This window comes from Staphylococcus sp. SM3655 (assembly GCF_016917315.1).
GTDB lineage: Bacteria > Bacillota > Bacilli > Staphylococcales > Staphylococcaceae > Staphylococcus > Staphylococcus aureus.
In genome coordinates this window covers 346,029-403,699 of the sequence record NZ_CP070305.1, presented here as the reverse complement: position 1 = coordinate 403,699, position 57,671 = coordinate 346,029, and the positions used below count along the sequence as shown (strand labels likewise).

The 57,671-nt window shown below is 32.9% G+C and carries 61 protein-coding genes and 2 pseudogenes (2 of these 63 cut by a window edge); 50 read left to right on the top strand and 13 right to left on the bottom strand.

Features of this window, described 5'->3' with window-relative positions; translation table 11 throughout:
• The 31 genes and pseudogenes from esaA to JQN76_RS01965 form a co-directional block, all read left to right on the top strand.
• On the top strand, nucleotides 1-1,720 hold the 3' portion of the coding sequence (gene esaA, locus JQN76_RS02115; RefSeq protein ID WP_000728946.1) for a type VII secretion protein EsaA. It extends 1,310 nt beyond the left edge of the window; the window shows 1,720 of its 3,030 coding nt (coding positions 1,311-3,030); its start codon lies off the left edge, out of view; it ends in the stop codon at nucleotides 1,718-1,720.
• Entirely contained in the window at nucleotides 1,720-2,178 is a 459-nt protein-coding gene (gene essA / locus JQN76_RS02110; RefSeq protein WP_000928935.1) for a type VII secretion protein EssA, read from the top strand. Before esaA ends, essA begins: the two co-directional genes overlap by 1 nt.
• Entirely contained in the window at nucleotides 2,150-2,392 is a 243-nt protein-coding gene (gene esaB, locus JQN76_RS02105) for a type VII secretion protein EsaB (RefSeq protein WP_001071606.1), read from the top strand. Before essA ends, esaB begins: the two co-directional genes overlap by 29 nt.
• A gap of 12 nt (nucleotides 2,393-2,404) precedes the next feature.
• Entirely contained in the window at nucleotides 2,405-3,739 is a 1,335-nt protein-coding gene (gene essB / locus JQN76_RS02100; protein ID WP_000240327.1) for a type VII secretion protein EssB, read from the top strand.
• 21 nt (nucleotides 3,740-3,760) lie between these two features.
• Nucleotides 3,761-8,200, top strand: a complete 4,440-nt coding sequence (gene essC / locus JQN76_RS02095) for a type VII secretion protein EssC (RefSeq protein WP_000549282.1) — start codon at nucleotides 3,761-3,763, stop codon at nucleotides 8,198-8,200.
• A 29-nt stretch (nucleotides 8,201-8,229) separates the two neighbouring features.
• Nucleotides 8,230-8,622, top strand: coding sequence for a type VII secretion substrate EsaC (gene esaC, locus JQN76_RS02090; RefSeq protein WP_001010291.1), 393 nt, complete (start codon nucleotides 8,230-8,232; stop codon nucleotides 8,620-8,622).
• A 15-nt stretch (nucleotides 8,623-8,637) separates the two neighbouring features.
• The gene (gene esxB, locus JQN76_RS02085) at nucleotides 8,638-8,952 is read left to right on the top strand and encodes a WXG100 family type VII secretion effector EsxB (protein ID WP_000509667.1); all 315 of its coding nucleotides are present in this window, start codon (nucleotides 8,638-8,640) and stop codon (nucleotides 8,950-8,952) included.
• The gene (locus JQN76_RS02080) at nucleotides 8,952-9,626 is read left to right on the top strand and encodes a DUF5081 family protein (RefSeq protein ID WP_000655872.1); all 675 of its coding nucleotides are present in this window, start codon (nucleotides 8,952-8,954) and stop codon (nucleotides 9,624-9,626) included. The genes esxB and JQN76_RS02080 overlap by 1 nt, the downstream gene beginning before the upstream one ends.
• Nucleotides 9,626-9,943 (top strand): type VII secretion system extracellular protein EsxD, encoded by a 318-nt coding sequence (gene esxD, locus JQN76_RS02075; RefSeq protein ID WP_000175723.1) that lies wholly within the window; start codon nucleotides 9,626-9,628, stop codon nucleotides 9,941-9,943. The genes JQN76_RS02080 and esxD overlap by 1 nt, the downstream gene beginning before the upstream one ends.
• Before the next feature lie 9 nt (nucleotides 9,944-9,952).
• Nucleotides 9,953-11,797 carry a DNA/RNA non-specific endonuclease gene (locus JQN76_RS02070; protein ID WP_001815515.1) on the top strand — a complete coding sequence of 615 codons (1,845 nt, stop codon included), beginning with the start codon at nucleotides 9,953-9,955 and terminating at the stop codon, nucleotides 11,795-11,797.
• 10 nt (nucleotides 11,798-11,807) lie between these two features.
• On the top strand, nucleotides 11,808-12,299 hold the full coding sequence (locus JQN76_RS02065) for a TIGR01741 family protein (protein ID WP_000142053.1): 492 nt from the start codon (nucleotides 11,808-11,810) through the stop codon (nucleotides 12,297-12,299).
• A 207-nt stretch (nucleotides 12,300-12,506) separates the two neighbouring features.
• Nucleotides 12,507-13,190, top strand: a pseudogene (locus JQN76_RS02060) (DUF5079 family protein).
• A 144-nt stretch (nucleotides 13,191-13,334) separates the two neighbouring features.
• Nucleotides 13,335-13,946, top strand: a complete 612-nt coding sequence (locus tag JQN76_RS02055; protein ID WP_000394913.1) for a DUF5080 family protein — start codon at nucleotides 13,335-13,337, stop codon at nucleotides 13,944-13,946.
• A gap of 134 nt (nucleotides 13,947-14,080) precedes the next feature.
• Nucleotides 14,081-14,299 carry a hypothetical protein gene (locus JQN76_RS02050; RefSeq protein ID WP_000431355.1) on the top strand — a complete coding sequence of 73 codons (219 nt, stop codon included), beginning with the start codon at nucleotides 14,081-14,083 and terminating at the stop codon, nucleotides 14,297-14,299.
• Nucleotides 14,300-14,388: 89 nt separating this feature from the next.
• On the top strand, nucleotides 14,389-14,889 hold the full coding sequence (locus JQN76_RS02045) for a TIGR01741 family protein (protein WP_000142056.1): 501 nt from the start codon (nucleotides 14,389-14,391) through the stop codon (nucleotides 14,887-14,889).
• A 10-nt stretch (nucleotides 14,890-14,899) separates the two neighbouring features.
• Nucleotides 14,900-15,400, top strand: coding sequence for a TIGR01741 family protein (locus JQN76_RS02040; RefSeq protein ID WP_001008483.1), 501 nt, complete (start codon nucleotides 14,900-14,902; stop codon nucleotides 15,398-15,400).
• A 10-nt stretch (nucleotides 15,401-15,410) separates the two neighbouring features.
• Nucleotides 15,411-15,902 carry a TIGR01741 family protein gene (locus tag JQN76_RS02035; protein WP_000142039.1) on the top strand — a complete coding sequence of 164 codons (492 nt, stop codon included), beginning with the start codon at nucleotides 15,411-15,413 and terminating at the stop codon, nucleotides 15,900-15,902.
• 214 nt (nucleotides 15,903-16,116) lie between these two features.
• Nucleotides 16,117-16,800 carry a DUF5079 family protein gene (locus JQN76_RS02030; protein ID WP_000208404.1) on the top strand — a complete coding sequence of 228 codons (684 nt, stop codon included), beginning with the start codon at nucleotides 16,117-16,119 and terminating at the stop codon, nucleotides 16,798-16,800.
• A 104-nt stretch (nucleotides 16,801-16,904) separates the two neighbouring features.
• A pseudogene (locus JQN76_RS02025) lies at nucleotides 16,905-17,018 on the top strand (DUF5080 family protein); the annotation flags it as partial.
• 358 nt (nucleotides 17,019-17,376) lie between these two features.
• Entirely contained in the window at nucleotides 17,377-17,877 is a 501-nt protein-coding gene (locus JQN76_RS02020; RefSeq protein WP_001836752.1) for a TIGR01741 family protein, read from the top strand.
• Between the two features lie 10 nt (nucleotides 17,878-17,887).
• The gene (locus JQN76_RS02015; protein ID WP_047210378.1) at nucleotides 17,888-18,385 is read left to right on the top strand and encodes a TIGR01741 family protein; all 498 of its coding nucleotides are present in this window, start codon (nucleotides 17,888-17,890) and stop codon (nucleotides 18,383-18,385) included.
• 10 nt (nucleotides 18,386-18,395) lie between these two features.
• Nucleotides 18,396-18,887, top strand: a complete 492-nt coding sequence (locus tag JQN76_RS02010; RefSeq protein ID WP_001836702.1) for an antitoxin YezG family protein — start codon at nucleotides 18,396-18,398, stop codon at nucleotides 18,885-18,887.
• A gap of 299 nt (nucleotides 18,888-19,186) precedes the next feature.
• Nucleotides 19,187-19,660 (top strand): DUF5083 family protein, encoded by a 474-nt coding sequence (locus JQN76_RS02005; protein ID WP_001836700.1) that lies wholly within the window; start codon nucleotides 19,187-19,189, stop codon nucleotides 19,658-19,660.
• A 14-nt stretch (nucleotides 19,661-19,674) separates the two neighbouring features.
• Entirely contained in the window at nucleotides 19,675-20,049 is a 375-nt protein-coding gene (locus JQN76_RS02000) for a DUF4467 domain-containing protein (protein WP_001836701.1), read from the top strand.
• A 17-nt stretch (nucleotides 20,050-20,066) separates the two neighbouring features.
• On the top strand, nucleotides 20,067-20,456 hold the full coding sequence (locus tag JQN76_RS01995; protein ID WP_000413102.1) for a DUF4064 domain-containing protein: 390 nt from the start codon (nucleotides 20,067-20,069) through the stop codon (nucleotides 20,454-20,456).
• Between the two features lies 1 nt (nucleotide 20,457).
• On the top strand, nucleotides 20,458-20,850 hold the full coding sequence (locus JQN76_RS01990; protein ID WP_001836699.1) for a DUF5084 family protein: 393 nt from the start codon (nucleotides 20,458-20,460) through the stop codon (nucleotides 20,848-20,850).
• Nucleotides 20,851-21,366: 516 nt separating this feature from the next.
• A complete protein-coding gene (locus JQN76_RS01985) occupies nucleotides 21,367-21,867 on the top strand; it encodes a TIGR01741 family protein (protein WP_001836703.1) in 501 nt (166 codons plus the stop codon).
• A 10-nt stretch (nucleotides 21,868-21,877) separates the two neighbouring features.
• Nucleotides 21,878-22,375, top strand: a complete 498-nt coding sequence (locus tag JQN76_RS01980) for a TIGR01741 family protein (RefSeq protein WP_000575680.1) — start codon at nucleotides 21,878-21,880, stop codon at nucleotides 22,373-22,375.
• Between the two features lie 10 nt (nucleotides 22,376-22,385).
• Nucleotides 22,386-22,874, top strand: coding sequence for a TIGR01741 family protein (locus JQN76_RS01975; protein WP_000141986.1), 489 nt, complete (start codon nucleotides 22,386-22,388; stop codon nucleotides 22,872-22,874).
• 613 nt (nucleotides 22,875-23,487) lie between these two features.
• Nucleotides 23,488-23,862, top strand: a complete 375-nt coding sequence (locus JQN76_RS01970; protein ID WP_000822160.1) for a DUF4467 domain-containing protein — start codon at nucleotides 23,488-23,490, stop codon at nucleotides 23,860-23,862.
• Nucleotides 23,863-24,017: 155 nt separating this feature from the next.
• Nucleotides 24,018-24,416 (top strand): DUF4064 domain-containing protein, encoded by a 399-nt coding sequence (locus JQN76_RS01965; RefSeq protein WP_000415675.1) that lies wholly within the window; start codon nucleotides 24,018-24,020, stop codon nucleotides 24,414-24,416.
• Between the two features lie 214 nt (nucleotides 24,417-24,630).
• Here JQN76_RS01965 and JQN76_RS01960 read toward each other — a convergent pair whose 3' ends face one another.
• Complete coding sequence (locus JQN76_RS01960) at nucleotides 24,631-25,455, bottom strand: formate/nitrite transporter family protein (RefSeq protein WP_000659770.1); 825 nt, start codon at nucleotides 25,453-25,455, stop codon at nucleotides 24,631-24,633.
• Between the two features lie 237 nt (nucleotides 25,456-25,692).
• A complete protein-coding gene (gene brnQ2, locus JQN76_RS01955) occupies nucleotides 25,693-27,000 on the bottom strand; it encodes a branched-chain amino acid transport system II carrier protein BrnQ2 (RefSeq protein WP_001836652.1) in 1,308 nt (435 codons plus the stop codon).
• 583 nt (nucleotides 27,001-27,583) lie between these two features.
• Here brnQ2 and JQN76_RS01950 point away from each other — a divergent pair.
• From JQN76_RS01950 to JQN76_RS01940, 3 genes are all read left to right on the top strand, one after another.
• Nucleotides 27,584-28,474 (top strand): 5'-nucleotidase, lipoprotein e(P4) family, encoded by an 891-nt coding sequence (locus JQN76_RS01950; protein WP_001033882.1) that lies wholly within the window; start codon nucleotides 27,584-27,586, stop codon nucleotides 28,472-28,474.
• A gap of 248 nt (nucleotides 28,475-28,722) precedes the next feature.
• The gene (locus tag JQN76_RS01945; RefSeq protein ID WP_000477926.1) at nucleotides 28,723-29,772 is read left to right on the top strand and encodes an ABC transporter permease; all 1,050 of its coding nucleotides are present in this window, start codon (nucleotides 28,723-28,725) and stop codon (nucleotides 29,770-29,772) included.
• Between the two features lie 12 nt (nucleotides 29,773-29,784).
• The gene (locus JQN76_RS01940) at nucleotides 29,785-30,462 is read left to right on the top strand and encodes an ABC transporter ATP-binding protein (protein ID WP_000911017.1); all 678 of its coding nucleotides are present in this window, start codon (nucleotides 29,785-29,787) and stop codon (nucleotides 30,460-30,462) included.
• Nucleotides 30,463-30,620: 158 nt separating this feature from the next.
• Here JQN76_RS01940 and JQN76_RS14125 read toward each other — a convergent pair whose 3' ends face one another.
• Nucleotides 30,621-30,761 (bottom strand): hypothetical protein, encoded by a 141-nt coding sequence (locus JQN76_RS14125; protein ID WP_011446983.1) that lies wholly within the window; start codon nucleotides 30,759-30,761, stop codon nucleotides 30,621-30,623.
• On the opposite strand from JQN76_RS14125, the gene JQN76_RS01935 reads away from it, so the two are divergent.
• The 4 genes from JQN76_RS01935 to JQN76_RS01920 all read left to right on the top strand — a co-directional run bounded on the left by JQN76_RS01935 (nucleotide 30,712) and on the right by JQN76_RS01920 (nucleotide 35,292).
• The gene (locus JQN76_RS01935) at nucleotides 30,712-31,701 is read left to right on the top strand and encodes a PTS sugar transporter subunit IIC (RefSeq protein ID WP_001822575.1); all 990 of its coding nucleotides are present in this window, start codon (nucleotides 30,712-30,714) and stop codon (nucleotides 31,699-31,701) included. The genes JQN76_RS14125 and JQN76_RS01935 overlap by 50 nt on opposite strands.
• A 343-nt stretch (nucleotides 31,702-32,044) precedes the next feature.
• Entirely contained in the window at nucleotides 32,045-33,163 is a 1,119-nt protein-coding gene (locus tag JQN76_RS01930) for a carbohydrate kinase (RefSeq protein ID WP_001283968.1), read from the top strand.
• Nucleotides 33,138-34,061 carry a pseudouridine-5'-phosphate glycosidase gene (locus JQN76_RS01925; RefSeq protein ID WP_000002057.1) on the top strand — a complete coding sequence of 308 codons (924 nt, stop codon included), beginning with the start codon at nucleotides 33,138-33,140 and terminating at the stop codon, nucleotides 34,059-34,061. The genes JQN76_RS01930 and JQN76_RS01925 overlap by 26 nt, the downstream gene beginning before the upstream one ends.
• A gap of 10 nt (nucleotides 34,062-34,071) precedes the next feature.
• Complete coding sequence (locus tag JQN76_RS01920; RefSeq protein WP_001022969.1) at nucleotides 34,072-35,292, top strand: NupC/NupG family nucleoside CNT transporter; 1,221 nt, start codon at nucleotides 34,072-34,074, stop codon at nucleotides 35,290-35,292.
• Between the two features lie 104 nt (nucleotides 35,293-35,396).
• Here JQN76_RS01920 and JQN76_RS01915 read toward each other — a convergent pair whose 3' ends face one another.
• Together JQN76_RS01915 and JQN76_RS01910 are read right to left on the bottom strand one after the other, a co-directional pair.
• Entirely contained in the window at nucleotides 35,397-36,929 is a 1,533-nt protein-coding gene (locus JQN76_RS01915) for a sodium:solute symporter family protein (RefSeq protein WP_000665722.1), read from the bottom strand.
• A 39-nt stretch (nucleotides 36,930-36,968) separates the two neighbouring features.
• Nucleotides 36,969-37,850 (bottom strand): N-acetylneuraminate lyase, encoded by an 882-nt coding sequence (locus JQN76_RS01910; protein WP_001030738.1) that lies wholly within the window; start codon nucleotides 37,848-37,850, stop codon nucleotides 36,969-36,971.
• A gap of 157 nt (nucleotides 37,851-38,007) precedes the next feature.
• Between JQN76_RS01910 and JQN76_RS01905 the strand changes: the two genes are divergently transcribed.
• Nucleotides 38,008-38,868, top strand: a complete 861-nt coding sequence (locus tag JQN76_RS01905) for an ROK family protein (RefSeq protein WP_000291439.1) — start codon at nucleotides 38,008-38,010, stop codon at nucleotides 38,866-38,868.
• A gap of 277 nt (nucleotides 38,869-39,145) precedes the next feature.
• On the opposite strand, the gene rpiRa is transcribed toward JQN76_RS01905, so the two are convergent.
• Nucleotides 39,146-39,946: a pentose phosphate pathway transcriptional regulator RpiRA gene (gene rpiRa / locus JQN76_RS01900; RefSeq protein ID WP_000667382.1), complete on the bottom strand. Its 801-nt coding sequence runs from the start codon at nucleotides 39,944-39,946 to the stop codon at nucleotides 39,146-39,148.
• Nucleotides 39,947-40,085: 139 nt separating this feature from the next.
• Here rpiRa and JQN76_RS01895 point away from each other — a divergent pair, with 139 nt between their 5' ends.
• On the top strand, nucleotides 40,086-40,754 hold the full coding sequence (locus JQN76_RS01895) for an N-acetylmannosamine-6-phosphate 2-epimerase (protein ID WP_000936720.1): 669 nt from the start codon (nucleotides 40,086-40,088) through the stop codon (nucleotides 40,752-40,754).
• 126 nt (nucleotides 40,755-40,880) lie between these two features.
• Here the strand turns inward: JQN76_RS01895 and JQN76_RS01890 are convergent, their stop codons facing one another.
• A complete protein-coding gene (locus JQN76_RS01890; protein WP_001077722.1) occupies nucleotides 40,881-42,194 on the bottom strand; it encodes a YjiH family protein in 1,314 nt (437 codons plus the stop codon).
• A gap of 417 nt (nucleotides 42,195-42,611) precedes the next feature.
• Between JQN76_RS01890 and lip2 the strand changes: the two genes are divergently transcribed.
• Nucleotides 42,612-44,687, top strand: coding sequence for a YSIRK domain-containing triacylglycerol lipase Lip2/Geh (gene lip2, locus JQN76_RS01885; RefSeq protein WP_000943823.1), 2,076 nt, complete (start codon nucleotides 42,612-42,614; stop codon nucleotides 44,685-44,687).
• 241 nt (nucleotides 44,688-44,928) lie between these two features.
• On the opposite strand, the gene JQN76_RS01880 is transcribed toward lip2, so the two are convergent.
• Both JQN76_RS01880 and JQN76_RS01875 read right to left on the bottom strand, forming a co-directional pair.
• Nucleotides 44,929-45,756, bottom strand: coding sequence for an alpha/beta hydrolase (locus JQN76_RS01880; protein WP_000136018.1), 828 nt, complete (start codon nucleotides 45,754-45,756; stop codon nucleotides 44,929-44,931).
• Between the two features lie 72 nt (nucleotides 45,757-45,828).
• Nucleotides 45,829-47,028: an NADH-dependent flavin oxidoreductase gene (locus JQN76_RS01875; RefSeq protein ID WP_000286476.1), complete on the bottom strand. Its 1,200-nt coding sequence runs from the start codon at nucleotides 47,026-47,028 to the stop codon at nucleotides 45,829-45,831.
• 95 nt (nucleotides 47,029-47,123) lie between these two features.
• Here JQN76_RS01875 and JQN76_RS01870 point away from each other — a divergent pair, with 95 nt between their 5' ends.
• From JQN76_RS01870 to JQN76_RS01840, 7 genes are all read left to right on the top strand, one after another.
• Nucleotides 47,124-47,216, top strand: coding sequence for a hypothetical protein (locus JQN76_RS01870; RefSeq protein ID WP_001802007.1), 93 nt, complete (start codon nucleotides 47,124-47,126; stop codon nucleotides 47,214-47,216).
• Nucleotides 47,217-47,329: 113 nt separating this feature from the next.
• Nucleotides 47,330-48,331 carry an LLM class flavin-dependent oxidoreductase gene (locus JQN76_RS01865; RefSeq protein ID WP_000240060.1) on the top strand — a complete coding sequence of 334 codons (1,002 nt, stop codon included), beginning with the start codon at nucleotides 47,330-47,332 and terminating at the stop codon, nucleotides 48,329-48,331.
• Nucleotides 48,332-48,364: 33 nt separating this feature from the next.
• A complete protein-coding gene (locus JQN76_RS01860; protein WP_000731878.1) occupies nucleotides 48,365-48,697 on the top strand; it encodes a glycine cleavage system H family protein in 333 nt (110 codons plus the stop codon).
• Nucleotides 48,698-49,498: a protein-ADP-ribose hydrolase gene (locus JQN76_RS01855; RefSeq protein WP_000449077.1), complete on the top strand. Its 801-nt coding sequence runs from the start codon at nucleotides 48,698-48,700 to the stop codon at nucleotides 49,496-49,498.
• Complete coding sequence (locus JQN76_RS01850) at nucleotides 49,488-50,432, top strand: SIR2 family NAD-dependent protein deacylase (RefSeq protein WP_001191953.1); 945 nt, start codon at nucleotides 49,488-49,490, stop codon at nucleotides 50,430-50,432. The genes JQN76_RS01855 and JQN76_RS01850 overlap by 11 nt, the downstream gene beginning before the upstream one ends.
• Complete coding sequence (gene lplA, locus JQN76_RS01845; RefSeq protein ID WP_000280804.1) at nucleotides 50,410-51,432, top strand: lipoate--protein ligase; 1,023 nt, start codon at nucleotides 50,410-50,412, stop codon at nucleotides 51,430-51,432. Before JQN76_RS01850 ends, lplA begins: the two co-directional genes overlap by 23 nt.
• Nucleotides 51,433-51,747: 315 nt before the next feature.
• A complete protein-coding gene (locus tag JQN76_RS01840; RefSeq protein WP_001060928.1) occupies nucleotides 51,748-52,773 on the top strand; it encodes an SDR family oxidoreductase in 1,026 nt (341 codons plus the stop codon).
• A 92-nt stretch (nucleotides 52,774-52,865) separates the two neighbouring features.
• Here the strand turns inward: JQN76_RS01840 and JQN76_RS01835 are convergent, their stop codons facing one another.
• The 4 genes from JQN76_RS01835 to JQN76_RS01820 are packed head-to-tail and all read right to left on the bottom strand — an operon-like array spanning nucleotide 52,866 to nucleotide 56,916.
• A complete protein-coding gene (locus JQN76_RS01835) occupies nucleotides 52,866-54,212 on the bottom strand; it encodes a PTS ascorbate transporter subunit IIC (RefSeq protein ID WP_001147967.1) in 1,347 nt (448 codons plus the stop codon).
• Between the two features lie 14 nt (nucleotides 54,213-54,226).
• A complete protein-coding gene (locus JQN76_RS01830) occupies nucleotides 54,227-54,511 on the bottom strand; it encodes a PTS sugar transporter subunit IIB (RefSeq protein ID WP_000699538.1) in 285 nt (94 codons plus the stop codon).
• 1 nt (nucleotide 54,512) lies between these two features.
• Nucleotides 54,513-54,956 (bottom strand): PTS sugar transporter subunit IIA, encoded by a 444-nt coding sequence (locus tag JQN76_RS01825; protein ID WP_000050762.1) that lies wholly within the window; start codon nucleotides 54,954-54,956, stop codon nucleotides 54,513-54,515.
• Nucleotides 54,957-54,960: 4 nt separating this feature from the next.
• Nucleotides 54,961-56,916, bottom strand: coding sequence for a BglG family transcription antiterminator (locus JQN76_RS01820; RefSeq protein ID WP_000954255.1), 1,956 nt, complete (start codon nucleotides 56,914-56,916; stop codon nucleotides 54,961-54,963).
• 211 nt (nucleotides 56,917-57,127) lie between these two features.
• On the opposite strand from JQN76_RS01820, the gene mepR reads away from it, so the two are divergent.
• Both mepR and mepA read left to right on the top strand, forming a co-directional pair.
• Entirely contained in the window at nucleotides 57,128-57,547 is a 420-nt protein-coding gene (gene mepR / locus JQN76_RS01815; RefSeq protein ID WP_000397416.1) for a multidrug efflux transporter transcriptional repressor MepR, read from the top strand.
• Nucleotides 57,548-57,653: 106 nt separating this feature from the next.
• A protein-coding gene (gene mepA, locus JQN76_RS01810; RefSeq protein ID WP_000651058.1) for a multidrug efflux MATE transporter MepA crosses the window boundary here: on the top strand, nucleotides 57,654-57,671 show its 5' end (the start). Its footprint extends 1,338 nt past the window's final position; 18 of the gene's 1,356 nt are visible here — the first part of the coding sequence; its start codon is at nucleotides 57,654-57,656; its stop codon lies beyond the right edge, outside the window.

Here is a 57,671-nt window from a genome sequence, read left to right as displayed (position 1 = left end):
AGCAGAACACATTAATTTAACAGATTACGATAACCAAGTTGCGCAAGACACAAGTAGTTTGATTAATGATGGTGTCAAAGTGCAACGTACTGAAACGATTAAAAGTAATGATATTAATCAATTAACTGTTGCAACAGATCCTCATTTTAATTTTGAAGGCGACATTAAAATTAATGGTAAAAAATATGACATTAAGGATCAAAGTGTTCAACTCGATACATCTAACAAGGAATATAAAGTTGAAATCAATGGCGTTGCTAAATTGAAAAAGGATGCTGAGAAAGATTTCTTAAAAGATAAAACAATGCATTTACAATTGTTATTTGGACAAGCAAATCGTCAAGATGAACCAAATGATAAGAAAGCAACGAGTGTTGTGGATGTAACATTGAATCATAACCTTGATGGTCGCTTATCGAAAGATGCATTAAGCCAGCAATTGAGTGCATTATCTAGGTTTGATGCACATTATAAAATGTACACAGATACAAAAGGCAGAGAAGATAAACCATTCGACAACAAACGTTTAATTGATATGATGGTTGACCAAGTTATCAATGACATGGAAAGTTTCAAAGACGATAAAGTAGCTGTGTTACATCAAATTGATTCAATGGAAGAAAACTCAGACAAACTGATTGATGACATTTTAAATAACAAAAAGAATACAACAAAAAATAAAGAAGATATTTCTAAGTTGATTGATCAGTTAGAAAACGTTAAAAAGACATTTGCTGAAGAGCCACAAGAACCAAAAATTGATAAAGGCAAAAATGATGAATTTAATACGATGTCTTCAAATTTAGATAAAGAAATTAGTAGAATTTCTGAGAAAAGTACGCAATTGCTATCAGATACACAAGAATCAAAAACAATTGCAGATTCAGTTAGTGGACAATTAAATCAATTAGATAATAATGTGAATAAACTACATGCGACAGGTCGAGCATTAGGCGTAAGAGCGAATGATTTGAACCGTCAAATGGCTAAAAACGATAAAGATAATGAGTTGTTCGCTAAAGAGTTTAAAAAAGTATTACAAAATTCTAAAGATGGCGACAGACAAAACCAAGCATTAAAAGCATTTATGAGTAATCCGGTTCAAAAGAAAAACTTAGAAAATGTTTTAGCTAATAATGGTAATACAGACGTGATTTCACCGACATTATTCGTATTATTGATGTATTTACTATCAATGATTACAGCATATATTTTCTATAGTTATGAACGTGCCAAAGGACAAATGAATTTCATTAAAGATGATTATAGTAGTAAAAACCATCTTTGGAATAATGTCATTACGTCAGGTGTTATTGGTACAACTGGTTTGGTAGAAGGATTAATTGTCGGTTTAATTGCAATGAATAAGTTCCATGTATTAGCTGGCTATAGAGCGAAATTCATCTTAATGGTGATTTTAACTATGATGGTCTTCGTACTTATTAATACGTATTTACTAAGACAGGTAAAATCTATCGGTATGTTCTTAATGATTGCTGCATTGGGTCTATACTTTGTAGCTATGAATAATTTGAAAGCGGCTGGACAAGGTGTGACTAATAAAATTTCACCATTGTCTTATATCGATAACATGTTCTTCAATTATTTAAATGCAGAGCATCCTATAGGCTTGGCGCTAGTAATATTAACAGTACTTGTGATTATTGGCTTTGTACTGAACATGTTTATAAAACACTTTAAGAAAGAGAGATTAATCTAATGTTGATGAATAGCGTGATTGCTTTAACTTTTTTAACAGCATCTAGCAATAATGGCGGACTTAATATTGACGTGCAACAAGAAGAGGAAAAGCGAATCAATAATGATTTAAATCAATATGATACAACGCTATTTAATAAAGACAGCAAAGCGGTTAATGATGCGATTGCTAAGCAGAAAAAAGAACGACAACAACAAATAAAAAATGATATGTTTCAAAATCAAGCGAGTCACTCGACTCGCTTGAATGAAACTAAAAAAGTGTTATTTTCCAAATCTAACTTAGAAAAGACTTCGGAGAGTGATAAAAGCCCCTATATTCAAAACAAGCAGGAGAAAAAAATATTCCCGTACATTTTGATGTCTGTAGGGGCTTTTTTGACTTTAGGATTTGTCATTTTTTCAATTCATAAAGGGAGACGAACGAAAAATGAATCAGCACGTAAAAGTAACATTTGATTTTACTAATTATAATTACGGCACATATGACTTAGCAGTACCAGCATATTTACCGATTAAGAATCTAATAGCATTAGTGTTAGACAGTTTGGATATTTCGATTTTCGATGTGAATACACAAATTAAAGTGATGACGAAAGGTCAATTACTTGTTGAAAACGACCGACTTATTGATTATCAAATCGCTGATGGAGATATTTTGAAGTTACTATAGGAGGAAAAATAGATGGTTAAAAATCATGACCCTAAAAATGAAATGCAAGATATGTTAACACCTTTAGATGCCGAAGAAGCAGCTAAAACAAAATTACGTTTAGATATGAGAGAGATTCCTAAGTCTTCAATTAAACCAGAACATTTTCATTTAATGTACTTATTAGAACAACATTCTCCATATTTTATAGATGCTGAACTAACTGAACTACGTGATAGTTTCCAAATACATTATGACATTAATGACAATCATACACCTTTTGATAATATTAAATCATTTACTAAAAATGAAAAATTACGTTACTTACTTAATATCAAAAATTTAGAAGAAGTAAATCGTACACGCTACACATTTGTGTTGGCACCAGATGAATTATTTTTCACAAGAGATGGATTGCCGATTGCCAAAACGAGAGGATTACAAAATGTTGTTGACCCTTTGCCAATGTCGGAAGCTGAATTTTTAACAAGATATAAAGCACTGGTTATATGTGCATTCAATGAGAAACAATCATTTGACGCATTAGTTGAAGGAAACTTAGAACTACATAAAGGAACACCATTTGAAACTAAAGTTATTGAAGCGGCAACGTTAGACTTATTAACTTCGTTTTTAGATGAACAATATCAGAAACAAGAACAAGATTATAGTGAAAATTATGCATATGTTCGTAAAGTAGGGCATACCGTTTTTAAATGGGTTGCTATCGGTATGACAACGTTAAGTGTGTTATTAATTGTATTCTTAGCCTTTTTATATTTTTCAGTAATGAAGCATAATGAGCGCATTGAAAAAGGATACCAAGCATTTGTGAAGGAAGATTATACGCAAGTACTAAATACGTATGATGATTTAGATGGAAAAAAATTAGATAAAGAAGCGCTTTACATTTATGCCAAAAGCTATATTCAAACAAATAAACAAGGTTTAGAAAAAGATAAGAAAGAAAACTTGCTTAATAACGTGACACCAAATTCAAACAAAGACTACTTATTATATTGGATGGAATTAGGACAAGGACATCTTGATGAAGCGATTAATATAGCCACTTATTTAGATGATAACGATATTACAAAGTTAGCGTTGATTAATAAATTAAATGAGATTAAAAATAACGGAGATTTATCGAATGATAAACGTTCTGAAGAAACGAAAAAGTATAACGATAAATTGCAAGATATTTTAGACAAAGAAAAACAAGTTAAAGATGAAAAAGCGAAATCTGAAGAAGAGAAAGCAAAAGCAAAAGATGAGAAATTAAAGCAACAAGAAGAGAACGAAAAGAAACAAAAAGAACAAGCACAAAAAGATAAAGAAAAACGTCAAGAAGCTGAAAGAAAAAAATAGTATAGGACTGAGGCAAAGACAATGCATAAATTGATTATAAAATATAACAAACAATTGAAGATGCTCAATTTGCGAGATGGTAAGACATATACTATTAGCGAAGACGAGCGTGCAGATATTACGTTGAAATCGTTAGGCGAAGTCATTCATTTAGAACAAAATAATCAAGGTACTTGGCAAGCGAATCATACTTCTATTAATAAGGTGCTTGTTAGAAAAGGTGACCTTGATGACATTACATTACAACTTTATACAGAAGCTGATTATGCATCATTTGCTTATCCTTCAATTCAAGATACGATGACAATTGGGCCAAATGCGTATGATGATATGGTTATTCAAAGCTTGATGAATGCCATCATTATTAAAGATTTTCAATCAATACAAGAATCACAATACGTACGCATTGTGCACGATAAAAATACAGATGTGTATATTAACTATGAACTACAAGAGCAATTAACAAACAAAGCTTACATTGGTGATCATATTTATGTTGAAGGGATATGGCTCGAAGTACAAGCTGATGGTTTAAATGTATTGAGTCAGAATACAGTGGCATCGTCATTAATTCGCTTAACACAAGAGATGCCACATGCACAGGCAGATGATTACAATACGTACCATCGTTCGCCAAGGATTATTCACCGTGAACCGACCGATGATATTAAGATTGAAAGACCGCCACAGCCAATACAGAAGAACAATACAGTGATATGGCGTTCCATTATACCGCCATTAGTAATGATTGCTTTAACTGTTGTCATCTTTTTAGTGAGACCAATTGGTATTTATATTTTAATGATGATTGGTATGAGTACAGTAACGATAGTATTTGGTATTACAACGTATTTCTCTGAAAAGAAAAAGTATAACAAAGATGTTGAAAAACGAGAGAAAGATTACAAAGCTTATTTGGATAATAAATCTAAAGAAATTAATAAAGCGATTAAAGCACAACGTTTTAGTTTGAATTATCATTATCCAACGGTTGCTGAAATTAAAGATATCGTTGAAACGAAAGCACCAAGAATATATGAAAAAACATCGCATCATCACGATTTCTTACATTATAAGTTAGGTATTGCGAATGTAGAAAAGTCATTCAAATTAGATTACCAAGAAGAAGAATTTAACCAACGTCGTGATGAACTATTCGACGATGCTAAAGAATTGTATGAATTTTACACAGATGTAGAACAAGCACCATTAATCAATGATTTAAATCATGGTCCAATTGCATATATTGGTGCACGACATCTCATTTTAGAAGAATTGGAGAAAATGCTAATCCAATTGTCAACATTCCATAGTTATCATGATTTAGAGTTTCTATTTGTGACACGTGAAGATGAAGTTGAAACATTGAAATGGGCACGTTGGTTGCCACATATGACATTGAGAGGTCAAAACATTAGAGGGTTTGTTTACAATCAACGAACACGTGACCAAATTTTAACGTCAATTTATAGCATGATCAAAGAACGTATCCAAGCTGTGCGTGAACGCAGCAGAAGTAATGAGCAAATTATTTTCACACCGCAATTAGTGTTTGTCATTACAGATATGTCATTAATTATTGATCATGTCATTTTAGAATATGTAAACCAAGATTTATCAGAATATGGTATTTCATTAATCTTTGTTGAAGATGTGATTGAAAGTTTGCCAGAGCATGTAGATACCATTATTGATATCAAGTCTCGTACTGAAGGCGAACTGATTACGAAAGAAAAAGAATTAGTTCAATTGAAATTTACACCTGAAAATATTGATAACGTTGATAAAGAATATATCGCGAGACGTTTGGCGAATTTGATACACGTCGAACATTTGAAAAATGCAATTCCTGATAGTATTACATTTTTAGAGATGTATAACGTGAAAGAAGTAGATCAGCTTGATGTGGTTAATCGATGGAGACAAAACGAAACATACAAAACGATGGCAGTACCTTTAGGTGTAAGAGGTAAAGATGATATTTTATCATTGAACTTACATGAAAAAGCACACGGGCCACATGGTTTAGTTGCTGGTACCACTGGTTCAGGGAAATCTGAGATTATCCAATCATACATTTTATCTTTAGCTATTAATTTTCACCCTCATGAAGTTGCATTCCTATTGATTGACTATAAAGGTGGGGGTATGGCGAACTTATTTAAAGATTTAGTCCATTTAGTTGGTACGATTACAAACTTAGATGGTGATGAAGCGATGCGTGCCTTAACATCAATCAAAGCCGAATTGAGAAAACGTCAACGTTTATTCGGAGAGCATGACGTTAACCATATTAATCAATACCATAAGTTATTTAAAGAAGGTGTTGCGACAGAACCAATGCCACATTTATTCATTATTTCCGATGAGTTTGCCGAATTAAAATCAGAACAACCTGATTTTATGAAAGAACTTGTATCAACGGCACGTATTGGACGTTCGTTAGGTATTCATTTAATACTTGCGACACAAAAACCATCGGGTGTTGTTGATGACCAAATTTGGTCTAACTCTAAATTTAAATTGGCATTAAAAGTACAAGATAGACAAGACAGTAATGAAATTTTAAAAACACCAGATGCAGCAGACATTACATTACCAGGTCGTGCGTATTTACAAGTTGGTAATAATGAAATTTATGAATTATTCCAATCTGCATGGAGTGGTGCAACATATGACATCGAAGGCGATAAATTAGAAGTTGAAGATAAGACGATTTACATGATTAATGACTATGGTCAACTTCAAGCAATCAACAAAGACTTGAGTGGACTTGAAGATGAAGAAACGAAAGAAAACCAAACTGAGTTAGAAGCGGTTATCGATCATATCGAATCTATTACAACACGATTAGAAATTGAAGAAGTTAAGCGTCCATGGCTACCACCATTGCCAGAAAATGTATATCAAGAAGATTTAGTAGAAACAGATTTCAGAAAATTATGGTCAGATGATGCAAAAGAAGTGGAATTAACATTAGGACTTAAAGACGTACCAGAAGAACAATACCAAGGACCGATGGTATTGCAATTGAAAAAAGCTGGGCACATCGCGTTAATCGGAAGTCCAGGATATGGTAGAACAACGTTCTTACATAACATTATTTTCGATGTTGCAAGACACCATCGTCCTGATCAAGCACACATGTACTTGTTCGATTTCGGTACCAATGGTTTGATGCCAGTCACAGACATACCGCATGTCGCTGATTACTTTACAGTAGATCAAGAAGACAAGATTGCTAAGGCGATACGTATATTTAATGATGAAATTGATCGTCGTAAGAAGATTTTAAGTCAGTATCGTGTCACTAGTATTTCTGAATATCGAAAATTAACTGGTGAAACAATTCCGCATGTCTTTATTCTTATTGATAACTTTGACGCAGTAAAAGATTCACCTTTCCAAGAAGTTTTTGAAAATATGATGATTAAAATGACGCGTGAAGGGCTAGCATTAGATATGCAAGTAACCTTAACTGCTTCAAGAGCTAACGCTATGAAAACACCAATGTACATTAATATGAAAACGCGTATCGCAATGTTTTTATATGATAAATCAGAGGTGTCGAACGTAGTAGGACAGCAAAAATTTGCGGTTAAAGATGTTGTGGGTCGAGCATTGTTAAGTAGTGATGACAACGTATCATTCCATATTGGCCAACCATTTAAACATGATGAGACCAAATCATATAATGATCAAATTAATGATGAAGTATCGGCGATGACAGAATTTTATAAAGGTGAAACACCAAATGATATTCCTATGATGCCAGATGAAATTAAATATGAAGATTACAGAGAATCATTAAACTTACCGGATATAGTTGCAAATGGTGCTTTACCAATTGGATTAGATTATGAAGGTGTTACACTACAAAAAATTAAATTAACTGAACCAGCAATGATTTCATCAGAAAATCCGAGGGAAATTGCGCATATTGCTGAAATTATGATGAAAGAAATTGACATATTAAATGAAAAATATGCGATTTGTATCGCAGACTCAAGTGGAGAGTTTAAAGCTTATAGGCATCAAGTGGCTAACTTTGCCGAAGAAAGAGAAGACATTAAAGCGATTCATCAACTAATGATTGAAGACTTAAAGCAAAGAGAAATGGACGGCCCATTTGAAAAAGATTCACTTTATATTATCAATGATTTTAAAACATTTATTGATTGCACGTATATTCCGGAAGATGATGTTAAAAAGCTTATTACAAAAGGACCAGAACTTGGCTTGAACATTTTATTTGTCGGCATTCATAAAGAATTAATAGATGCTTATGATAAACAGATTGATGTTGCACGTAAAATGATTAACCAATTTAGTATAGGTATTCGTATTTCAGACCAACAATTCTTTAAATTTAGATTTATTCAACGAGAACCTGTTATTAAAGAAAACGAAGCATATATGGTCGCGAACCAAGCTTATCAAAAGATTAGATGGTTTAAATAGCAATGAATTAAATAGGAGGGAGGTATGTTATGAATTTTAATGATATTGAAACAATGGTTAAGTCGAAATTTAAAGATATTAAAAAGCATGCTGAAGAGATTGCGCATGAAATTGAAGTTCGTTCTGGATATTTAAGAAAAGCTGAACAATATAAGCGATTAGAATTTAATTTGAGTTTTGCACTAGATGATATTGAAAGCACAGCAAAGGACGTACAAACTGCAAAAACTAGTGCTAATAAGGACAGTGTAACTGTTAAAGGAAAAGCGCCCAATACGTTATATATCGAAAAAAGAAATTTGATGAAACAAAAGCTTGAAATGTTGGGTGAAGATATCGATAAAAATAAAGAATCCCTCCAAAAAGCTAAGGAAATTGCTGGCGAAAAGGCAAGTGAATATTTTAATAAAGCAATGAATTAATATTGAGGTGAAGATATGGGTGGTTATAAAGGTATTAAAGCAGATGGTGGCAAGGTTGATCAAGCAAAACAATTAGCGGCAAAAACAGCTAAAGATATTGAAGCATGTCAAAAGCAAACGCAACAGCTCGCTGAGTATATCGAAGGTAGTGATTGGGAAGGACAGTTCGCCAATAAGGTGAAAGATGTGTTACTCATTATGGCAAAGTTTCAAGAAGAATTAGTACAACCGATTGCTGACCATCAAAAAGCAATTGATAACTTAAGTCAAAATCTAGCGAAATACGATACATTATCAATTAAGCAAGGGCTTGATAGGGTGAACCCATGATGAAAGATGTTAAGCGAATAGATTATTTTTCTTACGAAGAATTAACAATTTTAGGTGGTAGTAAATTACCTCTCGTAAATTTTGAATTGTTTGATCCATCAAATTTTGAAGAAGCTAAAGCTGCTTTAATTGAAAAGGAATTAGTAACAGAGAATGACAAGTTAACTGATGCAGGTTTTAAAGTGGCGACATTAGTCAGAGAGTATATTAGCGCAATTGTAAATATTCGAATTAATGATATGTATTTTGCACCATTTAGCTTTGAAAAAGATGAATATATTTTGTTAAGCCGGTTTAAAAATAATGGATTTCAAATACGAATTATAAGTAAAGACATTGCATGGTGGTCGATTGTACAATCATATCCTTTATTGATGAGACAAGAAAAATCCAATGATTGGGACTTTAAACAAATTGACAAAGAAACATTGGAGAACTTAAATAATGAAAGTATCGATACGATTGGGCGTGTTTTAGAAATTGAAATATACAATCATCAAGGTGACCCTCAACAAAGTTTATATAACATTTATGAACAAAATGATTTGCTACTCATTCGATACCCATTAAAAGATAAAGTGCTGAATGTTCATATTGGTGTCATTAATACATTTATACGAGAATTATTTGGATTCAATACTGATGAAAATCATATTAATAAAGCAGAGGAGTAATGACGTTGAGTGGAAAAATTAGTGTTAAAGCTGAAACGATTGCACATGTTGTAAAAGAATTGGAAAGCATAAGTCAAAAGTATGATGAAATAGCTCAAAACTTTGGAAAAATAGCGCAATTAAATTACTACAGTAGTGAAAAAGCTTCACATTCTATGGAAAACGGCTATAGTAGTGCTGCAACAGTCATTAGTGGTCTCAAAGGTCCATTGAGTACACTCGGTGGTGGCGTCATGAATTCAGCACAAAAGTTCTTTGAAGCAGATGAACATTGGGGTACGGAATTTGCCAAGCTTTACTATAATATTGAGGGATAGGTGCATGACATGACAAAAGATATTGAATATCTAACAGCTGATTATGACAATGAAAAGTCATCTATCCAAAGTGTAATAGATGCAATAGAGGGTCAAGACTTCTTAGATGTAGATACAACAATGGATGATGCGGTAAGCGATGTCAGTTCTTTAGACGAAGATGGCGCAATATCATTAACGAGTAGTGTAGTAGGTCCACAAGGATCTAAATTAATGGGGTATTATCAAAATGAGTTATATGATTATGCATCTCAATTAGATTCGAAAATGAAAGAAATTATTGACACGCCATTTATAGAAGATATAGATAAAGCATTCAAAGGTATAACGAATGTTAAATTGGAAAATATATTAATAAAAAATGGCGGTGGTCATGGTAGAGATACCTATGGGGCTTCTGGGAAAATTGCAAAGGGAGATGCCAAGAAAAGTGACAGCGATGTTTATAGCATCGATGAAATATTAAAATCGGATCAAGAATTTGTAAAAGTAATTGATCAGCATTACAAAGAAATGAAAAAAGAAGATAAGAAATTATCTAAGAGTGATTTCGAAAAAATGATGACTCAGGGCGCTTCTTGTGATTACATGACAGTAGCTGAAGCGGAAGAGCTAGAGGAGCAAAAGAAAAAAGAATTGGCAGTTGATATTTTAGCGGGTGTCGGAATTATAGCTTTAACTATAGTCAACCCTGTCGCAGGTGCAGTAGCAGCAGGTGCATATACCGCTTATTCAGCAGCCAATGCAGCCACAGGAAAAAATATTATAACTGGAAGAAAGCTATCTAAAGAAGAACGCATCATGGAAGGACTTTCGCTTATTCCGTTGCCAGGTATGGGCTTCCTCAAAGGTGCTGGGAAAAGTTTAATGAAATTAGGCTTCAAAGGCGGAGAAAAATTTGCAGTTAAAACAGGATTGCAAAAGACAATGCAACAAGCGGTTAGTCGTATTTCACCTAAAATGGGAATGATGAAAAACAGTGTGTTGAATCAATCTCGTAACTTTGCTCAAAATACTCATGTTGGACAAATGTTGAGTAACATGCGTGGTCAAGCAACTCATACTGTTCAACAAAGTAGAAATTGGATTGGACAACAAGCACAAAATGTCAAACGAATAGTAAATAATGGACTTGATAAAGAAATAGCACATCCATTTAAACAACAACTTGCACCAGCGGGAATGGGTGGTATAAAATTTGCTGAAACAACTACTTTGAGAAACATGGGTCAAAACATAAAGCGTGCTGTTACACCACAAAATCACGTGACACATGGTCCAAAAGATAGTATGGTGAGAAGTGAAAGTAAACATAGTGTAAGTAGCCATGAAATTAATTCATCAAAATATGTTGAATCACCAAACTACACCAAGGTTGAATTCGGAGAACACTATGCAAGACTTAGACCTAAGAAACTAAAAGCAAATATAGAATATACAACACCAACTGGTCACATATATCGGACCGATCATAAAGGGCGCATAAAAGAAGTTTATGTAGACAATCTTTCTCTAAAAGATGGCGGTCGTAATAACCATGCACAAAGAACTGTGGGGGGAGAGGATAGATTACCAGACGATGATGGTGGTCATTTAATCGCTAGAATGTTTGGTGGGTCAAAAGACATAGATAACCTTGTGGCGCAAAGTAAATATATCAACCGTTCATTTAAGGATAATGGTGAATGGTATAAGTTGGAAAAACTATGGGAAAAGGCAATCAAGTCTGGAAAACCAATAGAAAATATTAAAATAGAAGTTAAATATAAAGGTAATAGTCAAAGGCCAACTATATTTAAGGTTGGATATGAGATTAATAATGAACGAAAAGTTAAAACAATAGAAAATATATAGAGGTGTTAGTATGACATTTGAAGAGAAGCTTAGCAAAATATACAATGAAATTGCGAATGAGATTAGCAGTATGATACCGGTAGAGTGGGAAAAAGTATATACAATGGCTTATATAGATGATGGAGGAGGTGAAGTATTCTTTAATTATACTAAACCAGGTAGCGATGAATTGAATTATTACACGAATATATCTAAAGATTATAATGTTTCAGAGGAAATATTTGATGATTTATGGATGAATCTGTATTACTTGTTTAAGAATTTAAGGAATTTATTTAAAGAAGAAGGTCTTGAGCCATGGACATCATGTGAATTTGATTTTACAAGAGAGGGTAAATTGAAAGTATCATTTGATTATATAGATTGGATAAATACAGAGTTTGATCAATTGGGCCGTGAAAATTATTATATGTACAAAAAATTTGGGGTTATACCAGAAATGGAATATGAAATGGAGGAGGTTAAACAAATCGAGCAATATATTAAAGAGCAAGAAGAATAGACAATCTTCATGAGAGACTAAACAATAAAGCTTTGTTTAGTCTTTTTAGAGTTTAAGTAAAAAGCAATAGATACCGTAAAGTTGATGCTCATCAAATAATAATATAAAGATAATTTTAGGTTTTTAAACTTTTAATCGAAAAGAATCTAAGTTTATAGCTTTAAATACGTAATATGCTATTTAAAAAATAATGTATAGGAGATAGATATGACTACTAAGGAAAATATAGACATTCTTCGAAAGCCAGGTGCACAAGCCTTAAGTTTAATATCATTGTTTTTGATACTTTTTTCATGTCTAACTTTCTTTTTTGGTTTAGATTATGAAAGGTTTCCAAACTATTTAAAGATAACGACAATTATAGAATTAATAATTATTGTAATTAGTTTACTTCAATGGATTAGGTTTATAGATTTCGAAAAAGAAAGTGCACAGAAATATAAAAAAATATATGCTCGATTTTTAGTTATTATAAATGTGTTAACTACGATCACTGTAGTATTTGCACTGTGTAACCTTTAGTATTTTGCAGCTGTACAAAACCATTATGATTTATTCAATTATTGGTTAATGGGTACGATTTCAATCATAATTAGCTATTTATTATTAGTAATTGGCGGAATGTTTACGTTGTTAAAATTACCTAAAGTAACAAAACGCTGGGGTGGTAAAACTAAAACACATTTCGGTTTATTATTAACTGCGTTGAGCTCATTTATATATATTGAAAAAATTATCGAATATATATTGATTCCTAATGTCGTAGAATCCAAGTTTATAATTATTGTGAGCATGTTGGTTATCGCTGGAGCACAATTTGTGGCATTTCAATTTATTATGCAATACAGTAGATTCTATATTTTTGAATTAAATACAGAAGATGATGACTAAATGATTTTGTAAATTCTGTGAAGTATACTTATATAAGAAAATCAACTTCAACGTATATCACCATATTATTTTATACTCAATGATGTGAATGGATTTAAGTGGATTGATATTAAAGTAAAAGTTATGGAATATTGAGGTGCGAATATGGAGTTCTTATTATTAATTGTCGTAGCCGGACTGTATTATATTATATATTTAACTGCTGTGATGTATTCTGAAAAAATAGTAGTATTGCCTATAATCATCTATGCCATTGTGTTTGTAATAATTGGTATCACTTATATCTTTATAGGCGACAGCTATGATCAATTAACAAATTTCAATGTGATTTTGTATATGGGGAGTTTGTTTTATGCATGGATGGCTTTTAGAAATCTTTGGAACAGACCATTATTATTAAAATATAAGAATATTACAGATAGTTCAAGTGGAATAGTTAATAAATCTGAATACAATTCAGTTGAAAGCTTACGTATAAATATTGAAATAGCTAAGTATAAAGGGATTATTTCTTTGATAGTAGCTATAGTACTAACGGTATTAATGACATTAAAGTCAACACCTCAAATTACTGCGGAAACACGTGACTTAAGTATCTCATTTTTCATACTCAGCTTATTTATCATTGTTATATTTGCTGTTTGGGATTTAATTATTAGAGTTAGAAAAGGAGCGTTTGCTTTTGTTGTAATAAGGCCAATATTATTCAGTTGTTGGTTATTTATTCTGAATATGATTTTATCGAGATTATTATAATGATATTACATATAGGTATGCGTGAATTTTATTTATGAAATGGTAAAAAAGTATATACTATTAATATCTTTTTTACTATAATTATAAATAGTTAAATAAATTGAAAGACAAAATAATGAGTAGGAGTTAATGAGATGGAAAACCAAAATCAAGGCAATGGCTTAAAAATTGCAACATGGGTATTTATTGTATTAACAATAGTTACACCGTTATTTGGTATTGGAAGTATTGTTTGTAGTATTAATTACAAAAAATACGATGCTGAAAAAGGTTCGAAGTTATTGCAAATTGCAATTATCGTAACAATAATTGCTTTTGTTTTAAATTTATTAGCATATTTAGGTTTAAGATAAGTAAAACGAATTTGAAGAAGCATTAAGCGACATTTGGGTGTTGTTTAATGCTTTTTATTTAACGGTAATGAAAATATAGGGGAGATAACATGACTTTCGAAGAAAAACTAAGTCAAAAGTACAACGAGATTGCGAATAAGATTAGCAGCATGATACCGGTAGAGTGGGAAAAGGTATATGCAATGGCATATATAGATGATGGAGGAGGAGAAGTGTTCTACTATTACACAGAACCTGGAAGTAATGAATTATACTACTATACTAGTGTATTAAATAAATATGATATATCGGAATCGGAATTTATGGATTCAGTGTATGAGTTGTATAAACAATTTCAAGATTTAAGGAATTTATTTAAAGAAGAAGGACATGAACCATGGACATCATGCGAATTTGACTTTACAAGAGAAGGTGAATTAAAAGTTTCATTTGATTATATTGATTGGATAAATTCAGAATTTGGTCAAGTAGGTCGACAAAATTACTATAAGTATAGAAAATTTGGAATTTTACCAGAAACGGAATATGAAATTAATAAAGTTAAAGAAATCGAGCAATATATTAAAGAGCAAGATGAAGCTGAAATATAGGGGAGATAACATGAATTTCGAAGAAAAACTAAGTCAAAAGTACAACGAGATTGCGAATGAGATCAATGGAATGATACCGGTAGAGTGGGAAAAGGTATATGTAATTGCATATGTGGACGATGGAGGTGGGCAAGTTATATTTTATTATACCAAGCCCGGAAATGATGAGCTGTATTATTATTCGAGTATCGTTGAAGATTATAATGTTTTAGAAGAAGTCTTTGATGATTTATGGATGGAACTTTATAGATCATTTAAAAAATTAAGAAATATATTTAAAGAAGAAAGTCTTGAACCATGGACATCATGTGAATTTGACTTTACAAGCGACGGTAAATTAAACGTATCTTTTGATTATATAGATTGGATGAATTCAGAATTTGGACAAATAGCAAAAGAAAATTATTATATGTACAAAAAATTTGGAATTGTACCTGAAACGGAATATGAAATTAATAAAGTTAAAGAAATCGAACAATATATTAAAGAGCAAGAAGAAGCTGAACAATAGGGGAGATAACATGACTTTCGAAGAAAAATTAAGTGGAATGTATAGCGAGATTGCGAATAAGATTAGTAGCATGATACCGGTAGAGTGGGAAAAAGTATATGCAATGGCATATATCGATGAAGAATGTGGAGAAGTGTTTTACAATTATACTGAACCAAGAAGTGATGAATTATTTTACTATACAAGTGTGATAAAGAAGTATAATTTATTGAAATCAAGCTTTATGGATTCAGTATATGAGTTGCATGATCAATTTGAGGAACTAAGAGAAGTATTTATAGAAGAAGGTCTTGAACCATGGACATCATGTGAATTTGATTTTACGAGCGAAGGTAAATTAAAAGTTTCATTTGATTATATTGATTGGATAAATACAGAGTTTGATCAATTAGGCCGTGAAAATTATTATATGTACAAAAAATTTGGTGTTTTACCAGAAACGGAATATGAAATGGAGGAGGTTAAACAAATCGAGCAATATGTTAAAGAACAGGAAGAATAAACTATCTTAATGTAAGACTAAACAATAAAGCTTTGTTTAGTCTTTTTTAGCGGTTAAGTAAAAAGCAATAGAGACCGTAAAGTTGATGCTCATCAAATAATAATATAAAGATAATTTTAGGTTTTCATACTTTTAATCGAAAAGAATCTAAGTACTTATAAATTTAAATACTTAATATGCTATTACAAAATCAATGTATAGGAGATAGGTAAATATGACTACTAAGGAAAATATAGACATTCTTCGAAAGCCAGGTGGACAAGCCTTAAGTTTAGCATCATTATTTATGATACTTTTTTCATGTCTAACTTTCTTTTTTGGTTTAGATTATGAAAGGTTTCCAAATTATTTAAAGATAACGACAATTATAGAATTAATAATTATTGTAATTAGTTTACTTCAATGGATTAGATTTATAGATTTCGAAAAGGAAAGCGCACAGAAATATAAAAAAATATATGCCCGATTTTTAGTTGTTATAAATGTGCTAACTACTATCACCGCAGTATTTGCAACATGTAATCTTTACTATTTTGTTGCTGTGCAAAATCATTATGATTTATTTAATTATTGGTTAATGGGTACTATTTCAATCATAATTAGCTATTTGTTATTAGTAATTGGCGGAATGTTCACGTTATTAAAATTACCTAAAGTAACAAAACGTTGGGGTGGTAAAACTAAAACACATTTCGGTTTATTATTAACCGCGTTGAGCTCATTTATATATATTGAAAGAATTATCGAATATATATTGGTTCCCAATGTCGTAGAATCCAAGTTTGTCATAATGGTAAGTATCATTATTATTGCTTGTACACAATTTGTAGCCTTTCAATTTATTATGCAATACAGTAGATTCTATATTTTTGAATTAAACACTGAAGATGATGACTAAATAATTTTATAAATTACTGTTGGAGTATACTTATATAAAAAATCAACTTCAACACATTATTTTTTACTCAATGATGTGAAAGAATTTGAGTGGATTGATATTAATGGGATTTGATTATTAGAATTAGAAAAGGAACGTTTGCTTTTGTTGTAATAAATCTAATGTTTTTCAGTTGTTGGTTATTTATTCTGAATATGATTTTATCAAGATTATTATAATTGTATTACATATAGGTGTTGGTAAATTTTTATTTACGAAATGGTAAAAAAGTATATACTATTAATATCTTTTTTACTATAATTATAAATAGTTAAATAAATTGAAAGACAAAATAATGAGCAGGAGTTTTATGGTTATTATTTACAAATAATATAATACTAAAAAAGACTCGAAATTATTTGGAATTCCAGTTATCGTAACAATAGTTGCAGTTATTTTAGTTCCATTAGTGAATTTAGGTATGAAATGAGTAATATTAATTTGAAGAAGCATTAAGCGACGTAGAGGTGTTGTTTAGTGCTTTTTATTTAACGGAAATGAAACTAATATCTATTTTGAAAATATAGGGGCGATAACATGACTTTCGAAGAAAAACTAAATGAAATGTACAACGAGATTGCGAATAAGATCAGTGGGATGATACCAGTAGAATGGGAGCAAGTATATACGATAGCCTATGTAAATGATAGAGGTGGAGAGGTCATTTTTAATTATACTAAACCAGGTAGCGATGAATTGAATTATTACACGGATATATCTAGAGATTATAATGTTTCGGAAGAAATATTTGATGATTTATGGATGAATCTGTATTACTTGTTTAAGAATTTAAGGAATTTATTTAAAACAGAAGGACATGAACCATGGACATCATGCGAATTTGACTTTACAAGAGATGGTAAATTAAACGTATCTTTTGATTATATTGATTGGATTAAATTAGGCTTAGGTCCGTTAGCTAGAGAAAATTACTATATGTATAAAAAATTTGGGGTTATACCAGAAATGGAATATGAAATGGAAGAAATTAAAGAAATCGTGCAATATATTAAAGAGCAAGATGAAGCTGAAATATAGGGGCGATAATATGACTTTCGAAGAAAAACTAAGTCAAATGTACAACAAGATTGCGAATGAGATTAGTGGAATGATACCAGTAGAGTGGGAAAAAGTATATACAATTGCTTATGTAGATGATGAAGGTGGAGAAGTCGTTTTTAATTATACTAAACCAGGTAGTGATGAATTGAATTATTACACATATATCCCTAGAGAGTATAATGTCTCTGAAAAAGTATTTTATGATTTGTGGACGGATTTATATAGATTGTTTAAGAAGTTAAGAGATTTATTTAAAGAAGATTTAGAACCATGGACATCATGTGAATTTGATTTTACAAGAGATGGTAAATTAAACGTATCTTTTGATTATATTGATTGGATGAATTCAGAATTTGGACCAATGGGAAGAGAAGATTATTACATGTATAAAAAGTTTGGAATTTGGCCTGAAAAAGAATATGCAATAAATAGGGTTAAAAAAATAGAAGATTATATTAAAGAACAAGAAGAAACTGAACTATAGGGGAGATAACATGACTTTCGAAGAAAAATTAAGTGAAATGTACAATGAAATTGCGAGTGAGATTAGCAGTATGATACCGGTAGAATGGGAGCAAGTATTTACAATAGCTTATGTAACTGATCAAGCTGGAGAAGTCATTTTTAATTATACTAAACCAGGTAGTGATGAATTAAATTATTATTCAGACATACCTAAAGATTGCAATGTATCAAAAGATATTTTTAAGAATTCATGGTTTAAAGTTTATCGAATGTTTGATGAGTTAAGAGAAACTTTTAAAAAAGAAGGTCTTGACCCATGGACATCATGCGAATTTGACTTTACAAGAGACGGTAAATTGAATGTATCATTTGATTATATAGATTGGATAAATACAGAGTTTGATCAATTGGGCCGTGAAAATTATTATATGTACAAAAAGTTTGGTGTTTTACCAGAAATGGAATACGAAATGGGAGAAATTAAAGAAATCGAGCAATATATTAAAAGCCAAGAAAGTTAATTATAGGAATGAGGTTAAGCAATAAGATTTGTTTAATCTTAGTTTGCTGCAATTTAAAATTGTTGATATTTCTAGGAAGAATCATTCGAAATTGGAAGATTAAAGTGAGAATGAACTCATAAGTGGCTCAATAACAAATTGTATAAAAAATATTGATCCTAATGTTGATAGACTCATCGATAAAATTACCGAGATGCAAAATGATGTTAATTCATTAGGTAGTACCTTATCTGTACTAGAAAATGCAATAAATTCAATAGCTTCTGCTATTGAAAAATTAACCAATTAAAGGAGTAGTAATGGAAAAAATAAAGAAAATAAACAAAATATTTTTATCATTTGAAGTTATTCCATTTGCAATGATGATTTTGCTAGCATTTCCACCAGTTATTGCAGGTATAATTAATAATCGTTTGCAGTATGGTAGGGATTTTGGCGATAGAGTAAGCTTTTATTGTTATATTTCAATTATGGTTGCATATGCAATTACCATTTTGTTAGAAATTATTTTTTACTTTATTTTATTGAAAAACTATCAATACGATCAAAATAATATTGAATTGGCTAATAGAGTGAAAGTTACAAAAGTACTGTCGATTTTGTATATGATTCCTGGATTATATGCGATTGCATGCTATTTTAGATTTATACATGTTCGCTCATTTAGAGAAAATAAAAAATCCGGACAGCCGGCCTATCACTTTTGGGAATTTTTTATAAAACCTTATCGCAAACCCATAGAGTTGAAAGACTTTTTTATTAAAAATAGATAATTAAGGAGTAACCGATGAAAAGATTATGCATAGGATTGTTAATTATAATGATGAGTATAATCAATTATGGTTGTGGCAATGATCAAAATGAAAATAAATATCAAAGTCAAATTAATAAAGTAATGAAAATTCAACAAGAAACTCATAAAGAGATGGTTAAAAAGAGTAATGAAGTTAATCCTGAATTTAATAAGGATAAAGTAAATACTTATGTATTTAATGATGGCAAATTAATTATCATAAGCTATAAGTTATTTAAAGATAAAGATCAAATGTTTTACGCGACTTACGAGTTTAAAAACGACAAAATTTATTATAAGAGAGATATTGATCCTAAAACATACGTGAAAGAACACCAATCAGATTATAAAGATATTAAAGTAAAATAATTTAAAGGAGTAGGAAAATGGAAAAATTAATCAAAGTGACGTCTTTAATTGGAATTATTATTCAAAGTTTTTTAACATTGTTATTTTTATTATTTTTAATTTTATCAGCAACAGGCATTATACAGCCAGAATTGACCACAACTGTTAATGGTGAACAAACTATACAAAGCCCAGAAACTGCTCAAGCAACATTCGTGACAATATTCGCAATATTATTTGTTGTTTCTTTAGTTTCAGATTTATTAGGCATTATAGCTATGAAAAAGTTGTTTGTGAATAATAAAGCGAGTGGCATTTTGTATATTATTGGTGCAGTGATCAGTGCCAATTTATTAACATTTATTGCTTGGTTAATAAGTGGGATTTCTGTTTTAAGATATAACAAAATAGGAAAAGAAGTGTCATAGCATGAAATATACTTGGTGGATACTTTTAACAATTGCAGGGATTTTAAGTTTAACAAGTGTTTATGGATTTATTTTATGTTTAGGTAGCTTTGGAATGTTGGCACTGAATGTCATGTGGCTATTTGTTTATACGCCGCATAAAAATTCTAAAGCACTTGAATCTATATCAAAACCAACGATAATTTTATCAATCATTGGGACATATGCAGTATTTATATTTATGTCTATCTTATTTTACTTCGTAATGAAAGCTAGTTTTATGGAAATTGGAATAAAACTTTACGGTGAATCTTTTAATATGTTTGGAATACCATTATTCATTATTGCTATCATTTTATTTACAATCGGTACAGTATTCGTTTATAAAATACAGCAATCAAGATTAAAGCAGTAGAATATATTAATTTAAAATGGGACAGGTTTAAAAGAAATCCGTCCTAATGATTTATACATAAATAGATGTAGTTGAATCTATATGACTCAAATACTTTGAAGATAAAAAGATAATGACAATGAATGTAAAATGTGATTTTTACAATAATAAAATATAAAAATTCCAACTGAAAATGTAATGGTTTAGAAAGGAAATCTAAATTTTAATAACGATAAATGAAGGATAGATAAACATGAATAACTCAAACCAGTTTGTTAAATTTGTACCTTCATTTATTTGCGTTGAAAATCACGAGTCTGTTTCCATTTTCGAAAAATAGAAACGAGTATTGTAAATAAAAACTCTCATGGATACAAGTCGATTATATAGTTTAAAGATGATGAACCAATTTAGGATGAAAATTTAAATGGATGGATATATTTAGATTTTACTGAATTGTAAAAATAGAATTTCAAGTTATTTGAATGTATTTATAAATATATCGTTATTATTAAAGTAGAGATTAGGGGAGATAACATGACTTTCGAAGAGAAATTAAGTGAAATGTATAACGAGATTGCGAATGAGATTAGTGGGTTGATACCTGTAGAATGGGAAAAGGTATATACAATTGCTTATGTAGATGATGAAGGTGGAGAAGTGTTCTACTATTACACAGAACCTGGAAGTAATGAATTATACTACTATACTAGTGTATTAAATAAATATGATATATCGGAATCAGAATTTATGGACTCAGCGTATGAGTTGTATAAACAATTTCAAAATTTAAGAAATATATTTAAAGAAGAAGGATATGAACCATGGACATCATGCGAATTTGATTTTACAAAAGAAGGTGAATTAAAAGTTTCATTTGATTATATAGATTGGATCAATACAGAGTTTGATCAATTGGGCCGTCAAAATTATTATATGTACAAAAAGTTTGGTGTTTTACCAGAAATGGAATATGAAATGGAAGAAATTAAAGAAATCGAGCAATATATTAAAGAGCAAGATGAAGCTGAACTATAGGGGCGATAATATGATTTTCGAAGAAAAACTAAGTCAAATGTACAACAAGATTGCGAATGAGATTAGTGGAATGATACCAGTAGAGTGGGAAAAAGTATATACAATTGCTTATGTAGATGATGAAGGTGGAGAAGTCGTTTTTAATTATACTAAACCAGGTAGTGATGAATTGAATTATTACACATATATCCCTAGAGAGTATAATGTCTCTGAAAAAGTATTTTATGATTTGTGGACGGATTTATATAGATTGTTTAAGAAGTTAAGAGATTTATTTAAAGAAGATTTAGAACCATGGACATCATGTGAATTTGATTTTACAAGAGATGGTAAATTAAACGTATCTTTTGATTATATTGATTGGATGAATTCAGAATTTGGACCAATGGGAAGAGAAGATTATTACATGTATAAAAAGTTTGGAATTTGGCCTGAAAAAGAATATGCAATAAATAGGGTTAAAAAAATAGAAGATTATGTTAAAGAGCAAGAAGAAGCTGAACTATAGGGGAGATAACATGACTTTCGAAGAAAAACTAAGTGAAATATACAACAAGATTGCGAATGAGATTAGTGGGATGATACCAGTAGAGTGGGAAAAAGTATATACAATTGCTTATGTAGATGATGAAGGTGGAGAGGTCGTTTTTAATTATACTAAACCAGGTAGCGATGAATTGAATTATTACACATATATCCCTAGAGAGTATAATGTCTCTGAAAAAGTATTTTATGATTTGTGGACGGATTTATATAGATTGTTTAAGAAGTTAAGAAATGCATTTAAAGAAGAAGGTCTTGAACCATGGACATCATGTGAATTTGATTTTACAAGAGAGGGTAATTTGAAAGTATCGTTTGATTATATAGATTGGATTAAATTAGGTTTTGGTCCATCAGGAAAGGAAAACTACTATATGTATAAAAAATTTGGAATTTTACCAGAAACGGAATATGAAATTAATAAAGTTAAAGAAGTAGAGAAGTGTATTAAAGAGCAAGAGTAGCAGACATGTTATAGAAGGCTGTGCAATTTTACATTTGATTCAAAGAAGAAGGTAAACGATAAGATTATTTGCAACTTAAAAAGTCTATTAGCTTCTCGGTATCCATACATCATATGTATAAATGAGTTTAACTAATTAATAAATCACGATATAAATTTAAAATTGCCATTAATTGAAAAGGTTATTGTAGTGTATTTTATAAAGTTGATGCACATCGACTTATTTTTTAAAACTTATATCAAAAAAATATGAGAAAAGTATATACTATTAAAATGTTTTTTACTATAATTATAAATAGTTAAATATTTGGGAATTGAATAAATATATAGGAGGCAATTTTTAGAGATACATAGCAATGTAAAGGTATCAAATAGTTATTGCATAATTTATTATGATGACATAATTTTCAGTAGATAGTTGTAAATTAACACTGAAATAGATGTTTATATTAAGAAGACTTTAATATCATAATTAATCAAAATCTTGCGTCAAACATTTAAACGAATTTTAAGTTGATAACAATTGGCAAAACATTGTTCAAACATCACAATGATAAAGCATATTATCAGTATTGTAGTGTGTGGAAAATGACAGCCATCTAAGGAGAAAAATGATGAAAAGAATATTGGTAGTATTTTTAATGTTAGCAATTATATTGGCAGGTTGTTCTAATAAAGGTGAAAAGTATCAAAAAGATATTGATAAAGTGTACAAAGAACAGAATCAAATGAATAAAATTGCCTCGAAAGTACAAAACACTATTAAAACAGACATTAAACAAGAAGACAGTAATACACATGTTTATAAAGATGGTAAAGTCATTATTATTGGTATTCAATTGTATAAAGATCGTGAAAAAATGTATTATTTCGCATATGAAATAAAAGATGGTAAGGCAGAGATCAATAGAGAAATAGACCCAATTAAGTATATGAAAGACCATAAAGCAGATTATGAAGATGAAAATGTAGAAGTGGAAAAAGATTAACGTAGGCTTTCTTTAAAACTTTTAACCAGTTTCAAAAAGTAAATGAGCTTTAGCGACAATAATTTTTAAAATAAACACGATATAAATTTAAACATTTATATATAAGAACACAAACGCAAGTTTGTAAATAATAATAATAATAAAGGAGTAAGACAATGGAAAAATCGATCAAAATAATGACAATAATAGGAATTGTTGTTCAGGGTTTAGCAACGGTATTTAGTTTACTATTGATGGTTTTAGCAGCATCAGGTGTAATGACTACAGATGTGTCAACAACAGTTAATGGTGAGGTTGACCCAGTTGATGCAGAAACAGCAGCAGCAATTTTCACTGTATTATTCTTATCCCTATTCATATTTGGAATCATTTCAATTATTTTAGGTGCAATCGGTATGTTTAAAGCATCTAAAAACAAAAAAATGAGTGGTATATTGTTGATTATTGGAGCTGTAATAAGTGGTAACATAATTACATTTGCTTTATGGTTAATCAGTGGTATTAAACTACTTACTAATAACAAGCCTAAAGATGAAATAAGCGACTTATCATAAACATCGTATATTGAAATTTCAAGATTTCTTAACCGATTAAATAAAGTGCTCTCTTAGAAGTAGATTTTCAGTCAATAACTGCTTTTAAGAGAGCATTTTGTATTTGATAATGCTCATAGCATCGGACAAAAACCATTGACGAACTTAAAAAAATACGTTAGACAATGCACTTCTAAATATTAAAGGCATCGACTAACGCATTGTTCAAATATAGTTAATTATTTTTATAAAATTGATGATGATCATTCAAGTAAGCATAGAATAAACCTATAATGAGTCCGCCTCCAATATAGTTACCGATAAAAGCCGCAGCGATATTCGAAATAGCTGGTATGAAGTGCAATGTATCAACTTGATAAATTAAACCACCCATAAATAAGCAACTGTTGTAAACGACGTGTTCATAACCCATAAAGGCGAATATGGTAACACCGAACATCATGACAAACATTTTTGCGAGTACATCGTCAATTTGCATGGCAATAACTAATGAAATATTGATAAAGAAATTGGCGAATATCGCTTTCATTAATATACTTACAAAACCAGTAGACAACGTTTTATGCTCTATAACTGCTGATAACTGATTTAACATATCTGGCGTCATTACATTTGAAAAACGCATGAAACTAAATAAAATGGCAGCACCTAAAATATTTCCTGCAAAGCACAATAAAAATATTTTCAATACTCTAGTCGGTTTAATTACTTTATAATACAGGCCTACAGTAAAGTACATGAAGTTACTGGTTAGTAGTTCGGAGTTTGTAAATAAAATGAGTACTAACGCAAAGCTGAATGTAATGGCGCTGGCCATATTCACTATACCTGGTGGTAAATCTGGTTCGTGTGTTGCTTTAACTGATAGCACGAAGACCGTAATAATACCGATAATAAATCCTGCCATCATCGCGCGTAATAAATAACGTTTTAAATAAACGCTTTGTAATATATCTTTTGTTCTTATTGTTTCGACTACGTTATTTACCCAGTCGTCCCCATAAAATATTTTATCCCATTTAATATGTTTCTCCTTCACAATGACATCCTCACTTTTCATTTGTTAATCAGAGTATACTATGAATCGTCTTATTTGTGAATAATTTCACAAAAATTAATTTTAAAAACTAATATTTTTGAATAACAGCTAGGATTTTTTAACAAATCATTTATTTTAAAATAATTAATCGTCAGTTAGTATCAATGAATAAATACAGATTTTCATACAAAAAGCCTAGTAACGATGGGTCAATCATTACTAGGCAGTGAGCATTTATTAAGTTGTAGCTTGTTTCGGACGGCGTATAAATACATCGATTATGAAACCGATAATAGCAAAGAGCATGAATGGTACAAGCCAAGCTAAATCGATATCTGCTAAAGGTAACATCATAAACGATTTCAAAATAACACCGTGTAATAAGTTAAAACTATTTAGTATTTGTAAAATTGAAATAATCAATGTAATAACAGTTGCGAGTCGATAGGCCCAACTGAATCTGAATGTGCTAAACATGTTAGCAAATGATATCAGTACAAGTGCAATAGACACGGGATAAATTAAAGTCAATAATGGTACAGCAATTTTTAAAATCATTTCTAAACCAAGTGTTGTAAATAAGAACCCTATGATAGAGAAAATAAGTGCAAATATTTTATAAGAAAACTTAGGTACGTGTTTCTTAGTAAATGTTGCACAAGCGTTGACGAGTCCTATACATGTTGTTAGGCATGCAAGAATAACCGTCATTCCAAATACGAGGTTACCGAACGAACCAAATACTCGTAATGAGTTGTACGTCAATATATCTGTACCATCTTTAAAGTTTCCTGGAGCTGTTGATGCCCCAACGTATGCAAGTGCAAAGTAAATCATTCCAAGTAATATGGCTGCAATAAGACCTGAAAAGCAGACATATTTTAAAATTTTCATGCGATCTGTGAGGCCTTTAAACTTATAGCCATTGACAATGACAACGGAAAAAGCTAACGCAGCAACAAGATCCATTGTAAAATAGCCTTCCAAACTTCCTGAAATGAAAGGATGTGTTATATATTTATCCTTAGGTGCACTTAGTGCAGATTCAGGGTTGAAAATGACAGCAATACTTAATAGAGCGACCATTAATAGTAATAACGGTGTTAATAATTTACCTAAATTATCAACGATTTTCGATGGATTTAAACTAATCCAGTAAACGATGGCAAAAAAGATTGCTGCGAATATAATTAAAGTCCATTGGTTGTGCACAGGTAAAATGTGTCTTGTACCAATTTCGTACGCGACATTTGCAGCACGTGGAATACCGTAAAATGCTCCGATAGACATGTAAATTACGACAGCAAAAATAAATCCGAACCATGGGTGTATACGATTGCCTACACTTTCAACACCTTCATCATAAAATGCAACAACAATAACAGTAATAAAGGGGAGTAATATGCCTGTAAGGGCAAAGCCTAGCATCCCAATCCACATATTTTGACCCGCTATATGGCCAAGCATGGGCGGGAATATTAAATTTCCGGCTCCAAAAAATAGTGAAAATAACATGAGGCCCGAAATAATAACTTGTTTTTTCAATGTAATTTCCTTCCTAAAACTAGATATTCATAATAATTTAAAAAATCTGAAAAATAAAAACGTTCTTACTTTATCTTTAAATGACAATACTATGATTCTATTATTTTATAAAAAAGATTGCAATAATAACGTCTTGCTATTATTGGATAATGACAATTAAAGTGTCGTTTTTATGAATTAAAATAGGTGAAAGTAAGTTGGAAATACGTTGGAGCGTTGTGATTTTTATGAGAAATTGTAAGAGTGAGGACTGCTATTTATAAAAGGTAAACTATGGATGAGTTTATGGTTGTTCCAATAGGTAAATAAGAGATAGCACACTGTACACATAATGATACGTGGATGAGTGAATATGTCTGATAGGAAGGCCTAGTCACTCAAATGAATTTAAGTTTATTACGTGATAAATCACAAATCTCTCTCATGTGATAGGTCTCCCATTAAATCATGCTTATATGAAATGTTCACATATTTGTTAGCTTTTCAAGAAATAATATTAAATATCTTTTCATAGTATAGCAATATTAAATAAATGCATTTATAATTTTAACTGTATTTTAAATATTAATCATGAGGTGATAAGATGAATAAAATTTCAAAGTATATTGCAATAGCATCATTATCGGTAGCGGTTACAGTTTCAGCACCACAAACAACAAATTCTACAGCGTTTGCCAAAAGTTCTGCTGAAGTTCAACAAACGCAACAAGCTTCTATACCAGCATCGCAAAAGGTGAATCTTGGTAATCAAAATATTATGGCAGTGGCTTGGTATCAAAATTCAGCTGAAGCAAAAGCATTATATTTACAAGGTTATAACAGTGCAAAGACACAGTTAGATAAAGAGATTAAAAAGAATAAAGGTAAACATAAGTTAGCTATTGCTTTGGATTTAGATGAAACAGTTTTAGATAATTCTCCATATCAAGGCTATGCATCAATACATAATAAACCTTTCCCAGAAGGTTGGCATGAATGGGTACAAGCTGCTAAAGCTAAACCTGTCTATGGCGCAAAAGAATTCTTGAAATATGCTGACAAAAAAGGTGTCGATATCTACTATATTTCTGATAGAGATAAAGAAAAAGATTTAAAGGCAACACAAAAGAACTTAAAACAACAAGGTATCCCTCAAGCTAAGAAGAGTCATATTTTACTAAAAGGTAAAGATGATAAGAGTAAAGAATCACGCAGACAAATGGTTCAAAAGGATCATAAACTTGTCATGCTATTTGGAGATAATTTATTAGACTTTACAGATCCAAAAGAAGCTACAGCTGAATCTCGTGAAGCATTAATTGAAAAACATAAAGACGATTTCGGTAAGAAATATATCATTTTCCCTAACCCAATGTATGGTAGTTGGGAAGCTACGATTTACAACAATAACTATAAAGCAAGTGACAAAGCAAAAGATAAATTACGTAAAAATGCTATTAAGCAATTCGATCCTAAAACAGGCGAAGTTAAATAATATATGAATTGGACGTCTACATGTACTTAAAGGTATATGTAGGCGTTTTTAAATTGATCCTTAATTTTAAATGTACCGTACAAAAATAATAGACAATTAATTGCATTTTCCATAAATTTGCTTTTAATATAAAAAGTTCGGGTATAATGAAGGATAAGTGTATGTATAACATTACAGAGCGCAACACGACGTACGTGCATCTAAGAATATAAACAATGTTTAAATCATAGTAGTAGGGAGAGAAATGCATGTTTTTAGCTTGGAATGAAATACGGCGCAACAAATTGAAGTTTGGACTAATTATTGGTGTGTTAACGATGATTAGTTACTTGCTATTTTTATTATCTGGATTGGCGAATGGTCTTATCAATATGAATAAAGAAGGCATTGATAAGTGGCAAGCAGATGCCATTGTTCTAAATAAAGATGCCAATCAAACTGTGCAACAATCTGTTTTTAACAAGAAAGATATTGAAAATAAATACAAGAAGCAAGCTACTTTGAAGCAAACAGGGGAAATTGTGTCTAATGGCCATCAAAAAGACAATATTTTAGTGTTCGGTGTTGAAAAGTCATCATTTTTAGTTCCGAGTTTAATAGAAGGGCATAAAGCGACTAAAGATAATGAAGTGTTAGCTGATGAAACACTTAAAAATAAAGGATTTAAAATTGGCGACACATTATCACTATCTCAATCAGATGAAAAATTGCATATCGTAGGTTTTACAGAAAGTGCAAAATATAATGCGTCACCAGTCATTTTCACGAATGACGCTACCATTGCCAAGATCAATCCTAGATTGACTGGAGATAAAATTAATGCAGTTGTTGTACGTGATTCAAATTGGAAAGACAAAAAATTAAACCAAGAGCTTGAAGCGGTAAGTATTAATGACTTTATTGAAAATTTACCAGGTTATAAACCGCAGAACTTAACATTAAACTTTATGATTTCATTCTTATTTGTCATTTCAGCTACAGTTATAGGCATTTTCTTATATGTCATGACATTACAAAAAACAAGTTTATTTGGCATATTAAAGGCTCAAGGATTTACGAATGGCTATTTAGCGAACGTAGTTATTTCGCAGACGCTCATATTAGCATTATTTGGTACGGCATTTGGCTTACTGTTAACAGGCGTTACAGGTGCATTTTTACCTGATGCAGTACCTGTCAAATTCGATGTACTAACATTGCTCGTATTTGCAATTGTGTTAATGATTGTCTCTGTATTAGGAAGTTTATTCTCCATTTTAACAATTAGAAAAATAGATCCGTTAAAGGCGATCGGGTAGGAGGTGTAGCAAATGTTGAAATTTGAAAATGTAACAAAGTCATTTAAAGATGGGAATCGTAACATTGAAGCGGTTAAAGATACAAATTTTGAGATAAATAAAGGTGATATTATAGCATTGGTTGGACCTTCTGGCTCTGGTAAAAGTACATTTCTAACTATGGCAGGTGCTTTACAAACACCGACATCTGGGCACATTTTAATCAATAACCAAGATATTACGACAATGAAGCAAAAAGCATTGGCAAAAGTTAGAATGTCTGAAATAGGTTTTATTTTACAAGCTACAAACCTTGTACCATTTTTAACGGTAAAGCAACAATTTACATTATTGAAAAAGAAAAATAAGAATGTTATGTCTAATGAAGACTATCAGCAACTTATGTCACAATTAGGTCTAACATCATTGCTTAATAAGTTACCTTCAGAAATTTCAGGTGGTCAGAAACAACGTGTGGCGATAGCCAAAGCGTTGTATACGAATCCGTCGATTATTTTAGCGGATGAACCTACCGCGGCGTTAGATACTGAAAATGCGATTGAAGTTATTAAAATTCTACGTGATCAAGCCAAAAAAAGAAAGAAAGCATGTATTATTGTTACACATGATGAACGACTTAAAGCATATTGTGATCGTTCATATCATATGAAAGATGGCGTCCTTAATCTTGAAAATGAAACAGTAGAATAGTTTTATTAAGCCGGTACATCATGTGCCGGTATTTTTATGTTTATGTATTATTTGAATAAACTTTCACATTCAATTAATAATAATTATTATCGGAAATTAGAAATATTCCGTGAAATATAATATTTTTTGTAGTAAAATGGCCTCTAAGTATTCAATATTTAAATATGGGGATTGAATATAAAATTATCGTAATGGGGGTCAATGGTTATGGATTTATTGATAGGTACTTTATTTTTATTTTTGGTCTTAGTGATTTTTACATTATTTACATATAAAGCGCCTAATGGTATGCGTGCCATGGGAGCATTAGCTAATGCAGCAATCGCAACATTTTTAGTAGAAGCATTTAATAAATATGTTGGTGGCGAAGTATTCGGTATTAAATTTTTAGAAGAGCTAGGAGACGCTGCGGGAGGTCTAGGTGGTGTCGCTGCCGCTGGATTAACAGCATTAGCTATCGGTGTGTCACCAGTATATGCATTAGTTATAGCAGCCGCGTGCGGTGGTATGGATTTATTACCAGGTTTCTTTGCGGGTTATATGATTGGATATGTGATGAAATATACAGAGAAATATGTGCCGGATGGTGTCGACTTAATTGGATCGATTGTCATCTTAGCACCATTAGCTCGTCTTATTGCAGTATTATTAACGCCAGTAGTGAATAGTACATTGATTCGAATTGGTGATATTATCCAAAGTAGTACGAATACGAATCCAATTATCATGGGTATCATTTTAGGTGGTATTATCACGGTTGTCGGCACAGCGCCATTGAGTTCAATGGCATTGACAGCATTATTAGGTTTAACGGGTGTACCTATGGCTATTGGTGCCATGGCAGCATTTAGTTCGGCATTTATGAATGGGACGCTATTCCATCGCTTAAAATTAGGTGATCGTAAGTCTACGATTGCAGTAAGTATTGAACCTTTATCACAAGCAGATATTGTATCAGCCAATCCAATTCCAATCTATATTACAAATTTCTTTGGTGGTGCGATTGCTGGTTTAATTATTGCTATGTCAGGTTTAATTAACGATGCGACAGGTACAGCTACACCGATTGCAGGATTTTTAGTTATGTTTGGATTTAATCATCCAATGACTATTGTAATTTATGGTGTAGTAATGGCGATTGTAGGTGCGCTTGCAGGTTATCTTGGTTCAATTGTATTTAAAAAATATCCAATTGTTACTAAGCAAGACATGATTAATCGAGGTGCAGTAGACGCATAGCATCATCATATTGAATAGTAAAAACAAATAAAACATAGTAACGTGATTCAGTCGATGTAAAAATCGATAATGAGTCACGTTTTTTTTATAGAAAAGTATAAGACATAAAAATGTCATAATTTATAGTCGACAAATATCATACTGTATAAACATATATCATTTTCTCAAGTGCCTTTTACGCGATGGAATGAACTTACTTTTTACGAAATTATGCGTATTTTATAAACAAATATCATTGATATAACGGTAAATGTAAGCGTTTACAACTGAAATAACTGCATGCTACGATATTTTTGTAAATTCACTGATTCAAGTATTTTAAGTCAATATGAGGAGGGATGTTATGAGCGATTCTGAGAAAGAAATTTTAAAAAGAATTAAAGATAATCCGTTTATTTCACAACGTGAACTTGCTGAGGCAATTGGATTATCTAGACCCAGCGTAGCAAACATTATTTCAGGATTAATACAAAAGGAATATGTTATGGGAAAGGCATATGTTTTAAATGAAGATTATCCTATTGTTTGTATTGGCGCAGCGAATGTAGATCGTAAGTTTTATGTGCATAAAGATTTAGTTGCAGAAACATCAAATCCTGTAACGTCAACACGCTCTATTGGTGGCGTAGCAAGAAATATTGCTGAGAACTTAGGTAGGCTTGGCGAAACGGTCGCTTTTTTATCTGCTAGTGGACAAGATAGTGAATGGGAAATGATTAAACGATTGTCCACACCATTTATGAATTTGGATCATGTTCAACAATTTGAAAATGCGAGTACAGGTTCATATACAGCTTTAATTAGTAAAGAAGGCGACATGACATATGGCTTAGCAGATATGGAAGTGTTTGACTACATTACGCCTGAATTTTTAATTAAGCGTTCACACTTATTGAAAAAGGCTAAGTGCATTATTGTCGATTTGAATTTAGGCAAAGAGGCATTAAACTTCTTATGTGCCTATACCACGAAACATCAAATCAAATTAGTTATCACCACGGTTTCTTCCCCAAAAATGAAAAATATGCCTGATTCATTACATGCTATTGATTGGATTATCACGAATAAAGATGAAACAGAAACATACTTAAATTTAAAAATAGAATCTACTGATGATTTAAAAATAGCTGCTAAACGCTGGAATGATTTAGGTGTTAAAAATGTTATTGTGACAAATGGCGTGAAAGAACTCATTTATCGAAGTGGTGAGGAAGAAATCATCAAGTCAGTTATGCCATCAAATAGTGTGAAAGATGTTACAGGTGCAGGTGATTCATTCTGTGCTGCAGTAGTGTATAGCTGGTTAAATGGGATGTCTACTGAAGATATATTAATTGCTGGTATGGTTAACGCAAAGAAAACGATAGAAACGAAATATACAGTTAGGCAAAACCTAGATCAGCAGCAACTTTATCACGATATGGAGGATTATAAAAATGGCAAATTTACAAAAGTATATTGAGTATTCTCGAGAAGTTCAGCAAGCACTGGAGAACAATCAACCGATTGTAGCATTAGAATCAACAATTATATCGCATGGTATGCCGTACCCACAAAATGTTGAAATGGCAACAACAGTAGAGCAAATTATCAGGAATAATGGTGCCATTCCAGCAACCATAGCCATTATAGAGGGCAAAATTAAAATTGGTTTAGAAAGTGAAGATTTAGAAATACTTGCAACTAGTAAAGACGTTGCTAAAGTATCTAGAAGGGATTTAGCAGAAGTTGTTGCGATGAAGTGTGTTGGTGCTACTACTGTAGCGACGACGATGATATGTGCTGCAATGGCTGGTATTCAATTTTTTGTTACAGGAGGTATTGGGGGCGTCCATAAAGGTGCAGAACATACGATGGACATTTCAGCAGACTTAGAAGAACTGTCTAAAACAAATGTCACTGTTATCTGTGCAGGTGCCAAATCAATTTTAGACTTACCTAAGACGATGGAGTATTTAGAAACAAAAGGCGTTCCAGTTATTGGATATCAAACGAATGAATTGCCAGCATTCTTCACTCGCGAAAGCGGTGTTAAGTTAACAAGTTCGATTGAAACGCCAGAACGACTTGCTGACATTCATTTAACAAAACAGCAGTTAAATCTTGAAGGTGGCATTGTTGTTGCTAATCCAATTCCATATGAGCATGCCTTATCAAAAGCATATATTGAGGCAATCATAAATGAAGCTGTTGTTGAAGCGGAAAATCAAGGTATTAAAGGTAAGGACGCCACACCGTTCTTGTTAGGGAAAATTGTAGAAAAAACGAATGGTAAAAGTTTAGCAGCAAATATAAAACTTGTTGAAAACAATGCGGCGTTGGGTGCTAAAATTGCTGTCGCTGTTAATAAATTATTGTAGGTGATGATACATGAATATTTTATTCGCTATCACAGGGATAGCATTTGCACTATTTGTTGCGTTTTTATTCAGTTTTGATCGTAAAAACATAGACTTCAAAAAGACGTTAATAATGATATTTATTCAAGTGTTGATTGTGTTATTTATGATGAACACAACGATTGGTTTAACAATCTTAACTGCATTAGGCTCATTTTTTGAAGGGTTAATAAATGTTAGTAAAGCAGGTATAAACTTTGTTTTTGGAGATATACAAAATAAAAATGGCTTTACGTTCTTTTTAAATGTGTTGCTGCCATTAGTGTTCATTTCTGTATTAATAGGCATTTTTAATTATATTAAGGTATTACCATTTATTATCAAATATGTAGGTATCGCTATTAATAAAATAACGAGAATGGGGCGCTTAGAAAGTTACTTTGCTATTTCAACAGCAATGTTTGGACAACCAGAAGTATATTTAACAATAAAAGATATTATTCCAAGATTATCTAGAGCGAAATTATATACAATTGCGACGTCTGGTATGAGTGCTGTTAGTATGGCAATGTTGGGTTCATATATGCAGATGATTGAGCCCAAGTTCGTAGTTACAGCTGTAATGTTAAATATTTTTAGTGCGCTTATCATCGCCAGTGTAATCAATCCCTATAAATCTGATGATAGTGATGTTGAAATTGATAACTTAACTAAATCAACGGAAACGAAATCAGTGAATGGAAAAACAGGAAAACCTAAGAAAGTTGCCTTTTTCCAAATGATTGGTGATAGTGCGATGGATGGGTTTAAAATCGCTGTTGTAGTAGCCGTGATGTTGTTAGCGTTTATTTCATTAATGGAAGCAATCAATATCATTTTTGGTAGTGTTGGTTTGAATTTTAAACAGCTTATTGGCTATGTGTTTGCACCAATCGCATTCTTAATGGGGATTCCATGGAGCGAAGCTGTTCCAGCTGGCTCTTTAATGGCGACCAAATTAATTACAAATGAGTTTGTAGCAATGCTTGATTTTAAAAATGTCCTGGGTGATGTATCAGCTCGTACACAAGGTATCATTTCAGTTTACTTAGTAAGCTTCGCTAATTTTGGTACGGTTGGTATCATCGTAGGTTCAATTAAAGGCATTAGTGATAAACAAGGAGAAAAAGTTGCATCCTTTGCAATGAGGCTGTTACTTGGTTCAACTCTAGCTTCAATCATTTCAGGATCAATCATTGGCTTAGTATTGTAAATTAATCGAAGCACCTAAATTAAATTCATGGCAAAGCTAAACCCCGTCACCAAGTTGGCGCAACAGCGCATCATAACTTAGTGACGGGGTTTTATCATAACAATCTACTTTTTCGTAGCCGTTTTTGAAATGTATGTTGATGGTTTATCTTTTTCAAAAATTGTTAATCCCGTTATATCTTTTTTATGTTTTGAAGGGACAATGAAGCTAAGTATATAAGCAAAGACAAAAGCAACTGTAAATGAAATGGTAGATACATAGAAAGGTGAGTTACCTTTGCCAACACCATTATAGACATAAGCAAAGATGATACCCAATATTAATCCACAAATAACACCGAATGTATTCGTACGTTTAGTGAAAATACCAACTGCAAATACACCAGCTAATGGAACACCGAATAATCCAGTTACAAACAAGAATAAATCCCATAAGTCATTTGAATTAGAAGCAATTAAGTATAGTGACATTCCAAAACCGAAAATACCTGCAATGATGATGACCAAACGAGCAAAGTTAACTTCGTGTCGCTCGCTACCTTTTCCGAAGAAGCGTTGCTTAATGTCGATTGAAATACAAGCAGATATAGAATTTAAACTAGATGAAATGGTAGACTGTGCAGCGGCGAAAATGGCTGCAATAAGTAATCCTGCAACAAATGGTGGCATCTCAGTCAAAATGAAATATGGCACTACAGATGATGTATTGAAGCCTTTTGGTAAAACAGCTTCATGTGCATAAAATGAATACAACATTGTACCCATACCATAAAATAAGGGTGCTGAAATTAAAGCTAGGATACCATTTGTCCATAACGATTTATTTGTTTCTTTTAAACTATCAGAAGCTTGATAACGCTGCACGACGTCTTGACTCGCTGTGTATTGATACAAGTTGTTGAAAATATTTCCTAGGAAAATAATTGGAATGGCAGCTGCCGCAGTATTTAGTTTCCAATTGTCTGCACTAATTAATTTTTTGTGCTCAATCGCATCTGCAAAGACAGTGCCAAAACCGCCTTTAATGTTCATAACACCTAGAATAATGATAACTAAAGCGCCGCCTAATAAAATGACGCCTTGAATGAAATCACTCCAAACCACACCTTCGAATCCACCTAAAAATGTATATAAAATACATAGTAAACCAACGAGTGATGCAACGATATAAGGGTTCATGTCTGATACAGATGTGATTGCTAATGTTGGTAAGTAGATAACGATTGCAACACGCCCTAAATGGTAAACGACAAATAATAATGAGCCAATGACACGTATGCTAGGGCCAAATCTAGCTTCTAAATATTCATATGCTGATGTTACCTTTAACTTTTTAAAGAAAGGGACATAGAAATAAATAAGTAATGGAATAATTGCGACGATAGCAATGTTACCAGCGATATATGACCAATCTGTTAAAAATGCTTTCTCTGGTGTCGACATAAATGTAATCGCACTTAACGTAGTAGCATAAATTGAAAAGCCAACTACCCAAGATGGCAAGCGACCACTTGCGGTAAAGAAACTATTGGTACTTTGGCTCGCGCGCTTGGTAAAATAAACGCCAATGAACAACATAGCTAGTAGATAAATGATAACGGCAACCCAGTTTAGTGTGCCAAATCCAACTTCTTTCATGGGCAACATCCCCTTTACAATGTATTGATTCTTTGATGTCTATAAATCGTATTTTGCAATGAGTTGATCTAATGTTTGTCGATGTGCTTCGTTAAAAGGTTTGAAAGGTCTTTTCGGTAATCCTGCATCAATGCCACGATGACGTAATATTTCTTTCAATGTTGGATAAATCCCCATTGATAACACTGTTTCGATGATGTCGTTTGAATCATGTTGTAGTTGGTAAGCTTCTTGAATTTGACCTTGTCGTGCTAAGTCGAAGATTTTTCTAGCGCGGCGACCATTAACGTTATATGTAGAACCAATTGCACCGTCTACGCCAGAAATCGTAGCTTGAACTAACATTTCATCAAAGCCAGATAAGATTAATTTGTCTGGGAATGCTTTTCTAATACGTTCGAGTAGGAAGAAGTTTGGCGCTGTATATTTAACACCAACAATTTTTTCGTGATTAAATAGCTCGCTGAATTGTTCAATAGAAATATTCACACCTGTTAAATCTGGTATTGCATAAATAATCATATTGTTCTGTGTTGCTTCGATAATATCGAAATAGTAATCTCTAATTTCTTCAAAAGTAAATGGATAGTAGAATGGTGTTACGGCAGAAAGTGCATCATAACCGAGTTCTGTGGCATATTTTCCGAGTTCAATGGCTTCATTTAAATCTAACGAACCTACTTGAGCAATCAATTTCACTTTATCCCCAACTGCCTCTTTGGCAACTTTGAAAACTTGCTTCTTCTGCTCTGTATTTAATAAAAAGTTTTCGCCTGAGCTACCATTTACATAAAGACCGTCTAATTCTTCAGTTTCAATGGCATTTTGAGCAATTTGTTTGAGTCCTTGTTCATTTACTTGACCATTTTCATCAAAAGGAACGAGTAACGCTGCATATAAACCTTTTAAATCTTTGTTCATTATGAAGTCCCTCCAAAAATCATTTGATAATATAGTTTACAGCTATAATTGTAAACGCTATCATAAAATGTAACAATATCTTTTTGAAAATTGTAGTCATATTTATGTATAATTAATGAAAATGTTTTTCAAAATCAATAGAAATGGAGTGAGTAAGGTGTATTACATCGCAATCGATATTGGAGGCACTCAAATTAAATCGGCAGTTATTGATAAGCAATTGAATATGTTTGACTATCAACAAATACCAACGCCGGACAACAAAAGTGAGCTTATTACTGACAAAGTATATGAGATTGTAACAGGATATATGAAGCAATATCAGTTGATCCAACCTGTCATAGGTATTTCATCAGCAGGCGTTGTTGATGAACAAAAAGGCGAAATTGTATACGCAGGGCCAACCATTCCGAATTATAAAGGTACTAATTTTAAGCGATTATTAAAATCACTGTCTCCTTATGTCAAAGTAAAAAATGATGTAAACGCTGCATTACTAGGCGAATTGAAATTACATCAATATCAAGCAGAACGGATCTTTTGTATGACGCTTGGTACAGGCATTGGGGGTGCGTACAAAAATAATCAAGGTCATATTGATAATGGTGAACTTCATAAGGCAAATGAAGTTGGGTATTTATTGTATCGTCCAACTGAAAATACAACGTTTGAGCAACGTGCTGCAACGAGTGCATTGAAAAAGCGCATGATTGACGGAGGATTTACGAGAAGCACACATGTGCCAGTATTGTTTGAAGCAGCTGAAGAAGGTGATGATATTGCAAAACAAATATTGAATGAGTGGGCAGAAGATGTAGCAGAAGGGATTGCCCAAATACAAGTCATGTATGATCCAGGGCTTATATTAATTGGTGGCGGTATATCTGAACAAGGAGACAATCTCATTAAATATATCGAGCCGAAAGTTGCACACTATTTACCAAAAGACTATGTTTATGCACCAATACAAACGACTAAGAGTAAAAATGATGCAGCATTGTATGGCTGTTTGCAATGATGGTTGAAAGAAGGAGTCATTCTAAAATAGAATTTGAAACCGTTACGAGAGATGAGAGCTGTTGTTAGTTCCACACATCACACTCTATCTAGGACCAATCTAAACTATATCAACCAACAGTGTGCCACGGACATATTAAATTGAAGAAGCTGAGATATTAAAATTTTAGAAAATGTAAAAAAATATTTGGTATTGAAATTAAAAAAGCACCTAGCAACTCGTTGGGGCAATCACGATGATTATCTACAGTTGCAGGTGGATTTGAATATACTACTAGTTATTTGTTGTCTAGGATAATAGATTTAGTATGTTGATAAGTTTGACTCAGATTCGTATTTTCTAATAAATGATAACTCACGATATCGATTAAAAAGAGTGTCGCAATTTGTGTGTTGATAAATTGATGGTCGGTATTACGCGATTGATCCGTTGTTAAAAGTACTAAATCTGCACAATCTGTAAGTTTACTACCTTCGAAATTTGTGATGGCAACGACATATGCACCATGAGATTTGGCGACTTCCGCTGCTGAAATTAATTCCGAAGTATTACCACTATTTGACATAGCAATAAACATGTCCGAATGAGATAGTAGGGATGCCGATATTTTCATTAAATGTGAATCGGTAGTAACATTACCTTTTAGCCCCATACGAATCATACGATAATAAAATTCAGTCGCTGATAAACCAGAGCTACCTAGTCCAGCAAAGAGTATATGCCGACTTGATTGAAGTTTGTCGATAAAGGTTTGGATAATGTCGTTATCAATAAATTCACCAGTTTGTTGAATGATTTGTTGATGATATTTATGAATTCTTTGAATGATTGGGCTATTTTCAATAACTGTCTCTGTCATTTCTTGTTGAATATTAAATTTTAAATCTTGGAAATTCTCATAATCCAGCTTATGACTAAAGCGTGTCATCGTTGCTGGTGATGTACCAATCGCATGGGCTAAGGAGTTAATCGTTGAAAAGGCATCGCTATAACCATTTTGTCTTATATAATTGACGATGCGTTTATCAGTTTTTGTAAATAAATGTTGATAACGTTGAACACGATTCTCAAATTTCATTGTGTCACCCCTTCATCTTAATGATTACTATTATATATGAAAAATATTTTCAAGATAGTAAAAAGCATTGATAAAAATTATCTTAATGATATATTGTAAATGACTTTACGTGAAAAAACGACTTATGGAGTGAGGAATAATGTTACCACATGGATTAATAGTATCTTGTCAGGCACTACCAGATGAACCATTGCATTCATCTTTTATTATGTCGAAAATGGCATTAGCTGCGTATGAAGGTGGTGCTGTTGGTATTCGCGCAAATACTAAGGAAGACATTTTAGCAATTAAAGAAACGGTAGATTTACCAGTTATTGGCATTGTGAAACGTGACTATGATCACTCAGATGTTTTCATTACTGCAACGTCAAAAGAAGTTGATGAACTGATAGAAAGCCAATGTGAAGTCATTGCATTGGATGCAACGTTACAGCAACGTCCGAAAGAAACGTTAGACGAATTAGTATCATATATTAGAACACATGCACCGAACGTTGAAATCATGGCTGATATCGCGACCGTTGAAGAAGCTAAAAATGCCGCACGACTTGGCTTTGATTATATTGGCACGACGTTACATGGCTATACTAGTTATACGCAAGGACAATTACTTTATCAAAATGACTTCCAATTTTTAAAAGATGTACTACAAAGTGTTGATGCAAAAGTTATTGCGGAAGGTAATGTCATTACACCGGATATGTATAAACGTGTGATGGACTTAGGCGTTCATTGTTCAGTCGTTGGTGGTGCGATAACACGACCAAAAGAAATTACGAAACGTTTTGTTCAAATTATGGAAGATTAAATGATAACGATAAAAAAACGAGATGACCATCATTAATTAAAGGCACCTAATTATCTTAGGTGGCTGAATGAATGTAATGGGTTCATCTCGTTTTGTTTGTTTATGATAGTGATTTTATTTTCAACTTTATCCAAAAATAAGTAAAGCGACGGGGATGGTGATTAATAGCGACAACGCCACGCGTAAAAACCAAATGATGATGAGTTTCCAGACAGGTATTTTAATTTCAGTTGCTAGTATACATGGCACTAATGCTGAGAAAAAGATAATGGCTGATACGCTTACTACACCGACGACAAATTTAGTACTCATTGCAGCTTTAGTTACTAACAAAGATGGTAGAAACATCTCTACAATAGAAATCGCTGACGCTTTTGCTAGTAAAGCCTGATCAGCAATTGGGAAAATATAAATAAATGGATAGAAGATATAGCCAAGCCAATCAATGAATGGTGTATAGTTCGCTACAATCAGTCCTAAAAAACCAATCGATAATATAGAAGGTAAAATACCAACAGTCATTTCTAAACCGTCTTTCAAATTGTCCCAAACGTTCTTCACGAGAGATGGTGTTAATGCATTTTGTTTCATCGCCTCTGCATATGCAGTTTTCAGTCTGCTTCCTTCAATAGCAACTTCTTGTTCTCCTTCTTGTCCGTTATAATATTCTGTTGATTCATTGCTGATTGGCGGTAGCCATGCAGTAATTGCAGTCACGACAAATGTGATGACTAAAGTTATCCAAAAGTATAAATTCCAATGCGGCATTAATCCTAAAGTTTTAGCAACGATAATCATAAAAGTTGCTGAAACTGTTGAAAAGCCAGTCGCAATAATCGTGGCTTCTCGTTTGTTGTACATCCCTTGCTTATAGACACGATTAGTAATCAATAATCCTAAGGAATAACTGCCGACAAACGAAGCCACTGCATCGACAGCGGATTTTCCTGGTGTTTTAAAAATAGGTCTCATAATAGGCTCCATATAAACACCGACAAATTCTAATAAGCCATAGCCCACTAATAAAGAAAGCGCAATTGCACCTACTGGAATTAAGATACTTAATGGCATCATTAATTTTTCAAACAAAAACGGACCATAGTTAGCTTTAAATAGTATTGATGGACCGATTTTAAATACATACATTATACCAATCATTGCACCTGCAACTTTAAATAATGTAATGACCAAGTTTGTGATTGAAGTCATAAAAGTACGTCTCACTATTGGTAACGCTGTACCAATTAAAATCATAATCAGTGCAACATAGGGCATAAGTGGACCTATGATTGAGCGAATGGCTAGATGAACATGATCGACGAAAATAGTGTTGTTACCATTAATCGTAAAAGGAATAAAGAAACATAGTATGCCCACTAAACTATAGACAAAAAAACGCCATGCACTTGGTTGTTGTGCATTAGAATGATATTGATTCATTAAAGCAACCCCTTTGTTTAAATGAATACACAAAACTGTATGATGCATCTTCCCCTTAATGAGATGAATCATTATTTTAATTTAGAAAAATCTGAAAACTTACTATAATTGTATAGTTTGAATTATTTTCATACCAATACAAATTAACTAATTATATATAGATTGAAACTATATTACTTAATAAAATATTTATCTTAAATGTTGTTGTGTTGATTCAACGCCACAACTAAAAGTGTTTATAAATTATTTGGAAATGCACATATTTGTAAATGATTAGTATCGATTTAATATCGTATTATTAAATTTTTATTAATTTTGTAGTCTTAATCAAAAAATAATATATGTCATGTTATATTGAAGGTGTAGTTGTTTTTCATTCTCAAGAGGGGGTCAAAAAAATACTTTTGAGGTGATTATATGTTAAGAGGACAAGAAGAAAGAAAGTATAGTATTAGAAAGTATTCAATAGGCGTGGTGTCAGTGTTAGCGGCTACAATGTTTGTTGTGTCATCACATGAAGCACAAGCCTCGGAAAAAACACCAACGTCCAATGCAGCGGCACAAAAAGAAACACTAAATCAACCGGGAGAACAAGGGAACGCGATAACGTCACATCAAATGCAGTCAGGAAAGCAATTAGACGATATGCATAAAGAGAATGGTAAAAGTGGAACAGTGACAGAAGGTAAAGACACGCTTCAATCATCGAAGCATCAATCAACACAAAATAGTAAAACAATCAGAACGCAAAATGATAATCAAGTAAAGCAAGATTCTGAACGACAAGGTTCTAAACAGTCACACCAAAATAATGTGACTAATAATACTGAACGTCAAAATGATCAGGTTCAAAATACCCATCATGCTGAACGTAATGGATCACAATCGACAACGTCACAATCGAATGATGTTGATAAATCACAACCATCCATTCCGGCACAAAAGGTATTACCCAATCATGATAAAGCAGCACCAACTTCAACTACACCCCCGTCTAATGATAAAACTGCACCTAAATCAACAAAAGCACAAGATGCAACCACGGACAAACATCCAAATCAACAAGATACACATCAACCCGCGCATCAAATCATAGATGCAAAGCAAGATGATACTGTTCGCCAAAGTGAACAGAAACCACAAGTTGGCGATTTAAGTAAACATATCGATGGTCAAAATTCCCCAGAGAAACCGACAGATAAAAATACTGATAATAAACAACTAATCAAAGATGCGCTTCAAGCGCCTAAAACACGTTCGACTACAAATGCAGCAGCAGATGCTAAAAAGATTCGACCAATTAAAGCGAATCAAGTACAACCACTTAACAAATATCCAGTTGTTTTTGTACATGGATTTTTAGGATTAGTAGGCGATAATGCACCAGCTTTATACCCAAATTATTGGGGTGGAAATAAATTTAAAGTTATCGAAGAATTGAGAAAGCAAGGCTATAATGTACATCAAGCAAGTGTTAGTGCATTTGGTAGTAACTATGATCGCGCTGTAGAACTTTATTATTACATTAAAGGTGGTCGCGTAGATTATGGCGCAGCACATGCAGCTAAATACGGACATGAGCGCTATGGTAAGACATATAAAGGAATCATGCCTAATTGGGAACCTGGTAAAAAGGTACATCTTGTAGGGCATAGTATGGGTGGTCAAACAATTCGTTTAATGGAAGAGTTTTTAAGAAATGGTAACAAAGAAGAAATTGCCTATCATAAAGCGCATGGTGGAGAAATATCACCATTATTCACTGGTGGTCATAACAATATGGTTGCATCAATCACAACATTAGCAACACCACATAATGGTTCACAAGCAGCTGATAAGTTTGGAAATACAGAAGCTGTTAGAAAAATCATGTTCGCTTTAAATCGATTTATGGGTAACAAGTATTCGAATATCGATTTAGGATTAACGCAATGGGGCTTTAAACAATTACCAAATGAGAGTTACATTGACTATATAAAACGCGTTAGTAAAAGCAAAATTTGGACATCAGACGACAATGCTGCCTATGATTTAACGTTAGATGGCTCTGCAAAATTGAACAACATGACAAGTATGAATCCTAATATTACGTATACGACTTATACAGGTGTATCATCTCATACTGGTCCATTAGGTTATGAAAATCCTGATTTAGGTACATTTTTCTTAATGGATACAACGAGTAGAATTATTGGTCATGATGCAAGAGAAGAATGGCGTAAAAATGATGGTGTCGTACCAGTAATTTCGTCATTACATCCGTCCAATCAACCATTTGTTAATGTTACGAATGATGAACCTGCCACACGAAGAGGTATCTGGCAAGTTAAACCAATCATACAAGGATGGGATCATGTCGATTTTATCGGTGTAGATTTCCTAGATTTCAAGCGTAAAGGTGCAGAACTCGCCAACTTCTATACAGGTATTATAAATGACTTGTTGCGTGTTGAAGCGACTGAAAGTAAAGGAACACAATTGAAAGCAAGTTAAATTCATATTCGTAATTTAATATGCTATGTATTTCGTGCTACTAACATGGCACAGCAGATATAAGTAGCATCACAGTGTTGAATTTAAAAATAGTAAAGTGAAATAAAGCGCCTGTCTCATTAGAGAAAACTAAAGGGACAGGCGTATCTGTTTATGAGCTTAATAAATTGTATGAATAATATGGTTGATCGAATAACTGTTTATCATGATGATAAATTGAGTTTTTTAAAATAATGATATATTACATCATTGTTATAGCGTTTAAGAAATCAACAACTTTACGATAAATAGTGATTGCTTCGTCATTAGGTCTACGATCAAAATCATGCTCGTTTTTATTCACGCGTTCAAATGTTGAATGTGGAACATGATTCATGATATGTTCGCTTTCCTCAACGGGAACATCATAATCGCCATTACAATGCGTAATGAACACCGGGGGAAGTGTTTTAAGTTCATATGGTGCAATATTATATTTTGAATCAGTATAATCAGCAATGTTAATCATATTTATCCATTTACCTGTGCCACGTGCATAAACGTAGATTAAAAAACGTTGTGCGATTTGATCTTGAACAACCGGTGTTGGTGAAGTGAGTTGTGCAATCATTGTTTCGTTTACGCTTTGAGCTATTTTTGCGTAATAACTATTAGTTGTTTTAAAAGGTTCAGTGTTGATGCGACTATAACCATAAAAATCAATAACACCATCAATATCTCTGTCTCGTGCAATTAATAGACTTAAATATGCACCTGATGATCTGCCAAAGGTAAAAATAGGGCAATTAGAATATTGTGATTGAATCGCATCGAATGATGCGTAGACATCCTCAATAATGCAATCGAGACTTACTTCTGGTAATAAACGATAACTTAGTTGAATTAAATCGTAATGTTCCGTAAGGATATCGATATACTGTGGGGATAAATCGTTAGCTTTACCGAACATTAATCCACCACCGTGGATGTAGACAATAGCGCCTTTTGTTGGTTGATTTTTTGCTTTAATAATTGTGTAAGGTAATGCAAATGCATCTTTAGTAATTACTTTATCTTTAATTTCAGTCACGATTTAATAGGCTCCTTATTTTTGATATTGATGTCATTATAACACTGTCTTAAATTTCCATGAAAAATAGTCTTAAGACGATGAGTCATGATAATTCTGTTCCAATTGACGTAAAGCGTCACGGGTATGCTTCTTTAGACCTTCCCCATAATCCATCATTTTAACAATATCTTTAAAAGCAGCATGTGGAATGGCTAAATCTTCTAAATCTGCCATAGAAAATTCAAGATTGATATCATGTGGTCGCTGTTCAGCAAGTTTATGCACAAAGTCAGGTTCTGTGACAAAAGGCGAAGACATGCCGACCATATCTGCATGTTGTAAAGCATCTAAAGCAGACTCTGGAGAATTAATCCCGCCACTTGCAATTAAAGGGATACGACCTGCTAAATGTTCATAGACAATTTGGTTAACTGGTCGACCGAAATGATCACCTGGTGTACGAGACGTATTTTGATAAATATGTCGACCCCAGCTAGCGATTGCTAAGTATTGGATGTTTGAAACGTCCATGACCCAATCGATTAATTGGTTGAACTCGTCAATGGTATATCCTAAATCACTGCCTCTGGTTTCTTCTGGCGTTGCTCGAAATCCTAAAATAAAATTGTCAGGTGCTTCTTTATCAATCACTTCTTGTACCGCACGCATAACTTCTAAACATAATCTTGCACGATTTTTTAATGAGTCGGCACCGTAATGGTCTGTACGTTTATTCGAAAAAGTTGAGAAAAATGTTTGAATCAGCAAACGTTGTGCAATCGAAATTTCCACACCATCAAAACCTGCTTTAATCGCGCGTAATGTAGCATCGCGATACTGCTGAATGATGCTATTGATTTTCTCATGAGACATGGCGATAACATCGTGTTCAATCGGTGAATTCAAAGTCATAGGACTTGGTCCATACACCTTTCCAAAATTTAAAATGGCTTGATTTGAAAAACGACCAGCATGCGCTAGCTGGATAATAGCGAGGCTACCATGTTGTTTCATCGTAGATGCCATGTTAGTTAATCCAGGGATACAAGCATCATGATCAATATTAAAGCCATATTCAAACAATTGACCATAAGGTTCAATGTAAGCAGCGCCGGTGACTTGCATTCCAGCTGAATTAGAGCGACGTGCAGCATAAGCCAAGTCTGCTTTTGTAATATAGCCTTCTTTTGTTGATGCGTTTACGGTCATTGGTGATAATACAAAGCGATTCGAAATTTTGATGCCATTAGGTAAGTGGATTGATTGTAAAAGTGGTTTGTATCGGTACATACTATGATTCCTTTTCTATTCAATATTGTTTTCAAAGTACCATGGAAAGAATGAATAATCAATGATGAACAGTCTTGATAGAATAGAATTGGTACATGGAAAACATTTTTAAAATTGAACTAATGAATGGCATTTGTAGGTCTGAAAATATGAATATGAAAAAGAAAAATAAAGGCGAAAAGATATAAAAGTTAATTGAAAAACGTTATCATATACGTGGGTATATGAAGAGGGAATGGTATTAAGAACGCTAAAATGTTATGTCGGTTTGACATGACAGGATAAGTTTGGAGATGACGGATTGGTTAAATTAAGCGTATTAGACTATGCCTTAATAGATGAAGGTAAGGATGCACAAAAGGCATTGCAAGATTCAGTGACACTTGCAAAATTAGCAGATCGACTTGGCTTTAAGCGAATTTGGTTTACGGAACATCATAATGTACCAGCGTTTGCGTGTAGTAGTCCAGAACTTTTGATGATGCATACATTGGCGCAGACAAATCACATACGAGTTGGCTCTGGTGGTGTGATGCTGCCGCACTATCGACCTTATAAAATTGCTGAGCATTTTAGAATGATGGCAGCGTTATATCCAAATCGTATTGATTTAGGTATTGGTAATAATCCAGGTACTACTATGGTAAAGCAAGCTTTAGATGGAATAAATCCTACATATGATAGTTACGATGAATCGATTTCGTTATTACGTGATTATCTTACAATAAAGGATAAACCAAGTGCGCATACGTTAGGTGTCCAACCACACATTGATCATTTTCCAGAAATGTGGTTATTAAGTAGTAGCGCAACATCTGCCAAAATAGCTGCCGAACTAGGTATAGGGCTTTCTGTTGGCACATTTTTGCTACCAGATATAAATGCGATACATGCAGCGAAGGATAACATTGATATTTACAAAAAACATTTCCAAGCATCAACGATTAAAATGGACGCAAAGGTGATGGCATCTGTATTTGTCATTGTAGCTGATAATGAAGCGGAAGTAGCAGCATTGCAACATGCCTTAGATGTTTGGTTATTAGGTAAATTACAATTTGCAGAATTTGAACATTTTCCATCGGTAGACACAGCGCAAAAGTATAAGCTTAATGATCGAGACAAAGAGATGATTCAAGCACATCAAGCACGCATCATTGCAGGTACACAAGAACAGGTTAAAGCACAATTAGATGATTTCATTGCTACGTTTGAAGTTGATGAGGTGTTAGTAGCACCGCTTATTCCAGGCATTGAACAGCGTTGTAAAACATTAAAATTACTAGCGGAGATCTATTTGTAGCATTTTAAATAGAAGAGAAAGGATGAAGATAAGATGAAAAAGTTAGCCAATTATTTATGGGTAGAAAAAGTAGGAGATTTGTATGTGTTTAGTATGACACCTGAATTGCAAGATGATATTGGGACAGTAGGTTATGTTGAATTCGTAAGTCCAGATGAAGTTAAAGTGGATGATGAAATTGTGAGTATCGAAGCATCGAAAACGGTCATTGATGTGCAAACGCCATTGTCAGGAACGATTATTGAGCGAAATACAAAAGCGGAAGAAGAACCGACAATTTTAAACTCTGAAAAACCAGAAGAAAATTGGTTGTTCAAATTGGATGATGTCGATAAAGAAGCATTCCTAGCATTACCGGAGGCTTAAATGGAAACGTTAAAATCAAATAAAGCGAGACTTGAATATTTAATCAATGATATGCGTCGAGAGAGAAATGACAATGACGTATTGGTAATGCCATCTTCATTTGAAGATTTGTGGGAATTATATCGAGGCTTAGCAAATGTCAGACCGGCATTACCTGTAAGTGATGAATATTTAGCTGTACAAGATGCTATGTTAAGTGATTTGAATCGTCAACATGTTACGGATTTGAAGGATTTGAAGCCGATAAAAGGTGACAATATCTTTGTTTGGCAAGGTGATATCACGACGTTAAAAATCGATGCTATTGTTAATGCTGCAAATAGTCGTTTTCTAGGATGTATGCAAGCTAATCATGACTGCATTGATAATATTATTCATACAAAAGCGGGTGTTCAAGTTCGACTTGATTGTGCAGAGATCATTCGACAACAAGGGCGCAATGAAGGTGTAGGTAAAGCCAAAATAACACGTGGATATAATTTGCCAGCAAAGTATATAATTCATACGGTTGGTCCGCAAATACGTCGATTGCCTGTTTCAAAGATGAATCAGGACTTGTTAGCTAAATGTTATCTTAGCTGTCTTAAATTGGCTGATCAACATAGTTTAAATCATGTCGCTTTTTGCTGTATATCTACAGGTGTATTTGCTTTTCCTCAAGATGAAGCAGCAGAAATTGCTGTTCGAACAGTAGAAAGCTATCTCAAAGAAACAAATTCAACATTGAAAGTCGTGTTCAATGTATTTACAGATAAGGATTTACAACTGTATAAGGAGGCATTGAACCGTGATGCAGAGTAGTAAATGGAATGCAATGTCTCTTTTAATGGATGAAAAGACAAAGCAGGCTGAAGTATTGCGTACTGCGATTGATGAAGCAGATGCGATAGTGATTGGAATTGGTGCAGGCATGTCTGCATCTGACGGATTTACATATGTAGGAGAGCGTTTTACGGAAAATTTCCCAGATTTTATTGAAAAATATCGCTTCTTTGATATGTTGCAAGCGAGTTTACATCCTTATGGCAGTTGGCAAGAGTATTGGGCGTTTGAGAGTCGTTTTATTACATTAAACTATTTAGATCAACCTGTAGGTCAGTCTTACCTCGCTTTAAAATCCTTAATGGAAGGTAAACATTACCATATCATAACTACGAATGCAGACAATGCTTTCGATGCTGCTGAATATGATATGACGCATGTATTTCATATACAAGGGGAGTATATACTGCAACAGTGTAGTCAGCATTGTCATGCTCAAACATATCGTAATGATGATTTAATTCGTAAAATGGTTGTTGCGCAACAAGATATGCTTATACCTTGGGAGATGATTCCAAGATGTCCAAAATGTGATGCCCCAATGGAAGTGAATAAACGTAAAGCGGAAGTTGGCATGGTTGAAGATGCTGAATTTCATGCGCAACTACGACGTTATAATGCTTTTCTAGAGCAACATCAAGATGATAAAGTGTTGTATTTGGAAATTGGAATTGGTTATACTACACCACAATTTGTGAAGCATCCTTTTCAGCGTATGACACGTAAAAATGAAAATGCCCTTTATATGACGATGAATAAAAAGGCATATCGCATTCCGAATTCAATTCAAGAACGTACCATACATTTAACTGAGGATATCTCAACATTGATTACAGCAGCACTCCGGAACGACAGCACAACGCAAAATAACAACATTGGAGAGACAGAAGATGTACTTAATAGAACCGATTAGAAATGGAGAATATATTACTGATGGTGCGATTGCACTCGCTATGCAAGTTTATGTTAACCAGCATATCTTTTTAGATGAAGATATTTTATTCCCTTATTATTGTGATCCAAAAGTGGAAATTGGACGTTTTCAAAATACTGCTATAGAAGTGAATCAAGATTATATAGATAAACACAGTATTCAAGTAGTTCGCCGAGATACTGGTGGTGGCGCTGTGTATGTTGATAAAGGTGCCGTTAATATGTGTTGTATTTTAGAACAAGACACTTCAATTTATGGTGATTTTCAACGATTTTATCAACCAGCTATAAAGGCGTTGCATACATTAGGTGCAACAGATGTGGTACAAAGCGGTAGAAATGATTTAACATTGAATGGTAAAAAAGTGTCAGGCGCCGCAATGACATTAATGAATAATCGTATTTATGGCGGTTATTCGCTATTACTTGATGTTAATTATGAAGCAATGGATAAAGTGTTAAAGCCTAATCGCAAAAAGATTGCATCGAAAGGGATTAAATCTGTGCGCGCACGTGTTGGTCATCTTAGAGAAGCACTGGATGAAAAGTATCGTGATATAACCATTGAAGAATTTAAAAATTTAATGGTGACGCAGATTTTGGGAATCGATGACATTAAAGAGGCGAAACGATATGAATTAACGGATGCAGATTGGGAAGCGATTGATGAATTAGCTGATAAAAAGTATAAAAATTGGGATTGGAATTATGGCAAGTCACCCAAATATGAATACAATCGAAGTGAAAGATTATCTTCAGGTACGGTAGACATAACAATTTCTGTTGAACAAAATCGTATCGCAGATTGTCGTATTTATGGGGATTTCTTTGGACAAGGTGATATAAAAGATGTGGAAGAAGCATTACAAGGAACAAAAATGACAAGAGAAGATTTAACGCATCAGTTAAAGCAATTAGACATCGTTTATTATTTTGGCAATGTTACGGTAGAATCATTGGTTGAGATGATTTTAAGTTAATATTGTTTAGGCGTTAATGTCGCACCCTCAATGAATATGTGTATTTGCTTTTAAAATGGTGACTATGTAGTTATGTAATTTGAACATACGATTGAAAATGAATTTAGTTAATTAGCAAAGACATCATATTTATAGCGTTTGTGTTTCTAAATGATTGGGTATTTGAAAATGGTTAATGATAGTTTTTAAAGGAATAAATTCATTTTCATTTATATAAGTAAGATTAAATACTAGCTACTAAAGTCTATTTATATACGTCAAAATATAATGACTGCTATAATGAGTAATCAATAGACACAAAGAGGAGATTATGTGATGAATAATAAAGTATTAGTAACCGGTGGTACAGGGTTTGTTGGCATGCGAATTATTTCACGATTATTAGAACAAGGTTATGACGTACAAACGACGATACGTGATTTAAGTAAAGCTGATAAAGTAATTAAAACAATGCAAGACAATGGCATTTCCACAGAGCGATTAATGTTTGTCGAAGCGGATTTATCACAAGATGAACATTGGGATGAAGCAATGAAAGATTGCAAGTATGTCTTGAGTGTAGCATCTCCGGTGTTTTTCGGTAAAACAGACGATGCAGAAGTGATGGCGAAGCCTGCAATTGAAGGTATACAACGTATTTTAAGAGCTGCAGAACATGCGGGTGTTAAACGTGTGGTAATGACTGCAAACTTTGGTGCAGTTGGTTTTAGTAATAAAGATAAAAATTCAATCACAAATGAAAGTCATTGGACAAATGAAGATGAACCAGGCTTATCAGTATATGAAAAATCAAAATTGTTAGCTGAAAAGGCAGCGTGGGATTTTGTTGAGAATGAAAATACAACAGTAGAATTTGCCACAATCAATCCAGTTGCAATTTTTGGGCCATCATTAGATGCACACGTTTCAGGAAGCTTTCATTTATTAGAAAATTTATTGAATGGTTCAATGAAACGTGTACCTCAAATTCCGTTAAATGTTGTTGATGTGAGAGACGTAGCTGAACTGCACATTTTGGCAATGACAAATGAACAAGCTAATGGCAAGCGATTTATTGCGACGGCTGATGGACAAATTAATTTGTTGGAAATTGCAAAATTAATTAAAGAAAAGAGACCTGAAATAGCTCAAAAAGTTTCTACTAAAAAATTACCAGACTTTATTTTGAGTCTAGGTGCTAAATTTAATCATCAAGCTAAAGAAGGTAAACTTTTATTAGATATGAACCGCAATGTAAGTAACGAACGTGCAAAAACATTACTTGGTTGGGAACCGATTGCGACACAAGAAGAAGCAATTTTAGCAGCAATTGATAGTATGGCTAAGTATCATTTAATATAATACAAAACACCGTCCATAAGTAAGTGGCTTTCCTCTTGATAAAAGGGGCATTCACTCAATATGTGACGGTGTTTTATATTTCTACGTTAACACTATTGCTGTGGCTTTTGACGGCCTTTTAATAAAATTGCTGTCGCACCTACGATAATAATAAATAGAATCGCACCAAATAATCCCATATATTTTACTGCGTTACCGAACACGATACCGACAGTTAAAAAGTCTGTATCTGAGAATGTTGTTGCAGCACCACCTAATTCGCCTAAAAATGGCAAGAATAATAATGGTAAAAACGTGATTAGGACACCATTTAGAGCGGCGCCAGCAACAGCACCTTTAATACCGCCTCTTGCATTACCGAATACAGCAGCCGTTGCACCTAAGAAGAAGTGTGCAACTACGCCAGGTAAAATGACGACGCCACCAAATAAGAATAAGATAAACATACCGATGACACCTGTAATAAAGCTGACAAAGAATCCAATTAATACTGCATTTTGTGCATAAGGGAACACAATAGGGCAGTCTAATGCAGGTTTAGAATTTGGTACAAGCTTTTCAGAAATTCCTTTAAATGCTGGGACGATTTCAGCTAAGATTAAACGAACGCCCGTTAAAATAATAAATACACCAGCAGCAAATGTCACACCTTGAATTAATGAAAAGACAATAAAGTTTTGACCATCACTAATAGATTCGTGTATATAACTAACGCCCGCAAATAAGCATGCGATGAAGTAAAGTAATGCCATCGTAATCGAGATACTAATTGTACTTTCTCGTAAGAAACTTAAGCCTTTTGGAAATTTAATCTCTTCCGTTGATTTAGACTTACCTTTGAATAATTGACCTACAGCACCTGCGGCAAAGTAACTGATTGAGCCAAAATGACCTAAAGCTACTTGGTCATTCCCTGTAATTTTTCGCATCGTAGGTTGGAGTAATGCAGGTAATACTGCCATGATTAATCCTAATACGAGTGCGCCGATAACAATCGTTAGCCAGCCTTTAATATGACTGACTGTTAAAATGATTGCTAAAAACGCAGCCATGTAAAATGTATGATGACCTGTTAAAAAGATATATTTTAAATTAGTGAAGCGGGCAATTAAAATATTAACAATCATGCCACAGACCATGATGAGTGCAGCTGTTGTTCCAAAATCTTTTAAGGCTAGTGAGACGATAGCTTCGTTGTTAGGTACGATACCTTGCACACCAAATGCGTGTTGGAATATTTTGCCGAATGGTTCAAGAGATCGAACGACGACATCAGCACCTGCACTTAAAATTAAGAAGCCTAATATCGTTTTAATGGTTCCTGAAGTGATCGTTGCGGCAGGTTTTTTCTGAACGATTAAACCTATAAAGGCAATCAGTGCAACAAGAATGGCTGGTTGACTTAAAATATCGACTATAAAATTAAGGATTGCTTGCATAGGTCGTACCTCCTTTAAATCATGTTAAGTTGTTGTAATTTTTCTGAGAGCTTTTGTTGTAATTCAGCTTTATCTAAAATATTATCAAGAACTAAGACATCCCCTAGACGTTCGGCATTTTCAGCTAAATCTCTACCACAAATAAACAAGTCAGCCATCTCTGGACTTGCTGTCATAATGTCACTATGTTCAACTTCGATATCAGATGGTGCATTAAGTTGCCTAAGTGCTTCTTGTGCGTTCATTTCTACCATAAAACTACTTCCTAAACCGTGGCCACATACTACTAAAATTTTCATATTAATCATGCTCCTTTAAAATGTTTTTAATGTCTTGTGCATTTGTTGCAGTTAATAGTTGCTGGACTGTTTGGTTATCGCCCAGTACGGTTGCTAAATTTTGTAATACAGATAAGTGTGAATGATTGTCGATGGCACTCAATACAAAAATGAGAGATGCGTAGTGATCTTCATCACAAAATGCCACATGTTGATTCAACTTTAATAGACTTAAACCAACTTGATGTACGTCATTGTTCGGTCTTGCATGTGCAATTGCAATTTCAGGTGCGATAACGATATAAGGTCCAAGTTCATTAACGCTATCAATCATTGCTTGAACATAGCCTTGTTCAATAATTTGTTCTTGTAGTAATGGCTGAGAAGCTATAGTTATAGCTTCAGTCCAATCATTTACTTGTTCTTTTACAATGATGCGTGTTGTTGACAAAATGTCTAATGACACGTTATTAAACCTCCTTTGTCATAGTTAAAGCAATGTGTTGTTTAATTTTAAAAATATTCCCATCTAAGAAATCTTGTCGATATAAGTCGTTGCTTAAGCATTCACTTAACTGTCCCAATGCCTTTAAATGTGCATTGGGGTGGTCCGTTGCTAATGTAATTACAAGGTGAACGGGATCGTTAGCTTTACTACCAAAGATAATCCCTTCAGTGAAATATGTTAGTGCGAAACCTACACCATTCTGTACATAATCAGTACCAGCGTGAATAAGTGCAATATGTGGACTAATGACCATATATGACCCGAATTGTTCAAATTGTTTTAAAATTGCAGCTGTATAATTTGAATCGACAATGCCATCATTGATTAAAGGTTGCACAGCCACTGTAATTGCCGGTTCAATTGATAATGGTTGTTTATTTTTAATGATGCGATGTTCAGGTAATAAATCTGCGAGTGACTTGCCATCAGTTGCCATTTTCATGACTCGTTGTTCTCTTGCGTCATTGATAATTTGATTCAATTTTTGACGAGATTGTTGATTGATAAATGGATCGACATGAATAACTGGTACAGCTGATATTTCACAAGGTACTGTTGAAATGACATAATCAATGTTATCTTGCAATAATCGACTTTCTTCCAATTGATAAATGGAATAGGCATCCCAAATGTGAAACTCAGGATACAGGTGATTTAGTTTTGATTTTAAAAGTTGCGACGTGCCTATACCAGAACCACATAGTAAGACAACCTTAATCATTGATTGTTTATGTGTTGCAACACGCTCTATACTTGATGCGAAGTGAATTGTAATGTATGTTAATTCATCTTCGTTGAAGCGAATAGCAGCATCTTGTTCAATTGGGCTAATATGCTTGCTAACGGCTTCAATGATTTGAGGATAGCGACGCATAACTTCTTGCCTCAAAGGATTAGGTTGTAGCATATCGTATTTAATACGATGTATAGCTGGTTTGATATGTGTGATCAGACTGGTATGTAACTTGTTGTCTTTTGACATATCAATGCCTAATTCTTGGCTAACACAAGTAATCAATTCATGTATATTTTGCGATAAATCATGGTATTCAAAGGCAATTGAAGATGCTGTATGTTCGGTCATTTTAGAGCCTAGTAAATGTAACGTGATAAAGATAATTTCAGACTCTGGAAATGTGACATTACAACTACGTTCTAAGTTTTCTATCATTTTTGAAGCAATAGCATACTGATTAGTATGTCGCCATTTATCAATTTCATTGATAGGTATATCGAACGAAAAATTTTCATTTAGACGCTGAATGGCAATGAGTATATGATAGATTAAGCCATCGATAGCCGACTGAACTAAATGATAATTTTCACTATTTAATGTCTTAATAATGGCACGGCGAACCAATGCGATTGATTCTGAATTAAAGATATCCGCCTCTATAAAAGGTGCAGCTTGTTTCATATATTGATGTATAAAGTGTGCATACGCTTTACGATAGTGATCTTCCTCACCAATAATATTGAATCCTTTATTGTGGACATAATTTAACTTTAAATGGTATTGATCTAGTTGGGCCTGTATCATTTTAATATCATCTGCAATTGTCCGACGCGAAACATTAGCATCTTGCGCAAGTTGCTTTGTTGAAACAGGATCGGTTGTTTCGAATAACTTTAAAGCGATATGTGTGAGTCGCTCATCTTTTGAAAAATGAATTTGATTCGTTAGATTGTGCTCTAATTCATTTAATAGTGTCGCGTGAGCTGTTGTTACTTTGATGCCTGCAGCTTTATTACGGCTGACTTGGTAATGATAAGTTTCAGCATATTGCTCAATATATGCTATATCATATTGAATGGTACGAGGTGATACACCAAGTTGATTAGCAATGGTATTGATTGGAATAAACGTTTGCTCATGAATTAAAAGATACAAAATTTCTATTTGTCTATAACTTAACAACGTAATATCCTCCTATTTGTAATTGTAAGCGATTTCTTGAAAACGTAGATATGCAATCTCTTTCATATTTTAATCCGAAAAATTGCATATCAAAATGTTTATGGCGCAAGATTTTATAGGAACTTTTAAAATAAATTAGATATTCATGTTGACAATTTAAAAATGTCGCAGTATATTTAGTTAGACATCTAACGAAATGGTGGTGCAATAAATGGAATTCACTTATTCGTATTTATTTAGAATGATTAGTCATGAGATGAAACAAAAGGCTGATCAAAAGTTAGAGCAATTTGATATTACAAATGAGCAAGGTCATACGTTAGGTTATCTTTATGCACATCAACAAGATGGACTGACACAAAATGATATTGCTAAAGCATTACAACGAACAGGTCCAACTGTCAGTAATTTATTAAGGAACCTTGAACGTAAAAAGCTGATCTATCGCTATGTCGATGCACAAGATACGAGAAGAAAGAATATAGGGCTGACTACCTCTGGGATTAAACTCGTAGAAGCATTCACTTCGATATTTGATGAAATGGAACAAACACTCGTATCGCAGTTATCTGAAGAAGAAAATGAACAAATGAAAGCAAACTTAACTAAAATGTTATCTAGTTTACAATAAATGATAAGTGTGACTGGTAGAAATCAGTCACTTTGTCTTTAATATTATAGTTAGATATCTAATTGTTAGTAAGCTAATTATTGGAAAAGACAAGGAGTATTGAACAATGAAAGACGAACAATTA

Excerpts from the sequence above, each read along its gene's own strand:
- essA (WP_000928935.1), top strand. The coding sequence starts at position 1,720 with ATGTTGATGAATAGCGTGATTGCTTTAACTTTTTTAACAGCATCTAGC.
- esaB (WP_001071606.1), top strand. The coding sequence starts at position 2,150 with ATGAATCAGCACGTAAAAGTAACATTTGATTTTACTAATTATAATTAC.
- essB (WP_000240327.1), top strand. The coding sequence starts at position 2,405 with ATGGTTAAAAATCATGACCCTAAAAATGAAATGCAAGATATGTTAACA.
- essC (WP_000549282.1), top strand. The coding sequence starts at position 3,761 with ATGCATAAATTGATTATAAAATATAACAAACAATTGAAGATGCTCAAT.
- esaC (WP_001010291.1), top strand. The coding sequence starts at position 8,230 with ATGAATTTTAATGATATTGAAACAATGGTTAAGTCGAAATTTAAAGAT.
- esxB (WP_000509667.1), top strand. The coding sequence starts at position 8,638 with ATGGGTGGTTATAAAGGTATTAAAGCAGATGGTGGCAAGGTTGATCAA.
- JQN76_RS02080 (WP_000655872.1), top strand. The coding sequence starts at position 8,952 with ATGAAAGATGTTAAGCGAATAGATTATTTTTCTTACGAAGAATTAACA.
- esxD (WP_000175723.1), top strand. The coding sequence starts at position 9,626 with ATGACGTTGAGTGGAAAAATTAGTGTTAAAGCTGAAACGATTGCACAT.
- JQN76_RS02070 (WP_001815515.1), top strand. The coding sequence starts at position 9,953 with ATGACAAAAGATATTGAATATCTAACAGCTGATTATGACAATGAAAAG.
- JQN76_RS02065 (WP_000142053.1), top strand. The coding sequence starts at position 11,808 with ATGACATTTGAAGAGAAGCTTAGCAAAATATACAATGAAATTGCGAAT.
- JQN76_RS02055 (WP_000394913.1), top strand. The coding sequence starts at position 13,335 with ATGGAGTTCTTATTATTAATTGTCGTAGCCGGACTGTATTATATTATA.
- JQN76_RS02050 (WP_000431355.1), top strand. The coding sequence starts at position 14,081 with ATGGAAAACCAAAATCAAGGCAATGGCTTAAAAATTGCAACATGGGTA.
- JQN76_RS02045 (WP_000142056.1), top strand. The coding sequence starts at position 14,389 with ATGACTTTCGAAGAAAAACTAAGTCAAAAGTACAACGAGATTGCGAAT.
- JQN76_RS02040 (WP_001008483.1), top strand. The coding sequence starts at position 14,900 with ATGAATTTCGAAGAAAAACTAAGTCAAAAGTACAACGAGATTGCGAAT.
- JQN76_RS02035 (WP_000142039.1), top strand. The coding sequence starts at position 15,411 with ATGACTTTCGAAGAAAAATTAAGTGGAATGTATAGCGAGATTGCGAAT.
- JQN76_RS02030 (WP_000208404.1), top strand. The coding sequence starts at position 16,117 with ATGACTACTAAGGAAAATATAGACATTCTTCGAAAGCCAGGTGGACAA.
- JQN76_RS02020 (WP_001836752.1), top strand. The coding sequence starts at position 17,377 with ATGACTTTCGAAGAAAAACTAAATGAAATGTACAACGAGATTGCGAAT.
- JQN76_RS02015 (WP_047210378.1), top strand. The coding sequence starts at position 17,888 with ATGACTTTCGAAGAAAAACTAAGTCAAATGTACAACAAGATTGCGAAT.
- JQN76_RS02010 (WP_001836702.1), top strand. The coding sequence starts at position 18,396 with ATGACTTTCGAAGAAAAATTAAGTGAAATGTACAATGAAATTGCGAGT.
- JQN76_RS02005 (WP_001836700.1), top strand. The coding sequence starts at position 19,187 with ATGGAAAAAATAAAGAAAATAAACAAAATATTTTTATCATTTGAAGTT.
- JQN76_RS02000 (WP_001836701.1), top strand. The coding sequence starts at position 19,675 with ATGAAAAGATTATGCATAGGATTGTTAATTATAATGATGAGTATAATC.
- JQN76_RS01995 (WP_000413102.1), top strand. The coding sequence starts at position 20,067 with ATGGAAAAATTAATCAAAGTGACGTCTTTAATTGGAATTATTATTCAA.
- JQN76_RS01990 (WP_001836699.1), top strand. The coding sequence starts at position 20,458 with ATGAAATATACTTGGTGGATACTTTTAACAATTGCAGGGATTTTAAGT.
- JQN76_RS01985 (WP_001836703.1), top strand. The coding sequence starts at position 21,367 with ATGACTTTCGAAGAGAAATTAAGTGAAATGTATAACGAGATTGCGAAT.
- JQN76_RS01980 (WP_000575680.1), top strand. The coding sequence starts at position 21,878 with ATGATTTTCGAAGAAAAACTAAGTCAAATGTACAACAAGATTGCGAAT.
- JQN76_RS01975 (WP_000141986.1), top strand. The coding sequence starts at position 22,386 with ATGACTTTCGAAGAAAAACTAAGTGAAATATACAACAAGATTGCGAAT.
- JQN76_RS01970 (WP_000822160.1), top strand. The coding sequence starts at position 23,488 with ATGAAAAGAATATTGGTAGTATTTTTAATGTTAGCAATTATATTGGCA.
- JQN76_RS01965 (WP_000415675.1), top strand. The coding sequence starts at position 24,018 with ATGGAAAAATCGATCAAAATAATGACAATAATAGGAATTGTTGTTCAG.
- JQN76_RS01950 (WP_001033882.1), top strand. The coding sequence starts at position 27,584 with ATGAATAAAATTTCAAAGTATATTGCAATAGCATCATTATCGGTAGCG.
- JQN76_RS01945 (WP_000477926.1), top strand. The coding sequence starts at position 28,723 with ATGTTTTTAGCTTGGAATGAAATACGGCGCAACAAATTGAAGTTTGGA.
- JQN76_RS01940 (WP_000911017.1), top strand. The coding sequence starts at position 29,785 with ATGTTGAAATTTGAAAATGTAACAAAGTCATTTAAAGATGGGAATCGT.
- JQN76_RS14125 (WP_011446983.1), bottom strand. The coding sequence starts at position 30,761 with ATGGCACGCATACCATTAGGCGCTTTATATGTAAATAATGTAAAAATC.
- JQN76_RS01930 (WP_001283968.1), top strand. The coding sequence starts at position 32,045 with ATGAGCGATTCTGAGAAAGAAATTTTAAAAAGAATTAAAGATAATCCG.
- JQN76_RS01925 (WP_000002057.1), top strand. The coding sequence starts at position 33,138 with ATGGCAAATTTACAAAAGTATATTGAGTATTCTCGAGAAGTTCAGCAA.
- JQN76_RS01920 (WP_001022969.1), top strand. The coding sequence starts at position 34,072 with ATGAATATTTTATTCGCTATCACAGGGATAGCATTTGCACTATTTGTT.
- JQN76_RS01915 (WP_000665722.1), bottom strand. The coding sequence starts at position 36,929 with ATGAAAGAAGTTGGATTTGGCACACTAAACTGGGTTGCCGTTATCATT.
- JQN76_RS01910 (WP_001030738.1), bottom strand. The coding sequence starts at position 37,850 with ATGAACAAAGATTTAAAAGGTTTATATGCAGCGTTACTCGTTCCTTTT.
- rpiRa (WP_000667382.1), bottom strand. The coding sequence starts at position 39,946 with ATGAAATTTGAGAATCGTGTTCAACGTTATCAACATTTATTTACAAAA.
- JQN76_RS01895 (WP_000936720.1), top strand. The coding sequence starts at position 40,086 with ATGTTACCACATGGATTAATAGTATCTTGTCAGGCACTACCAGATGAA.
- JQN76_RS01890 (WP_001077722.1), bottom strand. The coding sequence starts at position 42,194 with ATGAATCAATATCATTCTAATGCACAACAACCAAGTGCATGGCGTTTT.
- lip2 (WP_000943823.1), top strand. The coding sequence starts at position 42,612 with ATGTTAAGAGGACAAGAAGAAAGAAAGTATAGTATTAGAAAGTATTCA.
- JQN76_RS01875 (WP_000286476.1), bottom strand. The coding sequence starts at position 47,028 with ATGTACCGATACAAACCACTTTTACAATCAATCCACTTACCTAATGGC.
- JQN76_RS01870 (WP_001802007.1), top strand. The coding sequence starts at position 47,124 with ATGGAAAACATTTTTAAAATTGAACTAATGAATGGCATTTGTAGGTCT.
- JQN76_RS01860 (WP_000731878.1), top strand. The coding sequence starts at position 48,365 with ATGAAAAAGTTAGCCAATTATTTATGGGTAGAAAAAGTAGGAGATTTG.
- JQN76_RS01855 (WP_000449077.1), top strand. The coding sequence starts at position 48,698 with ATGGAAACGTTAAAATCAAATAAAGCGAGACTTGAATATTTAATCAAT.
- JQN76_RS01850 (WP_001191953.1), top strand. The coding sequence starts at position 49,488 with ATGCAGAGTAGTAAATGGAATGCAATGTCTCTTTTAATGGATGAAAAG.
- lplA (WP_000280804.1), top strand. The coding sequence starts at position 50,410 with ATGTACTTAATAGAACCGATTAGAAATGGAGAATATATTACTGATGGT.
- JQN76_RS01840 (WP_001060928.1), top strand. The coding sequence starts at position 51,748 with ATGAATAATAAAGTATTAGTAACCGGTGGTACAGGGTTTGTTGGCATG.
- JQN76_RS01835 (WP_001147967.1), bottom strand. The coding sequence starts at position 54,212 with ATGCAAGCAATCCTTAATTTTATAGTCGATATTTTAAGTCAACCAGCC.
- JQN76_RS01830 (WP_000699538.1), bottom strand. The coding sequence starts at position 54,511 with ATGAAAATTTTAGTAGTATGTGGCCACGGTTTAGGAAGTAGTTTTATG.
- mepR (WP_000397416.1), top strand. The coding sequence starts at position 57,128 with ATGGAATTCACTTATTCGTATTTATTTAGAATGATTAGTCATGAGATG.